The sequence below is a fragment of the Halopiger aswanensis genome, from assembly GCF_003610195.1.
Lineage (GTDB): Archaea > Halobacteriota > Halobacteria > Halobacteriales > Natrialbaceae > Halopiger > Halopiger aswanensis.
This window is the reverse complement of the sequence record NZ_RAPO01000001.1, coordinates 1,401,763-1,456,510: the sequence shown is the minus strand read 5'-3', so window position 1 is coordinate 1,456,510 and position 54,748 is coordinate 1,401,763. Positions and strand designations below refer to the sequence as shown.

The 54,748-nt window shown below is 66.6% G+C and carries 55 protein-coding genes (1 of these 55 cut by a window edge); 30 read left to right on the top strand and 25 right to left on the bottom strand.

Features of this window, described 5'->3' with window-relative positions; translation table 11 throughout:
* Window positions 1–84 precede the first annotated feature (84 nt).
* On the top strand, window positions 85–690 hold the full coding sequence (locus ATJ93_RS07005; protein WP_120243860.1) for a riboflavin synthase: 606 nt from the start codon (window positions 85–87) through the stop codon (window positions 688–690).
* Window positions 691–710: 20 nt separating this feature from the next.
* Here the strand turns inward: ATJ93_RS07005 and ATJ93_RS07000 are convergent, their stop codons facing one another.
* Window positions 711–2,822 (bottom strand): PRC-barrel domain-containing protein, encoded by a 2,112-nt coding sequence (locus ATJ93_RS07000; RefSeq protein WP_120243859.1) that lies wholly within the window; start codon window positions 2,820–2,822, stop codon window positions 711–713.
* A 107-nt stretch (window positions 2,823–2,929) separates the two neighbouring features.
* Window positions 2,930–3,937, bottom strand: coding sequence for a PrsW family intramembrane metalloprotease (locus ATJ93_RS06995; protein ID WP_120243858.1), 1,008 nt, complete (start codon window positions 3,935–3,937; stop codon window positions 2,930–2,932).
* A 189-nt stretch (window positions 3,938–4,126) separates the two neighbouring features.
* On the opposite strand from ATJ93_RS06995, the gene ATJ93_RS06990 reads away from it, so the two are divergent.
* Window positions 4,127–4,510: a DUF7532 family protein gene (locus ATJ93_RS06990; protein ID WP_120243857.1), complete on the top strand. Its 384-nt coding sequence runs from the start codon at window positions 4,127–4,129 to the stop codon at window positions 4,508–4,510.
* A gap of 121 nt (window positions 4,511–4,631) precedes the next feature.
* Entirely contained in the window at window positions 4,632–6,083 is a 1,452-nt protein-coding gene (locus ATJ93_RS06985; RefSeq protein ID WP_120243856.1) for a DUF402 domain-containing protein, read from the top strand.
* A gap of 26 nt (window positions 6,084–6,109) precedes the next feature.
* Here the strand turns inward: ATJ93_RS06985 and ATJ93_RS06980 are convergent, their stop codons facing one another.
* The 3 genes from ATJ93_RS06980 to ATJ93_RS06970 all read right to left on the bottom strand — a co-directional run bounded on the left by ATJ93_RS06980 (window position 6,110) and on the right by ATJ93_RS06970 (window position 8,900).
* Window positions 6,110–7,138 carry a formate/nitrite transporter family protein gene (locus tag ATJ93_RS06980; RefSeq protein ID WP_120243855.1) on the bottom strand — a complete coding sequence of 343 codons (1,029 nt, stop codon included), beginning with the start codon at window positions 7,136–7,138 and terminating at the stop codon, window positions 6,110–6,112.
* A gap of 193 nt (window positions 7,139–7,331) precedes the next feature.
* Window positions 7,332–7,796 (bottom strand): NUDIX hydrolase, encoded by a 465-nt coding sequence (locus ATJ93_RS06975; RefSeq protein WP_120243854.1) that lies wholly within the window; start codon window positions 7,794–7,796, stop codon window positions 7,332–7,334.
* Window positions 7,797–7,910: 114 nt separating this feature from the next.
* Complete coding sequence (locus ATJ93_RS06970) at window positions 7,911–8,900, bottom strand: bile acid:sodium symporter family protein (protein ID WP_120243853.1); 990 nt, start codon at window positions 8,898–8,900, stop codon at window positions 7,911–7,913.
* Between the two features lie 168 nt (window positions 8,901–9,068).
* Between ATJ93_RS06970 and ATJ93_RS06965 the strand changes: the two genes are divergently transcribed.
* The 5 genes from ATJ93_RS06965 to ATJ93_RS06945 all read left to right on the top strand — a co-directional run bounded on the left by ATJ93_RS06965 (window position 9,069) and on the right by ATJ93_RS06945 (window position 11,557).
* Window positions 9,069–9,338 carry a hypothetical protein gene (locus ATJ93_RS06965; RefSeq protein ID WP_120243852.1) on the top strand — a complete coding sequence of 90 codons (270 nt, stop codon included), beginning with the start codon at window positions 9,069–9,071 and terminating at the stop codon, window positions 9,336–9,338.
* A gap of 106 nt (window positions 9,339–9,444) precedes the next feature.
* The gene (locus tag ATJ93_RS06960) at window positions 9,445–9,651 is read left to right on the top strand and encodes a hypothetical protein (RefSeq protein WP_120243851.1); all 207 of its coding nucleotides are present in this window, start codon (window positions 9,445–9,447) and stop codon (window positions 9,649–9,651) included.
* Window positions 9,652–9,798: 147 nt separating this feature from the next.
* Window positions 9,799–10,698, top strand: a complete 900-nt coding sequence (locus ATJ93_RS06955) for an acyltransferase (protein ID WP_120243850.1) — start codon at window positions 9,799–9,801, stop codon at window positions 10,696–10,698.
* 76 nt (window positions 10,699–10,774) lie between these two features.
* Window positions 10,775–11,095 (top strand): DUF7577 domain-containing protein, encoded by a 321-nt coding sequence (locus tag ATJ93_RS06950; protein ID WP_120243849.1) that lies wholly within the window; start codon window positions 10,775–10,777, stop codon window positions 11,093–11,095.
* Between the two features lie 144 nt (window positions 11,096–11,239).
* Window positions 11,240–11,557 (top strand): HalOD1 output domain-containing protein, encoded by a 318-nt coding sequence (locus ATJ93_RS06945; protein WP_120243848.1) that lies wholly within the window; start codon window positions 11,240–11,242, stop codon window positions 11,555–11,557.
* Between the two features lie 76 nt (window positions 11,558–11,633).
* Here ATJ93_RS06945 and ATJ93_RS06940 read toward each other — a convergent pair whose 3' ends face one another.
* Window positions 11,634–12,401: a hypothetical protein gene (locus ATJ93_RS06940; RefSeq protein WP_120243847.1), complete on the bottom strand. Its 768-nt coding sequence runs from the start codon at window positions 12,399–12,401 to the stop codon at window positions 11,634–11,636.
* Between the two features lie 281 nt (window positions 12,402–12,682).
* Here ATJ93_RS06940 and ATJ93_RS06935 point away from each other — a divergent pair, with 281 nt between their 5' ends.
* On the top strand, window positions 12,683–12,934 hold the full coding sequence (locus ATJ93_RS06935) for a PRC-barrel domain containing protein (RefSeq protein WP_120243846.1): 252 nt from the start codon (window positions 12,683–12,685) through the stop codon (window positions 12,932–12,934).
* Window positions 12,935–13,046: 112 nt separating this feature from the next.
* Here ATJ93_RS06935 and prf1 read toward each other — a convergent pair whose 3' ends face one another.
* Complete coding sequence (prf1, locus tag ATJ93_RS06930; protein ID WP_120243845.1) at window positions 13,047–14,306, bottom strand: peptide chain release factor aRF-1; 1,260 nt, start codon at window positions 14,304–14,306, stop codon at window positions 13,047–13,049.
* 180 nt (window positions 14,307–14,486) lie between these two features.
* On the opposite strand from prf1, the gene minD reads away from it, so the two are divergent.
* The gene (gene minD / locus ATJ93_RS06925) at window positions 14,487–15,425 is read left to right on the top strand and encodes a MinD/ParA family ATP-binding protein (protein ID WP_120243844.1); all 939 of its coding nucleotides are present in this window, start codon (window positions 14,487–14,489) and stop codon (window positions 15,423–15,425) included.
* Between the two features lie 364 nt (window positions 15,426–15,789).
* Complete coding sequence (locus ATJ93_RS06920; RefSeq protein WP_120243843.1) at window positions 15,790–16,338, top strand: hypothetical protein; 549 nt, start codon at window positions 15,790–15,792, stop codon at window positions 16,336–16,338.
* 104 nt (window positions 16,339–16,442) lie between these two features.
* On the opposite strand, the gene argS is transcribed toward ATJ93_RS06920, so the two are convergent.
* The 6 genes from argS to ATJ93_RS06890 all read right to left on the bottom strand — a co-directional run bounded on the left by argS (window position 16,443) and on the right by ATJ93_RS06890 (window position 23,527).
* Entirely contained in the window at window positions 16,443–18,230 is a 1,788-nt protein-coding gene (gene argS, locus ATJ93_RS06915) for an arginine--tRNA ligase (RefSeq protein ID WP_120243842.1), read from the bottom strand.
* Window positions 18,231–18,348: 118 nt separating this feature from the next.
* Window positions 18,349–19,074, bottom strand: a complete 726-nt coding sequence (udk, locus tag ATJ93_RS06910; protein WP_120243841.1) for a uridine kinase — start codon at window positions 19,072–19,074, stop codon at window positions 18,349–18,351.
* Window positions 19,075–19,156: 82 nt separating this feature from the next.
* Complete coding sequence (locus ATJ93_RS06905) at window positions 19,157–19,693, bottom strand: NUDIX domain-containing protein (protein WP_120243840.1); 537 nt, start codon at window positions 19,691–19,693, stop codon at window positions 19,157–19,159.
* A gap of 65 nt (window positions 19,694–19,758) precedes the next feature.
* Window positions 19,759–20,931, bottom strand: coding sequence for a pyridoxal-phosphate dependent enzyme (locus ATJ93_RS06900; RefSeq protein ID WP_120243839.1), 1,173 nt, complete (start codon window positions 20,929–20,931; stop codon window positions 19,759–19,761).
* A 1-nt stretch (window position 20,932) separates the two neighbouring features.
* Complete coding sequence (locus tag ATJ93_RS06895; RefSeq protein WP_120243838.1) at window positions 20,933–21,892, bottom strand: succinylglutamate desuccinylase/aspartoacylase family protein; 960 nt, start codon at window positions 21,890–21,892, stop codon at window positions 20,933–20,935.
* Between the two features lie 111 nt (window positions 21,893–22,003).
* On the bottom strand, window positions 22,004–23,527 hold the full coding sequence (locus tag ATJ93_RS06890; protein ID WP_120243837.1) for a stage II sporulation protein M: 1,524 nt from the start codon (window positions 23,525–23,527) through the stop codon (window positions 22,004–22,006).
* Window positions 23,528–23,672: 145 nt separating this feature from the next.
* Here ATJ93_RS06890 and ATJ93_RS06885 point away from each other — a divergent pair, with 145 nt between their 5' ends.
* Entirely contained in the window at window positions 23,673–24,854 is a 1,182-nt protein-coding gene (locus tag ATJ93_RS06885) for an MBL fold metallo-hydrolase (RefSeq protein ID WP_120243836.1), read from the top strand.
* A 266-nt stretch (window positions 24,855–25,120) separates the two neighbouring features.
* Here the strand turns inward: ATJ93_RS06885 and ATJ93_RS06880 are convergent, their stop codons facing one another.
* From ATJ93_RS06880 to ATJ93_RS06870, 3 genes are all read right to left on the bottom strand, one after another.
* A complete protein-coding gene (locus tag ATJ93_RS06880; protein WP_120243835.1) occupies window positions 25,121–26,611 on the bottom strand; it encodes an aldehyde dehydrogenase family protein in 1,491 nt (496 codons plus the stop codon).
* A gap of 159 nt (window positions 26,612–26,770) precedes the next feature.
* A complete protein-coding gene (locus ATJ93_RS06875; protein ID WP_120243834.1) occupies window positions 26,771–28,048 on the bottom strand; it encodes a PAS domain S-box protein in 1,278 nt (425 codons plus the stop codon).
* Window positions 28,049–28,201: 153 nt separating this feature from the next.
* Complete coding sequence (locus tag ATJ93_RS06870) at window positions 28,202–28,603, bottom strand: nuclear transport factor 2 family protein (RefSeq protein ID WP_120243833.1); 402 nt, start codon at window positions 28,601–28,603, stop codon at window positions 28,202–28,204.
* 104 nt (window positions 28,604–28,707) lie between these two features.
* On the opposite strand from ATJ93_RS06870, the gene ATJ93_RS06865 reads away from it, so the two are divergent.
* The 3 genes from ATJ93_RS06865 to ATJ93_RS06855 all read left to right on the top strand — a co-directional run bounded on the left by ATJ93_RS06865 (window position 28,708) and on the right by ATJ93_RS06855 (window position 31,384).
* Entirely contained in the window at window positions 28,708–30,585 is a 1,878-nt protein-coding gene (locus tag ATJ93_RS06865; RefSeq protein ID WP_120243832.1) for a Rieske (2Fe-2S) protein, read from the top strand.
* 76 nt (window positions 30,586–30,661) lie between these two features.
* Window positions 30,662–31,177 carry a DUF367 family protein gene (locus tag ATJ93_RS06860; protein ID WP_120243956.1) on the top strand — a complete coding sequence of 172 codons (516 nt, stop codon included), beginning with the start codon at window positions 30,662–30,664 and terminating at the stop codon, window positions 31,175–31,177.
* 57 nt (window positions 31,178–31,234) lie between these two features.
* On the top strand, window positions 31,235–31,384 hold the full coding sequence (locus ATJ93_RS06855) for a 50S ribosomal protein L40e (RefSeq protein ID WP_120243831.1): 150 nt from the start codon (window positions 31,235–31,237) through the stop codon (window positions 31,382–31,384).
* 198 nt (window positions 31,385–31,582) lie between these two features.
* Here the strand turns inward: ATJ93_RS06855 and ATJ93_RS06850 are convergent, their stop codons facing one another.
* A complete protein-coding gene (locus ATJ93_RS06850; RefSeq protein ID WP_120243955.1) occupies window positions 31,583–32,194 on the bottom strand; it encodes an MBL fold metallo-hydrolase in 612 nt (203 codons plus the stop codon).
* Window positions 32,195–32,386: 192 nt separating this feature from the next.
* Between ATJ93_RS06850 and ATJ93_RS06845 the strand changes: the two genes are divergently transcribed.
* From ATJ93_RS06845 to ATJ93_RS06835, 3 genes are all read left to right on the top strand, one after another.
* A complete protein-coding gene (locus ATJ93_RS06845; protein WP_120243830.1) occupies window positions 32,387–32,560 on the top strand; it encodes a DUF5786 family protein in 174 nt (57 codons plus the stop codon).
* A 6-nt stretch (window positions 32,561–32,566) separates the two neighbouring features.
* On the top strand, window positions 32,567–33,166 hold the full coding sequence (locus ATJ93_RS06840; protein ID WP_120243829.1) for an endonuclease dU: 600 nt from the start codon (window positions 32,567–32,569) through the stop codon (window positions 33,164–33,166).
* Between the two features lie 89 nt (window positions 33,167–33,255).
* Window positions 33,256–33,858, top strand: coding sequence for a uracil-DNA glycosylase (locus ATJ93_RS06835; protein ID WP_120243828.1), 603 nt, complete (start codon window positions 33,256–33,258; stop codon window positions 33,856–33,858).
* 39 nt (window positions 33,859–33,897) lie between these two features.
* Here the strand turns inward: ATJ93_RS06835 and ATJ93_RS06830 are convergent, their stop codons facing one another.
* Window positions 33,898–34,332: a nuclear transport factor 2 family protein gene (locus tag ATJ93_RS06830; RefSeq protein ID WP_120243827.1), complete on the bottom strand. Its 435-nt coding sequence runs from the start codon at window positions 34,330–34,332 to the stop codon at window positions 33,898–33,900.
* 110 nt (window positions 34,333–34,442) lie between these two features.
* On the opposite strand from ATJ93_RS06830, the gene hisH reads away from it, so the two are divergent.
* The 3 genes from hisH to ATJ93_RS06815 all read left to right on the top strand — a co-directional run bounded on the left by hisH (window position 34,443) and on the right by ATJ93_RS06815 (window position 37,613).
* Window positions 34,443–35,105 (top strand): imidazole glycerol phosphate synthase subunit HisH, encoded by a 663-nt coding sequence (gene hisH / locus ATJ93_RS06825; protein ID WP_120243826.1) that lies wholly within the window; start codon window positions 34,443–34,445, stop codon window positions 35,103–35,105.
* 840 nt (window positions 35,106–35,945) lie between these two features.
* The gene (locus tag ATJ93_RS06820; RefSeq protein WP_120243825.1) at window positions 35,946–37,145 is read left to right on the top strand and encodes a Cdc6/Cdc18 family protein; all 1,200 of its coding nucleotides are present in this window, start codon (window positions 35,946–35,948) and stop codon (window positions 37,143–37,145) included.
* A gap of 63 nt (window positions 37,146–37,208) precedes the next feature.
* Window positions 37,209–37,613, top strand: a complete 405-nt coding sequence (locus ATJ93_RS06815) for a hypothetical protein (RefSeq protein ID WP_120243824.1) — start codon at window positions 37,209–37,211, stop codon at window positions 37,611–37,613.
* A gap of 49 nt (window positions 37,614–37,662) precedes the next feature.
* Here the strand turns inward: ATJ93_RS06815 and ATJ93_RS06810 are convergent, their stop codons facing one another.
* Window positions 37,663–38,019, bottom strand: coding sequence for a hypothetical protein (locus tag ATJ93_RS06810; protein ID WP_120243823.1), 357 nt, complete (start codon window positions 38,017–38,019; stop codon window positions 37,663–37,665).
* 220 nt (window positions 38,020–38,239) lie between these two features.
* On the opposite strand from ATJ93_RS06810, the gene ATJ93_RS06805 reads away from it, so the two are divergent.
* Complete coding sequence (locus ATJ93_RS06805) at window positions 38,240–39,448, top strand: sensor histidine kinase (protein WP_120243822.1); 1,209 nt, start codon at window positions 38,240–38,242, stop codon at window positions 39,446–39,448.
* An 84-nt stretch (window positions 39,449–39,532) separates the two neighbouring features.
* The gene (locus ATJ93_RS06800; protein WP_120243821.1) at window positions 39,533–40,654 is read left to right on the top strand and encodes a tRNA (guanine(26)-N(2))-dimethyltransferase; all 1,122 of its coding nucleotides are present in this window, start codon (window positions 39,533–39,535) and stop codon (window positions 40,652–40,654) included.
* Window positions 40,655–40,705: 51 nt separating this feature from the next.
* On the opposite strand, the gene ATJ93_RS06795 is transcribed toward ATJ93_RS06800, so the two are convergent.
* Window positions 40,706–40,909: a hypothetical protein gene (locus tag ATJ93_RS06795; RefSeq protein WP_120243820.1), complete on the bottom strand. Its 204-nt coding sequence runs from the start codon at window positions 40,907–40,909 to the stop codon at window positions 40,706–40,708.
* 164 nt (window positions 40,910–41,073) lie between these two features.
* Between ATJ93_RS06795 and ATJ93_RS06790 the strand changes: the two genes are divergently transcribed.
* A complete protein-coding gene (locus ATJ93_RS06790; RefSeq protein WP_120243819.1) occupies window positions 41,074–42,507 on the top strand; it encodes a YihY/virulence factor BrkB family protein in 1,434 nt (477 codons plus the stop codon).
* 311 nt (window positions 42,508–42,818) lie between these two features.
* On the opposite strand, the gene glnA is transcribed toward ATJ93_RS06790, so the two are convergent.
* A complete protein-coding gene (gene glnA, locus ATJ93_RS06785; protein ID WP_120243818.1) occupies window positions 42,819–44,174 on the bottom strand; it encodes a type I glutamate--ammonia ligase in 1,356 nt (451 codons plus the stop codon).
* A gap of 126 nt (window positions 44,175–44,300) precedes the next feature.
* On the opposite strand from glnA, the gene lrp reads away from it, so the two are divergent.
* Window positions 44,301–44,762 carry an HTH-type transcriptional regulator Lrp gene (lrp, locus tag ATJ93_RS06780; protein ID WP_013879549.1) on the top strand — a complete coding sequence of 154 codons (462 nt, stop codon included), beginning with the start codon at window positions 44,301–44,303 and terminating at the stop codon, window positions 44,760–44,762.
* Window positions 44,763–44,886: 124 nt separating this feature from the next.
* Here lrp and ATJ93_RS06775 read toward each other — a convergent pair whose 3' ends face one another.
* The 3 genes from ATJ93_RS06775 to ATJ93_RS23555 form a co-directional block, all read right to left on the bottom strand.
* The gene (locus ATJ93_RS06775; protein WP_120243817.1) at window positions 44,887–46,806 is read right to left on the bottom strand and encodes an ABC transporter ATP-binding protein; all 1,920 of its coding nucleotides are present in this window, start codon (window positions 46,804–46,806) and stop codon (window positions 44,887–44,889) included.
* Between the two features lie 98 nt (window positions 46,807–46,904).
* Window positions 46,905–48,053, bottom strand: a complete 1,149-nt coding sequence (locus ATJ93_RS06770) for a sodium:calcium antiporter (protein WP_120243816.1) — start codon at window positions 48,051–48,053, stop codon at window positions 46,905–46,907.
* An 87-nt stretch (window positions 48,054–48,140) separates the two neighbouring features.
* Window positions 48,141–48,284: a hypothetical protein gene (locus ATJ93_RS23555; RefSeq protein WP_170155529.1), complete on the bottom strand. Its 144-nt coding sequence runs from the start codon at window positions 48,282–48,284 to the stop codon at window positions 48,141–48,143.
* 304 nt (window positions 48,285–48,588) lie between these two features.
* Between ATJ93_RS23555 and ATJ93_RS06765 the strand changes: the two genes are divergently transcribed.
* The 4 genes from ATJ93_RS06765 to ATJ93_RS06750 are packed head-to-tail and all read left to right on the top strand — an operon-like array spanning window position 48,589 to window position 51,725.
* Window positions 48,589–49,692 (top strand): metal ABC transporter substrate-binding protein, encoded by a 1,104-nt coding sequence (locus ATJ93_RS06765; protein WP_120243815.1) that lies wholly within the window; start codon window positions 48,589–48,591, stop codon window positions 49,690–49,692.
* Window positions 49,689–49,958: a DUF7511 domain-containing protein gene (locus ATJ93_RS06760; protein WP_170155489.1), complete on the top strand. Its 270-nt coding sequence runs from the start codon at window positions 49,689–49,691 to the stop codon at window positions 49,956–49,958. The genes ATJ93_RS06765 and ATJ93_RS06760 overlap by 4 nt, the downstream gene beginning before the upstream one ends.
* Window positions 49,955–50,731: a metal ABC transporter ATP-binding protein gene (locus ATJ93_RS06755; RefSeq protein ID WP_211334029.1), complete on the top strand. Its 777-nt coding sequence runs from the start codon at window positions 49,955–49,957 to the stop codon at window positions 50,729–50,731. The genes ATJ93_RS06760 and ATJ93_RS06755 overlap by 4 nt, the downstream gene beginning before the upstream one ends.
* A gap of 1 nt (window position 50,732) precedes the next feature.
* Window positions 50,733–51,725, top strand: a complete 993-nt coding sequence (locus ATJ93_RS06750; RefSeq protein WP_120243813.1) for a metal ABC transporter permease — start codon at window positions 50,733–50,735, stop codon at window positions 51,723–51,725.
* Window positions 51,726–51,924: 199 nt separating this feature from the next.
* On the opposite strand, the gene thsB is transcribed toward ATJ93_RS06750, so the two are convergent.
* Window positions 51,925–53,583 (bottom strand): thermosome subunit beta, encoded by a 1,659-nt coding sequence (gene thsB / locus ATJ93_RS06745; RefSeq protein WP_120243812.1) that lies wholly within the window; start codon window positions 53,581–53,583, stop codon window positions 51,925–51,927.
* A 333-nt stretch (window positions 53,584–53,916) separates the two neighbouring features.
* Here thsB and ATJ93_RS06740 point away from each other — a divergent pair, with 333 nt between their 5' ends.
* A protein-coding gene (locus ATJ93_RS06740) for an NAD-dependent epimerase/dehydratase family protein (RefSeq protein WP_120243811.1) crosses the window boundary here: on the top strand, window positions 53,917–54,748 show its 5' portion. It continues 110 nt past the right edge of the window; 832 of the gene's 942 nt are visible here — the first part of the coding sequence; its start codon is at window positions 53,917–53,919; its stop codon lies beyond the right edge, outside the window.

The window sequence follows — 54,748 nt, the reverse complement described above, 5'->3', positions numbered from 1 at the left end:
CTCGGATCTCGCCCTGGAGAGTAACGGAACTGGAACGCGTCTCGCCTTCGGAACGTCTTTATCCGTCGCGGGGAACTCTCCGGTATGTTCACGGGAATCGTCGAGGAGACCGGCGACATCGTCGCGCGCGAGCGCACCGACGACGGACTCCGGCTCCGGATCGGCGCCGACGAGGTCGCGACCGACCTCGAGCACGGCCAGAGCATCAGCGTCAGCGGCGCGTGTCTCACGGTCGAAGACTACGCGGACGGCGAGTGGTTCGAGGTCTTCCTCGCCAGCGAGACCGTCGAGCGGACCTATCTGGGCGACCTCGAGGCGGGCGACGCGGTCAATCTCGAGCGCGCGATGCCGGCCGACGGGCGGTTCGACGGCCACGTCGTGCAGGGCCACGTCGACGCGGTCGCGACGGTGACGAACGTCGAGTCGGTCGAGGAGGACTGGTTCTTCGAGTTCGACCTCCCCGAGGGCTACGAGCGCTACGTCGTCGAGAAGGGCTCGATCACCCTCGACGGCATCAGCCTGACCGTCGCCGAGTTCGATCCCGAGGCCGGCCGGGTCACCGTCGCCATCATCCCGACGACCTACGAACTCACAACGCTCTCCGCGAAGGAGCCCGGCGACCCCGTCCACCTCGAGGTCGACGTGCTCTCGAAGTACGTCGAACGGCTGCTCGAGGCGCGGTTCGACTGACGGCGCCACACCGATCGTCTCTAGTCGTGCTCCTCGAGGTGCTGTTGACACCGCCGTAGCAACGCCGTCTGCCGCTCGAGTAGTTCAGTGACCTGCTCGATCCGCTCCCGCCGGTCGAATTCGTCGGTAGACTGCAGTTCGCGGACTCGCTCGAGGTGCGCTGAGAGTTCTCGGCTCAGGTCCTCGTCTCCGTCCGCAATCCGGGAGTGCGTTTCCTCGAGGCTCGCGAGCGCCTTATCTATCGACTGCTCGGCGTCGGTTCCGGCGTCGCCCTGATTCGGTTCACTCGTCGCGCTCGTTCCCAGCATCGCCGTGACGCCGTTCGTGTAGCTCTGCGCGGCCGTTCCCGCGAACTCGAGCGTTCCTCGCTGTGCGAATAGTGGACCCGCGAGCGCAGCCCGGGCCGCGTTTCGCTGGGCAGTCGCGCCCAGTTTGGCCACAGCTCGGTTCGTGCCGAGCGCCATACGCTGGGCGGCGACAGCCGCCGTGAGAGGTGCGGTTGCGGCCGAGCCGGCCGCGGATCGGGTCCGGGAATCCCCTTCCGGTGACGGGCGCCTCGGTCGCTCGCCGTTCGATTCCGGCGTCTCGTCCCTCTCGCCGTCGGTATCGTCCGCTTCTGCCGTCGGTGCGTCCTCGTCGGTTAGCTCTCGGTGCATCGCCGTTCCGGGCCCCGTATCGACGTCGACCCGCTGTCCCGCCGGCCCGGACTCCGGTTCCGATTCGCGTTCCGACTCGTCGCCGAACGTCGACGTCGATTCGGCCGACTCCGTCGCGGCGGCGTCGATCCCCGGTTCGATCTCGAGCGCTGGATCGCTGCCTTCGTCTTGGGTCTCATCGGCCGTCCCGCCCGCTGCACTGTCATCTGCTTCGTCCGACTCGACAGCCGCCTCGAGACCTGGCCCGGTCTCGAGTTCGTCCGCCGGATCCGTCGACTCGGCGTCGGGCGCTGGAGCGTCGCTGTCGCTCTCGTCGACCGCGGCTTCGATATCGACGCCCCGGTCCACTTCGTCCGCGAGGTTCCCTTCGGCCGCGACGGATTCAGCGCCGCTTCCCTCGTCGGGCGAATCGGTATCGTCAGCGGAGCCGCCGACATCCTCGAGCGAGCGGGTTCCGGACCCGATGTTCGGTTCGTCGGCGAGGGTCGTCGTTTCCTCGTCCGTCCCTTCTTCGCCGCGATCCGTGGTTTCGGTCGTTGAATCGGGCTGGGGTACCGGGTCATCGATCGCCGGCTCGCCGACCCGATTCGGCCGTTCGGCCGCAGTCGCGTCCGCGATGTCGATCGAATCGTCGTCGGACTCGAGGTCCGAGTCCGACGCCGGCGCTGCATCCTTGTCCGTGTCCGCATCTGGTCCGATATCAGCGGTCTCGGCTCGCTCGTCATCGTCGCTATCGCTCGAGGTGAGCGGCTCGATCGGGCTCGACGTTCCGTCTCCGGGTTCGGATTCAGAGTCGCGGCCGGTCGAGGTCCCCTCGCGCTGAGCCTCGATATCGCCCGCAGTTACCCCCTCGCGGTCGCGTTCTGAGTCCCGATCTCGTTCGCGCTCGGCGCCACCCTCCCCGTTCGGTCCGTATTGCGGCTCGGGTGGGGTTGCGGAGCCGATCGGTTCGTCGACAGCGTCGTTCTCGGCGTCGGTACCGCTCGCTCGGTCTCCGGTCGCGAGTTCGCCGTCCGAATCGTCCGTTTCGAGGCCCCGCTCCGAGTCGTCCGTTGCGATACCGCGGTCCTGGTCCAGTTCGTCGTCGCCGACGGTGGGTTCCGGCTCGGCGCCGTTTGCCGTTCGGTCGTCGATCTCGGTTGGTGATGCCGCGTCCCCGGGCTGGTCCTCCGACGACGCGTCGGCATCGGTCGGCGTCCGTTCCGCAGCTGGCGTCGACGCGTCGGTCGCACCGTCCGCCGGCGTCGCCTCGAGACGAATCGTCTCGGGCGTAATCTCGTCGACGGCGTCCGCGCGAATCGTCATCGTATCCGCGGGTGTCTGGCGCCAGCCCAGCGCCGCCTTGATCGAGTCGACCATTCCGGAGCGGGGCTCGACTCGAGCAGTCTCCCCGTCGACGTCGGTCACGGTCCCGATCACCTCCCCGTTGGCGTTCTCGACCCGCTTCTCGAGGTCGTCGTCGGTGAACGTCGTCATGGGTGGGTCTGCGCCGCTCCGGCCCAAGCCGGTGGTGCCTGCACCAGCGTGTCCAGATTCGATAATCTCGAGAATGAGCGGGTGAGTATCCGTATTTCCTGACTGGCTCACCGCTGCGGCGGATCGAACTCGGTGAGCTCCGACCGCGGCGGGTCGCCGGTGTCGTCCCTGACGGTGCGGTAGGTGCGCCGGTAGCGGTCGATCTTCCGGTAGAGGTAGTAGCCGATCGCCAGGTCGTAGGCGACGACGTAGCCGATGAACGCGAGTCCGAACCCGATGGGGTAGGTCGAGGCGATCAGGTCGGGGACGATGCCGACCGTGACGTTGTAGGTCGCGTGGACGAACGCGGCCACCAGCAGCCCCTTGACGACGAGCGGTCCCGAGTGACGGGGGTTGAACTTCGCGAGCCCGAGGTAGTAGCCGGCGATCGCGGAGTAGATGACGTGGCCCGGGCCGACGAGCGCGCGGACGGTCGTGATCCCCGTCGCGGCGGTTACCAGCCCGACGTCGGTCTGTGCGACCGTGCCGGTGATGTAGATCGCGTTCTCGATCGCGGCGAAGCCGAGGCCGGCGACGGCACCGTAGACGGCTCCGTCGATGACCGCGTCGAACGACTCGCTCCGGTAGGCGAAGGTCCGGACCGCGAGCAGTTTGACGCTCTCTTCGACGGGACCGACGATCAGGTAGAAAAAGAGTACGGTGCCGACGACCGGAATCGCCTGGAGCCGCGGGCCGACCAGCGAGTTCACGACCGCCGCGAACGTCGCGAACAGCACGGCGAGGACGAACGTCGCGACGAGTAATCCGAGCGGTTCGCTCGAGGTAATATCCGTGTACCAGATGAACCCGGCGAGTAGCGCCGCCGGGACGACCGAGAGCCCGAAGAACGCGCCGAGCCACGGCGTCCCGAGCGCGAGTTGGGCCGGCTGGACCAGTAACGCGATCGTGATCAGCAGCGCTACGAGGAAGACGATTCCCCGCAGCGTGTACCGAACGCCGGTATAAATCGAGTAGGCGAGCCGGTCCATCGCGGATCGCGGCTCCCACGTCGATACGTCGTAGAGGTCGGTCGACTCGTCGCTGGCTCGCTCGACCGGGTCGCGCCTGCGCTGCATATGCGTCGGTATACCTTCCCGTTTCGTAAGCGTTCGGCGCCAGATCCTAATATCGTATTATTACCCGATCCAATCTCAATATTGAATACACAACAGCGGACGGGTGCGGGTCGCCAAGCGAATCGATCAACCGAAACCGGACTCGCCGGACTCGGAATCCACAAAGGGCCGCCGTCCGAAGGCTCGCTCATGCACTTCGACCAGCGAACCCAGCAGGCGCTTCGCGACGTCGGCCTCGAGACCGACGACCTGCGAGCCGCCTCGGAAGCCGTCGTCGAGGCCGTCGAGGCGGACGCCGCGGCGCTCGAGGAGTTCTTCGAGCGCCACGAGACCGTTTATTCAGATATGGACATGGCCCACTCGAGCGCCGACTACCCCGAGCACGCGGTCGAGTACCTCGACCTGACGACCCACGCCGACGAGATGCGCGGCTGGCTCCGATTCGACACCTGGGGCGTCTACGTCGAGGACGGTCGGATTCTCGACGCCGACGCGGAGTACGTCGAACTGACGCTCGGCCCGACGATCGACGACCGGGTCCGGTTCGCGGCCGACCGCGAGACGCTGCGGTGATTTCCGTGCTCGAGGACGGATTCACGGGCGGTCGACGCCGGGATCGGAATCGGAACCAGAATCGGGATCGGGATCGGGATCAGGATCAGGGGCGAGCGGCGAGCGCACGCGAGGTGAGCCGATGACGACCGCACGCGTCCGCGGCATCTACACCACCGCGCTCACGCAACTCCTGAACGCGAACGGCCTCGAGATCGTCCAGGCCTCCGAGCCGATTCGGGAGCGGTTCGACGAGACGTTCGACGCGACGCCGGCGGACCTCCGACTCGAGACGACCCGCGACCGACAGGGCGTCGAGGTCTCCGGCGCTCCCGACGACGTCGCGGACGTCGTCGCCGAACTCGAGGGGCTCGCGATCGACACCTTCCGCTGGGCGGACGACGCACCGCGGGGTGCGGTCTTCGACGCGGAAGTGATCGACGCGGGCGGCGGCAGCGGCGCGACGGTCGATCTCGGCGATGGCCGCCGCGGCTATCTCAAGTACGACGATGTCGACGGCTACGTCGACGAGGGCAACCGTTACCGCGTGCAGGTCGCCGAACCGACGCCGCCGTGGGACGACGACGAACCTCGCGTCCGGCCGCTGCTCGCGATCGAGAGCGGGCTCTGTACGCTCTCCCGGGACCGCACGGGTGTCTCGGCGGTCGGCGGCGACGAGCGCGCCAGCGAACTCGTCGGGATGACCGACCTGCTCTCGACCGAGGTTCCCGACGGCTGGGGCCTGCGGTGGGAGCACGCCGCGGCCGACGCCGACCTCGAGGCGATGAACGCGGCCCTCGAGCGGGCCGTCGACCGCGTCGAGGCGCTCGAGGAGTCCCTGGCCGACGCGCCGGACGACCCCGGCGAGCCCGGCCGATTGGCTGCGCCGCGGCGGACTGACTGGTTCTGGTTCGGCCGCGAGTCGCGGTTCGCGCTGGACGAGCACCGTCGGCAGGTCGAGACGACGATGCCGGGCCACCACCGAACCAAGGCGGCCGATCGGGCCGCGAGCGCGGCGGTCGACTTCGCGGAGGCGGTCTGCGGATCGCTCGGCGACGACGAAACCGCAGGAGGGCCGGACCCGGACGCCGACGAGTTCCCCTTCGCCGCCGTCGCCCGCCAGTTCGGCCCGACCGAGGGCGACCGCCTCGAGATCGGCCACGGCAAACCCGACGGGCGGCGCATCTCGCTGGGCTACGGCGACGTCACCGACTGGGACGCCGACGGCTCGCTCACCCTCGAGCGCTCGATGCGCGGGGGCGGCAGCTACGACGCGCTCGGGGTCCCCAAAGAGGAGGGCGACGTCGCCGTGACGAAGTTCCGCGAGGGCCGCTGGTGGTACCCGACGACCTACAAGGCCGCCGACGGCTCGGCGAAGGGCACCTACGTCAACGTCTGTACGCCCGTGGAACTGTTCCCCGACGCGGTGCGGTACGTCGACCTCTACATCGACGTGATCCGCGTCGACGGCGACGTGGAAATCGTCGACGACGACGAACTCGAGGCCGCCGTCGAGGAAGGGCTAGTCTCGGAGCCGCTGGCCGAGAAGGCACGAAACGTCGCCGAAGCGGTGAAACGGGCGCTCTCGAAGTAGTCGTCCGTCGGTCCGTTTTCGGCGAGCTATTCGTCGCCTTCCAGATTCTGCGTTCCCGCTTTGGAGGAAGAGGAGTCGCGGTCGCCCTCCCGCTCCCGGACGTCTCTCTTGTCGGTCTCGTCCTCGGTCTCCGCCGGCGACGGCGGCGTCCCCTTCCCGCCCCGCCAGGTGAACAGCAACTCGCGGACGCTGAGCACCCGAATGTCGGGGAAGCGTTGCTGCTCGACCTGCGCGTAGTTCACCAGCGTAACGAGGAACACGCCGCCGACGGTGTTCCCGAGGAAGACCGGCAGCCAGAACTCGTGGACGACCGCCAGCGACGCGCCGTCGACGACGAACAGGTAGTAGAACACTTCGCACGCGGCCGTGATCACGTGAAAGAGTTCGGCTGCGGCGATCATGTAGAAGATGACGTAAATCAGCAGTAAGCGGGAGATCGTATCCCGCGACGCGTGGTCCAGCCACACGACGCCGGCGACCAGCCAGCCGGCGAACAGCGCCCGGTTGAAGACCGCCCACCAGCCGTGCTCGAGGCCGGTTCGGGCGAACTCCGCGCCGACCTGCGTCGCTTCCGGGTCGAGGACCCCGCCGTTCGCGATGAGGTACGCGCCCAGCGCCGCGCCGACGACGTTCCCGATGATGACAACGATCCAGACGCGGAGCAACAGCGGCAGGCTGGCGATGCGGGCCAGGACCAGCGCGACCGGCGGCAGCGTCTCCTCGGTGTAGAGCTGGTACTGGCCGAGGATGATGTAGATGAAGCCGATCGGGTAGAGAATCGCGCTCAGAAAGCTGTTCTCCGGGAACATCGTCGCGCCGATCGAGTGCCCGAGGAAGGTCAGCACGATCGCGAAGCCGGCGGCGAGGCCGCTGAAGAACAGGCGTTGCTTCGAGATGGCGATCTCCTCGTCGGCGCTCGCGAGCACGCGCTCGAAGATCTCGTCGGCCGAGAAGCGATCCCGGACCGCCCAGCCGGCTGCCGGCGCGCCGGATGCCGCACGGTCGATCGACTCGCGGATTTCCTCGCCCGTGCTCTCCTCGTCCTCCTCGCTCATGTGAAATCGTTCCGTTCGGCGCCCATCGGGATCGTAACTGTGCGCTGCACCGCTTCCGATCAACAAAGGCGGCGTGAGCGACGGCTGATGCGACCGGCTCTATAGTACGCCGTGCGCTCGAGAAGGCCGTAAACTGCGGGCTTGCGAGAAGAAAACCGAATTTGGCGAACGAGCGGCGACCGCGAGTTCGCGCTCAATCCGACGCGCTTGCGACGCCGCCGGTACCGGCGGCGGTCGGCACCAACTCGAGGTAGTCGTCGAGATCGAGCGCGAACTCGCGGTCGTTGCCGGCTGCCGGCCGAATCCAGCGGAACTCGAACTCGGCGCCGTCTTCGTCGCCGCCGTCGGTCACCGTGTGGGTCCAGCGGTCGCGCGGCTCGTGGACGTTCGCGTGGAAGAAGTGGCGCACGTACCGCTTGGGCGGGGATTCGCGGCGCGTCCAGACGTCGGTCGAGAGGTGCTGGGCTGCGTTCAAGCTCGTGAGTCCGCTCTCCTCCATTACTTCGCGGAAGAGCGCCTCTCGAGGCGTCTCGCCGGACTCGAGGGTTCCCTTCGGGATCTGGAGGCCGTCGTGACCGGGGCCCTCGAAGACGAGGAGTTCGCCGGTCCCGCGCGTGATGTAGGCGCAGGCTTTCTGGACGTACGTAACGTCGGTCATGATACTACCTATCACACCGACCGCTCGTAAAAAGCTATCTCGGAGGGGCTTAAAAGAGATTAAGGGGATTTCCGGGACGGCTGGCGTCGATGCTGCCAGTAGCGTCTGGCCAGTTCAGTCCGAGGCAACCGCGATGCCCTCGTCCGACGCGGGCGAGTCGCCGTCGAGATAGGTAAACAGCGTCGCGAGCGCCGGACCGGAGACGTTGTGCCAGACGCTAAACAGCGCCGGGATCAGCGCGGCGCTGGCGCTGAAGTGGGCCGTGGCGAGGGCCACGGCGAGGCCGCTGTTCTGGAGGCCGACCTCGAACGCGCAAGCTCGCGCGCGATCCTCGGTCATCCCGGTCGCGTGCCCGACGGCGTAGCCGGAGCCGAGGCCGAGTCCGTTGTGGAGGATGACGGCGAGGAAGACGAGAGCGCCGGCGCCGAGGATCGTCTCGACGTTGAGGCCGACGACGGCCGCCACGATGGCGACGATCGCGACCACGCTGATCGCCGGGAAGATCGAGAGGCCGATCTCCGCGATTAGCGGCGCGTACCGATCGAGCAGGTAGCGCAGCACCAGCCCGCCGATGACCGGGAGCAGGACGACCTGCACGATCGTTTCGGACAGCTGCCCGAAGGTGACCGAGATCGACTCGCCGGCCAGCGCCACGACCCACGCGGGCATCACCAGCGGCGCGGCGATCGTCGTCACCGTCGTGATCGTCACCGACAGCGCGACGTCGCCCTTGCCGAGGTAGGTCATCACGTTCGAGGCGGTGCCGCCCGGCGCCGCGCCGACGAGGATCAGCCCGACGCCGATCTCCCAGGGGAGGCCGAGCGCGGCGACCAGCAGATAGGCGAACAGCGGCATCAGGAGCCACTGACTCATCGCGCCGATAGCCACGTCGCGCGGGCGCTCGAGGATCCGTCGGAAGTCCGCGGGCGTCAGCGTCAGCCCCATCCCGAGCATGATGATCCCCAGAAGCGGCGTGATGTAGGCCGCGATCGGAGTGAACGTCTCGGGGGTGTACAGCGCCAGCGGGGCGACGATCACCACCCAGAGGACGAAATACTTGCTCGTGAACTCGCCGAGTCGCTCGAGTGCCGCCTGCCAATTCATGCAGACAGTTGTCGGTCGCTATTCGGTATCAAGGCTGTGGCTTCCGCGTTCGCTCGCGTCGAGCGGCCGGTTCTCGAGACCGGTTTCAGGGCTGGGACGCGGGGCGGTCCGCTCGGGCCGTAAATAACAGGGTCAATTATTAATAATTCTTGGCGGCGAGTAGCGCCAATGGGCACGTTAAACGAGGAGATGGCTGACGTCCGGTCGGAGGTCGACGACGTTCGAACGCAACTCCGAGAGGAAGTTCCCGACTGTTTCGAGTTCGACGTCACGGTCGGGAACATCACGTACAACGCCAACAGCAACAGCGTCTCGGTCACCGTCGAGCCGAGTTCGCAAGCCCGCGAGCAGTTGTCCGAGCAACTCGGCGGCGTGAACGTCCGCACGGACGGAATGCTCGAGTTCGAGTTCCGATTGACCGAGTCGACTCGCGAGTAGCGGTTGTAGACCACGTTGGACCGTGACGAACCGGGGTGCGGCCGAAACACGATAGCTGCCCGAGCGACTCCGAATCGTTCTTGGGCCGTCGTTGCGCAATTCAGCTATGGCCGACGGTCGCCGCTCCCCTGATCGAGTGCTCCTCGGCGTGATCCTCGCCGTCGCCGTACTCCTGCCGGTCGCGGTGACGACCTTCGAGGTGAGCCCGTACCGCGTGACCGTCGGGACGGCCGTCGTCACAGCCTTGCTGTTGATCGGCGCCGTCGCCCTCCCGGCCTTGCTACTCGCGCGGTGGCAGGCGGCCGAGCAGTAAGCGGTCGACGCTCGAGTGCTGCCTGGTAGCGGACCAGCCGACGAAACCGACCGGCGAGACACCCGGTAACACTCGCGTCACCGCTCGAGACGGCAAGGCGGACGGACAACCGAACCCCTATCAACGCCGCGCGCAATACCTCGGAACATGACAAAGCGGTACGTCTCGCTCCCCGAGGAGGCGGAGGCGGGGATGCGCGAGTTCATCGACGAGGTCGATCGACGGCTCTCGAGCGACGAAGACACCTGTTCGGTCGTCGAGGACGTGCTGATCGACCTCTCGGGCGACCGCGAGGCCTACGAGCGCTGGCAGGACGGCGAGCCGGTCTCGCCGGCCGAGCGCGTCCGTCTACAGAGTTACGACCCCTGTAACACCACCCTCGAGAGCGAGTACTACGCTGAAAAGGACGAAGACGAGTTCCGGCGCTCGAAACACCTCCAGTGGCTCTGGCGGCAGTTCGACAGCCTGCCGATCGCGGATAACGTCGAGTTCGCGCTGCGATTCCGCCGGATGCTCGCGGATCACCTCTTCGAGGAGTGTGGCGACGACTGTCGCTTCTTCAAGGGGATCACGTTCACCTACGGCCACAACATTACCGTCGGCGACAACACCGTGATTCACGACGACGTTCACCTGGACGACCGCGGCAAATTGACGATCGGCGATCGAGTCTCCATTTCCGACGGCGTCCACGTTTACAGCCACGATCACGACGTCGTCGACCAGACCGAGGTCCGCAACTACCACACGATCGTCGAGGACGACGTTCGGCTCACCTACGACTCGATGGTCCGAGCCGGCAACAAAGTCGGCGAGAACGCTATCGTCGGCGCCCGCGGCGTCGTGCAACACGACATCCCCGCCCACCACATCGCCGTCGGCATGCCCGCCAAGAGCGTCAAGATCAAACCCGGCTGGGAGGACGTCGCCACGCCGATCGAGGAGGCCGGCGTCAACCGTCAGGCGGAGCGGCGCATCGAGTACGACCTGCCCGACGACCTCGAGGTCTTCGACGAGTTCCAGCGCGACCTTCAGCCGCCCCGATAAGTCCACGCGATCTGATTTTGTCTCCGCCCCGTCAGTCGGGGAATATCCAAGTAGGTTGAGAACGTATGTCACACCGATGGAGCTCTGGGGATGGCTCATCGGGTACGTGGTGCTGTTCGCCCTGTTGCACCTGTTACTGTACTACGTGTACGTCCGGCGTGGCGAGGACCGCTCGCTTTCGCCCTCGTTTGCCGGTCCGAATCGGGCCCCGTCCCAGTCGTCGCCCGGCCCCGAGCGGTATCCGCGGGCACCCGACGACGTCGAGGAGTCCGAGGAGTACGACGCGGATCGCGATCTCGAGGGCGAGACCATCCGATGTCCGCACTGCGGGGCGACGAACGCGGCCGACAGGACCTTTACGTACTGCTGGCGCTGCATTTCGGCGCTCCGACAGTGACGACACTCGAGTAACGATCAGTCACTAGTACCGTCACATCTACGCCATTGTCTTAGTTACTGCAATTTCTCCGCCACATTCGGGCAGTAACGAACGATTACGCTTTTTACCTCTCGGGAATTGTGTGCGAGCAGACGACCCGTTATGCACGGCAACACCTCCCCCGCAGCATCCACTCGCTCTCCAGCAGTGTACCGGGCAGTCCACGAGTTCGATGGGCCCGCGTCACTCACCACGACCGTCATCCACGCGCTGGCCGACTGCATGGGCGTGGATCCGACCGACGGCCGCATTTCGCTGTACGACGCCGTCGATCCCGACGCGCTGGATCGACTCTTCCGGCCGCGCCACGACGGGCGGCCCCGCTCGAGCGGCCAGCTCTCGTTCGTCGTCGACGACCACCGCGTGACGGTCCGCGCGGACGGCGAAATCCTGATCGAACCGCCGACGCCGCGGCGGTAATCGCTTCCTACGCTTCGTTTTCGTCGGTTTCAGTCGCGGCGTCGAACGGCAATCGGTCGCCAAAAACAGCGTCCAGCTACGCCAGCGCGTCCGTCAGCGGCTCGAGGTGGTCGATCCCGACGACGGCGACGACGTCGCCAGTTGCCTCGTCCGCGCGCAGCGCCTCGAGACGGTCGGTCATGCAGCGTTCGCGCGTCTCGTCCCGGTAGGCCAGCGCGCTGTCGTCCGTTTCGACGCTGCCCAGTAGCGCCTGGACGCCGGCGACGTGCGAGCGCTCGTGTTCGGCCTGCCGTTCGGGCGGATCGTCGTGGCTGCACTCGTACTCGACCGGATCGTCGCACGCGATGGTCATCGACGTCGCGTGCGTCAGCGTCGCGGCGACTCGACAGGTCAGCGCCTCGCGGGTCGCGCCGCCGAGGCTCGAGACGACCCGGCGAGCGGTCGAGGCCGGCACGCGGTCGGCGATCAACCGCGTTGCGAGCCGACGGCAGAACGACCAGTTCGGTGCGTCGATCCCGACGACGTCGGCCTCGGGTGCGGCCCGGATCGCCGCGCTCATCTCGCCGCCGAAGCGGGGCGGGTCGTGCGGGTCCGGGTCGGTGTCACCGTCGCCGTCGCGGGCGTACGTCCGGTACAGCGGCAGCGCCGCCGACGGCAACTCGAGCGCGACCGTTTCGGGGTCGACCGCCTCGAGAATGCGCTGGACGCGGCCGACGCTCGCGGGGTGGTCGTGAACGACGCCGAGGAGGTGGAGGTCACCGGCGGGGCCGGCTACGTGACGGTAAAACCGGTCGGTGACGCGGGGATCGTCGAGCGTGTCGGGGAGGGACGGGGACTCGTCCATCGATCGAGTGGTAATACGCGACTACCGGCATAACCCTTCTGTTGTCCCGCGGTACGCATCGCATAACGCCCCGTCGCCCCGGGCGATCCGAGTCGGCTCTTGCTGTCGGTTTCCCCGCCCGTCGCTCGAGCCCGCAAACTGGGAGTAACCGCTCAGTATCGGTGTACAACTGTTTCACCGGTTTATTGCACGTCCGCCCGTTCAGTGAATTGCCCCGCGGGCCCGCGAGCGGATAGTCGGCTCGATGGGCTCGGACGGGGTTCGGGAGTTCGGCGACTGCAATGACACGCGAGCGCGAGACGCTGACGAAAGCCGACGAGGGGAAACGCGTCTTGAATACTGACGGCACCGAGGTCGGTCGCCTCGTCGAAGTGCGCGACGGGCGCGGCTACGTCGAACCCGATCCGAGTTTCGTCGCGACGCTCAAGGCGAAACTCGGCTGGGGTGAGGCGAGCGCGGACGCCCATCCGCTCGATGCGGGAAGCATCGCGGAGATTACCGACGATGCGATCTACCTCCGCGGCACGCTCTGACCGAGCCACGGCTCGAGGGCCGTGGCACTGGGCCGCATCCTGTCTCCGGAGGCCGGTCGAAACGACCGTTCGTGGAACGAGCAGGAAGTTGGATCTCCCCGGAAAAACGAGCTTAGACGCCGGTCGAGTACCGCAGGATACCGGCGAAGCCGCCGAACGCGTTGTAGAGCTGTTCGCCCTTCTCGAAGTCCGTCGAGATGAACTTGGTCTCGGTACCGCGCTGTTCGGCGATCTCGATGAGGTGGTCGATGGCGTCCTCGCGGTCTTCCTCGCTCGCCTCGACCTCGGTACCGCAGTCGGTACAGGTGTGCTCCGGCGTCGCCTTCCGGCGGTCGATGACCTCGCGGTCGGTGTTGCCACACTCCGGACAGTCGTAGGTGACGACGTCCTTTCGCAGGTCCTCGCTGATCAGCAGCCGGTCGACCGCGCCCATCATCAGGTTCTGCCGGGTCTGCTCGAACCCGTAGGTGGCGAGATCGCCCCCGTTGAGTTCCTCGAAGAACTCCTCCATCTGCTGTTTGTCCTTCATCACCTCGGCGTCGGCCAGCGCGTCCTCCGCGTTGTCGACGAGGTCGTGAAGGCCGGATTCGTCGGTGTAAGCGACGTCGAACTTCCCGATCACGTTGTCCTGAATCTCGTGGTGAAGGTAGTCACCGTCGAGGAACTCGTCTTTCGTCGGCGACGGACCGCCGACGAGGATGCCGTCGAGTTCGTGGCGCTTGGGGACGAACAGGTCGTTTGCCATCCCGGCGACCTCCTGGTAGAAGTTGTCGATCGCCTCGAGGCGCAGGCGGGCGAATCGCTGGGCGGACTGGCCACCTTTGCGCTGCTTGCCGGGGACCAGCGAGGAGGCGGACTTGACGGGTTCGACGCGCTTGCCCTTCAGCCAGCCGACGTTGGCCTCGCGGCGGTCGAGGACGATCAGGCCGTACAGGCCCTTGTCCGCCAGCATCTCTTCGAGCGGTTCCGTCAGGAATTCGGAATCGCAGTGGTAGCGGAACGACTCGACGGGCTGGGGCGGACTCTCGAGGACCTTCGTGACCATCTCGGTGCGGCCGCCGCCGGAGTCGACGGCGCCGGAGAACAGCACCATGCCGTTCTCGGGCGGGAACGTATCGTAGTAGCGCAGTCGATCTTTGATGCTGGTCAGCGCGTCTTGGACGGCCGTTCGCGTCTGTTTGGACTTGATGTTGGCCGCTTCGCTGTGCTCTTGGGTGACGTGTTGCACGACGTCGCTGATCTGTCTGTCCTCCGGTACGTAGATCGTCACGAGCTGCGTTCCGGAGCCGTCGAAGTTCTTGAGATCCTCGAGCACCTTCCGGAACTCGTATTTTTTCCGGTCGGATTGCTCCTGCTCGCCCTCCTGGCTCATTATCGATACAAAACGGTGCTGCGGGTAAGAATCCTTTGACACGCCGGTATCCGTCGGTGACGGTCTCGATTATCGACCGATGGGCGACTGACGGCCAACCGATCATCGATCGAGTTCACGCCTCGTCTCGAGGTGACGATTTAAGGTGTTGCCGTTCCACAGTCCGGACAGTACTCGAGTATGTCTCAGGAGACGGTCTACGCCATCGCGAGTGGGAAGGGCGGCGTCGGGAAGACGACGACGACGGTAAATATCGGGACGGCGCTTGCGCAGGCGGGCAAGCGCGTCGCCGTCGTCGACGTCGATCTCGGCATGGCGAACCTCGCCGGGTTCGTGAGTCTCAACCCGGATTCGACGACGCTGCACGACGTGCTGGCTGGTGACGCCGATATCGAGGACGCCACGTATCGACTGGCAGATAACATCGTCGCGGTCCCGAGCGGGACCGGCTTGGACGAGTACGCCGAGGCCTCCCCCGAGGGGCTGGGCGACGTCGTCGCGGAGCTGCGCGCGGCCTACGACTACGTCTTCCTCGACGTCGGGGCCGGGATCAGCCACGAGACGGTCCTCCCGCTCGGGCTGGCCGACTCCGTGCTCGTCGTCTCGACGCCCGAGCCGGCCGCCGTGCAGGACTCGAAGAAGACGATCGAGCTGACCGCCCGCGCCGGCGGCGAAGTCGCCGGCCTCGTCGTCACGCGCACGCACCCCCACAGCGACATCTCCTACGAGGAGATCGCCTCGCGTCTCGAGATCCCGCTGCTGGGAACGATCCCCGAGGACAGCGCGGCTCGCGAGAGCGTCTACGCCGGCACGCCGCTGGTCGTCTACGAACCCGAGGGACCGGCGGCGATCGCCTACCGGACGCTCGCGGCGGATCTGGCGGGGATCGAACTGTCGGCCCCGTCGCCCGAGGCCGCGTCCGACGAGTGCGAGACCGAACCCGACGCCGAGGCGACGCCCACGCCGGGCGCTGCGGAGACCGACGCGGGTTCGGCCGCCGGCACAGCAGCCGACGCCGTCCCGTCCGACAATACGGACAACGACGCAGACGACCAAGGACGGGAAGCCGCACCCGACGACGTCTCGAGCGCGATCACCGAGGCCGAATCCGATAACTGAAACTGAGGCACCCGGCCTCGCCGTCGGCGATCGCCCACGCCGACCGATTCCGAACGCCGCGAACCGCCGATGGTGGCGACCCACTAACGGGCGGTAGGCACCGCCTGGACAGCCGATACGCGGCTCGAAACGGGGCTTTCTGTCGACCGCGGAGACTACGTCGAATCCGATACCCTCTCGAGTGGCAGAATGTACTCGTTACTAACCAGTATCTTTTCGTACTGATTCCTCACACCGGAATATCTCCTCTTTCATGCCCTGTAAGGCGGGATTCGCTCTCGACGGAACGGCTTCGGTATCCTCGTTTCACGGCTGAACTGGTACGAGCTAATTACTAATCCCCTAGTCTCTCGACCGCTCGACCATGGAGCGACGAAAGATCCTCCTCGGAAGTGGAGCCGCACTCGCAACCGTCCTCGCGGGCTGTTCCAGTTCCGAAACTGGCGAAGAGGAGCCCGAAAACGACGACGAAGAATCGTTCGGTAACGACAATGATTCCAACACCGACTCCGGAAACGGCAACGGAAACGGTGACGGCAACGGCGACGATTCCGACGACGAGCACGACGACGTGCCCGGCGTCGAGAACGACCAGATCCAGGTCGCCGACGACACCGTGACGATCACGTCGATCGAGAAAGACGGCGACAAGCTCGACATCGTCGCCCGCACAGACACTACCGACATCGAAGAACTGAAGAAGGTGTTCGCGTCGTTCGCGGACGACCTCGACGGCGCGATCGAAGATATCGAGCGGTTCATCGACGAGATCAGCTCGATCGAGTGGATCCTCGAGCACGAGGGCAGCCGCGTGCTCGCGGTGTACATCGACGTCGAGTGGGTCGTCAGCTACATCGAGGGCGAACTCTCGGACGAGGAGTTCGCGAACAAGGTCGTCGAGACGAAGGAGTAAGGCGATTCCGCGACGCGTTCGGCGGCCCGCACGGATTTTTCTTCGGCGCTTGACGGTGAGCCGACGGCTCGTGCAGCGGCAGCGACCGTGACCGACGCCTACGCCTACATCGACCGCGGTGCCTCGACGCCTAAGATGTCGAGCGCGTTGGCGATCGTGTGCTTCGAGGCGGCCACGAGCGCGAGTCGCGCGTCCCTGACTGCGGGGTCGACATCGTCGGCCAACACGGGACACTCGCGGTAGAAGGCGTTGAACCGGTCCGCGAACTCGCGCGTGTAGGTCGCGATTTGGTGCGGTTCGAGGTCGTCCGCGGCCTCGTCGACGACCGCGGGGAACCGAGCGATCGTCTCGAGCAGGTCGCGCTCGGCGTCGGTTTCGAGCAGGTCGGCGTCGAGCGTCTCGAGGTCGATCGCTTGATCGGCGAGGTCGGTCTCGGGATCGAGCCCGGCCTCCTCCAAAATACCGCAGGTACGCGCGTGCACGTACTGGACGTAGGGCGCGGACTGGGCCTCGAAGTCTAACGCGCGGTCCCACTCGAAGGTGATCGCCTTCGTCGGCTGCTTCGAGACGATGTCGTAGCGGACCGCGCCGATGCCGACCTGGTGGGCGATGCGCTCGATGTCCTCGTCGTCAAGGTCGTCGTCGCGGATGCGGTCGTCCAGCCGGTCCTCGACCTCCTGGCGGGCGCGGTCGATCGCCTCGTCGAGCAGGTCGTCCAGGTCGACGCCGGTGCCCCGGCGCGTCGACATCTTCCCCTCGGGGAGGTTGACGTAGGAGTAGAGTACCTGCTCGAGCTGGTCGGTGTCGTTGTCCAGCAGCTCGAGGGTCGTGTTCAGCTGGCGGGCCTGAAGCTTGTGGTCCTCGCCCAGCACCGTCACCGCGCGGTCGTAGGTGTCGAACTTCCACTCGTGGTGGGCCAGGTCGCGGGTCGCATAGAGGGAGGTGCCGTCGGAGCGCAGGAAGACGAGGTTCTTGTCGATGCCGTGGGCCTCGAGGTCGAGTTGCCAGGCGTCCTCCTCGTAGACGGCCTCGTCGAGTTCCTTGAGGCGGGCGACGAGGTCGTCGGTGTCGCCGTTGCGCATGAAGCGCGTCTCCTTGACGAACTCGTCGAACTCGGCGGGCAGGCGCTCGAGGCAGGCTGTCATGCCCGAGAGGACCTGATCGACGACCTCGCTGACCCGCTCGTAGGTCTCGTCGTCGCCTTCTTCGAGTCCCTGCATGATCGACTCGATCTCGGCTTCGGCTTCCTCGACCTCCTCGTCGGGGCCGTCCTCGAGGAACGCGTTGCCCTTGCGGTAGTAGCGCACGAGGTCGTACTCGATGCGGTCGCGCTCGGGGTCCGACTCGAGGTCGTCCTCGTCGAAGGTCTCGTAGGCCCACGTGAAGACGGCCATCTGGCGGCCGGCGTCGTTAACGTAGTAGTGGCGTTCGACGTCGTAGCCGGCGTAGTCGAGCAAATTCGCGACGGCGTCGCCGATGATCGGATTCCGCGCGCGGCCGACGTGGACCGGGCCGGTCGGGTTGGCGCTGGTGTGTTCGACGACGACCGACTCCTCCCGATCCGCGAGCGCGCCGTAGGCCTCGTCGGTGGCCGTCTCGAGCGTCGCGGCGAGGTAGGCGTCGCTGGGCAGGAAGTTGAGGTAGGGGCCCTGCGTCTGGATCTCGGCGACGTAGGTCAGGTCGTCGGCGTCGATCTCGTCTGCAATCCGAGCGGCGACCTGGGGCGGCGCTTGGCCGGCCTCGCCGGCGAGTCGGAAGGCGACGCTCGAGGCGAGCACGCTCTCGACGTCTTCCGGCGGTTCTTCGAGCCCGAGATCGTCGGTGGGAAACTCGAGCGCCGAGAGCGCCCCCTCGAGGGCGTCCTCGACCTCGTCGCGTAGGGAGAGGAACATACCCGCCCGTATTCAGGGCGACAGTAAAGGAATGTCGGGTTCGTTTCGCCTATCGGCAGGACGAGGGCTCGAGCGATTCCCGGCCGACCGTCACCGATCCCGGTCGCGCCGATCCAGATCAGTCGGTCGACGGCTCCGGAAAGGGAAGGTCACGCTCGCGGTCGGCTTCGGGGTCCGGCTCCGCGTCGGTCGCACCGCCTGCACCGCCGGCCCCGCTCGCTCCCGGCGTATCGGTCCGCTCGGCCTCGATCTTCTCGATCAGGAGATCGACCGCCATCTGGTTCGCCCCCTCCGGAATGATCACGTCCGCGTTCTTTTTCGTCGGCTCGACGAACTGCTCGTGCATCGGCTTGACCGTCTCCAGGTACTGGTCCATGACTCCCTCGAGGTCGCGGCCCCGGTCGACGACGTCGCGCTCGATGCGCCGCAGGATGCGGACGTCGGCGTCGGTCATGACGTACACCCGCAGGTCCAGCATCTCGATGATCTCCTCGTCGTACAGCGAGAAAATCCCCTCGAGGACGATCACGTCCGTCGGCTCGACGGTGACGCGCTCGTCCTTGCGGTTGTGGATCTCGAAGTCGTACTGAGGCATCTCGACGGGCTGGCCCATCAGCAACTGGTTCAGGTGTTCGCGCAGCAGTTCCCACTCGAAGGCGTCGGGGTGGTCGTAGTTGACCTCCTTGCGCTCCTCGAACTCGAGGTGCGAGAGGTCTTCGTAGTAGTTGTCCAGCGGAATGCGGGTCACGGCCTCGCCGACGGTGTCCGCGACGGTCCGCGCGACCGTCGTCTTTCCGGCTCCCGTCCCCCCGGCGATCCCGATGACGAACGACGGGATACTCATCGTTCGATGCTGGGTGGGAGCGCTCATTAATCCCCTGATATTGATTTCGGCCCCGATTCCGGCGGCAGTCGCGGCGAGCCGCTCACTCGAACAACATCGCGGCCGCCCGGAACCGCGCCTCGTGGACCGGTCGGAACCGCTCGTCCGCGGCGTCGAAGGCCGACGGCGTCCAGAACCGCGCGTCAGCCGCGTCGCTACCGGCTCGGGGCTCGCCCGTCGTCTCGGCGCGGTCGACGACGTAGTAGGTCATCAGGACGTGTTTGTCCGCCCGCGGCGGGAGCGCCGCCGCGTCGAACACCCGGAGGGCGTCCGGGTCGACCGAGACGCCGGTCTCCTCCTCGAGTTCGCGGGCGGCGCCGACGTGGGGCTGCTCGCCGGTTTCGATGTGGCCGCCGGGAATCGTCCACTCGCCGACGCCGGGCGGCACGCCGCGTTCGACGCAGAGGACCGCGGGTTCGTCCCCCGTGCGGTCGACGACTGCGACGCCCGCGCAGGGGACCGGATTGTGCCAGATCACCTCGCCGCAGCCCGGACAGCGCTTGCGCTCGCGGCCGTCGAGTGCGATCGTCTCGAGGGCGTCGCCGCAGTAGGGACAGTACGCGGGTGGCCGACGAACCATCTGGTCGATAGTTCGGCACCGACGTATCAAAAGCTGCCGTTCTCGGCGGTCGTTGCTGCCGCAGGTTACAGCGTCTTCAGGCCGCTTCCGGTCAGCGGCACGACAACATCGTCGTCCGCCTCGAGGACGCCCGCCTCCCGGTACTGCTCTAAGGCCGCCGGGGCGGCCGCGCTCGTCGGTTCGACGTAGAAGCCGTTGCGGTGGAGGCGATCCAGCGTCGCCTCGATCGGATCCGCGCCGAGCGCGATGGCGTCGCCGTCGGTCTCGCGGATCGCCTCGAGGAGCTCGTCCATTCGAGCGGGGGCGGCGATCTGGATGCCGTCGGCGATCGCGCTGCCCGGCTCGCCGTCGGCGGCCGCGTCGTCGTCCGTCTCGAGGCCGAACCCTTCCTCGGCGAGCGCGTCGACGATCGGCGTGTAGCCGGTCGCCTGGGCGCCGAGCAGTCGGGGCATCTCGTCCGTAATGCCGGCGTCCCGAAGCAGCGAAAAGCCCCGGTAGGCGCCGAGGAAGAGCGTGCCGTGGCCGATCGGGAGGACGACGGCGTCGGGGACGGTCCACTCCCGCTGGGCGGCGATCTCGAACGCGATCGTCATCGTCCCCGCGTAGAAGGCGGGGTTCCAGGCGTGGCTGGCGTACCAGCCCTGGCCGGACTGGTGCGGTGCGCCGGCGACGTCCGCGGTGTCGCCCTCGACCGCCTCGATGCAGGCGTCGGTCACGTCCTGGCGCGTTCCCTCGATCCGCACCGGCCGGGCGTCGGCCCGCTGGATCGTCATCAGCTTCGACTGCTTGACGTCGGCGGGGACGTAGATGTCCGCCTCGAGGCCCGCGCGGGCCGCGTAGGTCGCGATGGCGGCGCCGGCGTTGCCCGAGGAGTCCTCGATGACCTTCTCGACGCCGAGTTCCACCGCTCGGGAGAGCGTCGTCGTCGCGCCCCGGTCCTTAAAGGAGCCGGTGGGGAAGACGTACTCGAGTTTGAACTGGGCGTCCCACTCGGATTCGGGCGCGTCGACCAGCGGCGTAAAGCCCTCGTGGAAGGTGACGTGGCGCTCGATCGGGAGGAACTCGAAGAAGGTCCACAGGCCGCGGCTGGTGTCCAGTTGCGAGAGCGGCAGCGGATCGCCCTGGGGCAGCGGCTGGTCGGCGAACTCGAGGGCGTGGCCGCAGGCGCAGCGCCAGGGTTCGTCGGGACCGGCCTCGTACGTGCGACCGCAGTCGGGGCAGGTGAGGTCGGCGGGCATATCAGTAGGAGTCGATGTCGGTCCCGACCGAGCAGATGTACTCGCCGGAGGCCACTTGGGGTAGTCGGCGGGTGCGCCAGAGGATCCCGTCGCTGTCGGCGGTCACCGTCGCCTTCGTCTCTCCGAAGGCCGTCGTCACCTCGAACAGCGTTTCGCCGCGGGCGACGCGATCGCCCAGCTCCTTCTTGAAATCGACGAGGCCGCCGTTCGGCGCGCCGTACTGTTCGAACCCGTTGGCGCGGGTCTGGCGCTCGAGGTCGTGACTCTCCGCGAGAAAGTCGTAGTACCGGAGCACGTTGAAGACGCCCTCGACGCCCTTCTGAATGCTCGTCTCGTCCCAGCCGACGGTCCCGCCGAGTTCGGGATCGATCGTCGGAATCCCCTCGTCGGGGGCGGCCCGGGCGAGTTGGCCGTCCGGCCCCTTCTGGTCGAGGACGTAGCCGCAGCCGAAGGCCTTCGCGAGTTCCAGACAGTCCTCGTAGAGCCGGTGGCGCTTGCCACAGCGAACGCGGACCTCGTCGATCATCCGGCTGGTCGAACCCTGGTGGAGGTCCAGAATGATGTCCGCGCGGGTCGCGGCGGCGAAGGTCGCGGCGGCGATCCGCTCGCTCGAGGTGCCGTTCTCGTTGCCCGGATACGCGCGGTTCATCTTCGTGTCGTCGATCGGGTTCCGGTGCTCGGCGACCTGGAACGCGTGGTAGTTGACGATCCCGACGATCAGGATCGTCCCGGAAATCTCGGCGGGATCGAGTCGCGGCACAACGCGCTGGATAACCCCGATCCCGTTGAGTTCGTCGCCGTCGCTGACCGCCTGCATGTAGAGCGTCTTGCCCGGCGAGGCGCCGTTGACCACGGCAACGGGGAGACCGAACGAACTGCCGTCTCGAGTTTCGCCAACCTCGAGCCGGCCCGTATCGATCTCGCCGGGGTCCGCGCTCGCCGTTCCGAGCGTCGTCGTCATGTCATCCACGACGGACCGGTCGGCCTTTATTGGTTCGGTGTTTCCCGGACGGAGACGCCGTCGGGCCTCGATTGTGCGGGTGTGGCGTCCGGTGACGTCAACGCGGCTGACTCACAGGAACGGCCGGTAGTAGTACGGACTCACGAACCCCTCGATTGCGCCCGCAACGGCAAGCAGGATGCCGATTCCGACGAGCACCCAGAACGCACGCTCGAGGCGATCCGCGAACGTCGCTCGCCGCATCCGGCCCTGCAGGGTTCGCCAGCCGTCGACGCCCACCGACACCCCGAGCGCGCCGGCGATCAGAATCGCCGGAATCTCGATGACCCCGTGGGGGACGACGAACGCGAGCAACTCGAGGGGAGCGACCTCGAGGCGCGCGGTGATGCCCAGCGCGAGCCCGTTGAACAGCACGGAGACGACGGCGGGGACGACGAACGCGACCCCGCTGTAGACCGTCGTGATCGCGACCAGCCAGTTGTTCCCGAAGAACTCCAGGGCGGCCGCCGGCGGAACGTGCCCCTCGAGGCGGCTGGCGATCGATGTCTCGATCACGCCGGCGTACGGATCGGCGGCGTACCAGCCGGCCGCGAACGAGCCGAGGCCGACGGCGAGGACGAGCGCGTGGGTCCCGGGCGTCGACCGGACGAACGCGACCATCTCTGCCCAGCCGCGGCGCAGTCCGTCGCCGACCTGCGACTGCAGCGACCGGTCCGGACTCGTCGGCGGCCGCAGCCGCCCGCGGTAGGTGCCGTACAGCGAGGTCTTCAGCAGGTCGAGCGCCGGGAACAGGAGGACGATCCCGAGCAGGGAAGGGAACACGACGATCTCGACAAGCGCGAGCACGCCGGACAGCGCCGAGAATCCGAGGAACACCCCGAGCGAAAGGACGTAGTACGCCAGCGCGCCGCCGGGATACGCTCGCACGAACGACGCCGTCCGCGAGAGCGAGGCGAAGACGCCGACGTCGTCGACGACGACCGCGACCGGCGCGAACGCGAACAGCGCGCGGACGGCGGCGAGGGCCACGATCAGTAGAAGCCCGACCAGCAGGCCGACGAGGATCCCGACCGCGCCGACTCCCGCCGCGGAGAGGCCGCCGGCGGCGATCACGACCGCGATTCCGCCGCCGAGCAGGAGGACGGCCCACAGCAGGAACTCGAGGAGGTAGAGTCCCAGAAACCGCAGCCAGTGGCGGCGCGCCCCCGCGAAGCCGGCGTCGACGCCGCGCTCGTCGCGCAGCCGTGCGTAGCTGGCGGCCAACTGGCCCGCAGTAACGTACGGCGACACCACGGCGGCAAGGAGAATCACTAGAAGCACCGTGACGAGACCGATCGCGAGCATCGTCGGCGTCAGTACCTGCTCGAAGACCGGGACGAGTCCCTCGGCCCACCGATCGAACGCGTCGGGGTTCGTCTGGGGATCCGGCGGCGACTCCAGATCGGCCAGTTCCGTTTGCACCGTCGCGAGTCGGCCGGACGTCCGAAGGTGGAGGTAGCCGACGAGGGCGGCGAAAAACGGGACGACCCGGATGATCGCCGGCACGGCGGCGCCGAGCAAGTACAGCGGCAGGAGATCGCCGGGGCGGCGCCGGAGGACGGCGACGACGGCGGCGAGGTGGTCGGACAGAGCCATGCACCCGCTTCGATCCCGTGTCAGTTAAACGGACCTATCGGTGCGTGAACGCGTCACTGTCCTCCAGCCGTCTCCCGTCCCCTGCTCCTGAATCCCGTGGCACCTGCGCGCCGACGCTTAGGGCGCTCGAGCGCGTACGTCGGCTATGGTCACCACGCTCGCCGCCGACCGCCTCGCGGAACTGCAGGACGAGGGCGACGACTTCGTCCTCGTCGATACGCGCCCCGCGGACAGCTACGACTCGTGGCACGTGCCGGGCGCGGTCCACTTCCCCTTCGGCCCCGAGGAGGAACTCGAGGGCGACGGAAACGAGGGCGGCGACGGGGACGCCAACGGCCGACTCGAGGAATTCCGACAGACCGTCGGCGACGCCGAGCGCGTCATCACCATCTGCGCGAAGGGCATCTCGTCGGGCAACCTGGCGACGCAACTCGAGTCGGCGACCGACGAGTACGACGTCCACACCGTCGACGGCGGGATGAAGGGCTGGAGCGGCGTCTACGACACCGTCGAGGTAGACGTCGGCGATCCGGGACTGACGCTCCTGCAACTCCAGCGCCGCGCGAAGGGCTGTTTCGGCTACGTCGTCGGCTGCACAGAAACGGGCGAGGCCGTCGCCGTCGACCCGACCGACGACGTCGACGAGTTCGAGGTCGCGGCCGAGGAAGCCGGGCTCACGATCGTCGGCGTCATCGACACGCACGTCCACGCCGACCACATCTCCGGCGGGCGCGACCTCGCCGAGAGCCTCGCGGTGCCCTACTACCTCGGTGAACGGGCCGACGAACGCGAGGTTGAATACGAGTACACGCCCCTCGAGCGCAACGAGGTGCTCGCGGTCGGCGATCGCGAACTGAAGGCGCTGTTCGCGCCGGGCCACACCAGCGAGATGATCAATCTGCTGGTCGACGACGCGGCGCTGTTGACCGCCGATACGCTGCACGTCGCCTCGACCGGGCGGACGGAACTCGAGTTTAGCGACGATGAGGGGGAAGAGGGCGCCCGAATGCTCTACGAGACGCTCCACCGAACGATCCTCGCCGAACCCGAAGGCCTCGCCGTGCTGCCGGGTCACGTCGCGGTCACGGACGACGGCGAGTTCGAGCACGGGTCGCCCGGCGAACCGATCGCGACGACGATCCGCGACGCGCGGGCCGAGATCGACCTGCTCGGCCTCGCGGAAGACGAATTCGTCGAGCGGATGGCCGACGCCGGCGAGAAGCCCTCGAACTACGAGGAGATCATCGACATCAATCGCGGGCGCACGGCGGCGCCGCCCGAGGACCGCACCGAACTCGAGTTGGGGCCGAACAACTGCTCGGCGTGATCGGCGGCGTCTGCACTCGTCGACTGCGGACCGTCGAGAATGAGCAGCGAGACCTGCTTCACGCGAAAGGCCGGGAAATCACCCGGCCGGTCCGCGTTCCCTGGTTGATGGTGGCGTAATCCGCATCGTGACAGGAGCGTAACTACTCCTGCAGTCAAACCGACGACGGTGCCCCGTATAACGTCTTTTCATGGACGAGTGAGTGTTCCGAACCCGGATACGATGGGCGGGGACGAACCGACGGCGCGACGCGCGGCGGCCGCCGCTCAGAACGGGTACTCTCGCTTTTCGTGTTGGACCGAGATCCACTTCTTCTCGGTGACCTCGTCCATGATTTCGGTGCTGTTGTAGGTCCCGACGCCGGAGGCTTTCGTCCCGCTGAACGTGACGTGAGCCTCGTCGTTGATCGGCTGGTCGTTGACGTGGACGTTGCCGGTGTCCATCCGCTCGGCGAGCTGCATACCCGTGCCGATATCGCCCGCGTGAACCGAGCCCGAGAGGCCGTACTCCGTCGCGTCGTGCATCTCGATCGCCTCGTCGATATCGGAGAACGGAATCACGGGTGCGATCGGTCCGAAGTGCTCGTTACAGGCCGCAGCCATATCGTTGGTCGCGTCCGAGATGACCGTCGGCGCCACCAGCAGCGAGTCGTCCACACCGTCCATCGGCACCGTCTCGCCGCCAGTCTCGAGCGTCGCTCCCTGGTCGATCGTCTCCTCGACGTACTCGAGCATCTCGTCGCGCTGGGACTCGTCGATGATCGGGGCGACGACGGTGTCCTCGTCGTGGGCGCTCCCGGTTGGAAGGGACTCTGCGCGCTCGGTCAGGCGCTCGACGTACTCGTCGTAGACGTCCTCGTGGACGAGGTGGCGGTTGATCGAGATGCAGACCTGGCCCTGGTGGACGAACGAGCCGAAGACGGCCGAGTCGACCGCCGCCTCGAGGTCGGCGTCGGCGGTGACGATGTGGGCGTTGTTGCCGCCGAGTTCCAACGCCAGTTCCGAGAGGTTCTCGCCCGCCGTGGCCGCGACACCGCGGCCGACCGGCGTCGACCCGGTGAAGGCGACGAGGTCGCTCTCGGGGTGGCCGACGACGGCGTCGCCGATGTCCGAGCCGTGGCCGGTGACGACGTTGAGCACGCCGTCGGGGAGTCCGGCCTCCTCGTACAGCTTCGCCATGAGCAGCCCGCCGGTGATCGGCGTGTTCGTCGCGGGTTTGAGAACGACGGCGTTGCCGGTGGCGATCGCCGGCGCGATGGCTCGCCCCGAGAGGTTCAGCGGGAAGTTCCACGGCGAGATGACGGTGATGATCCCCTGCGGTTCGCGCCGGACGAAGTTCTCCTTGCCCGGCACGTTCGAGGTGATCTGCTCGCCCTTCATCCGGCGCGGGAACGTCGCCGCCTCCGCTGCTTGGTCGGAAGCGATACTGACCGATGTCTCGCCCATGATCGGCCCGCCGCCCGCCTCGTGGGCCAGCAGGTCCGTAATCTCGTCCTCGTACTCGCCGAGCAACTGCGCGAACTGCTGGGCGACCTGCTCGCGTTCGACCGGCGGGGCCTCCTGCCACTCCCGCTGGGCGTCGGCGGCGGCCTCGTAGGCGGCCTCGACGTCCCCCTCGGTCGCCGCGGGGACGCGCGCGATCTCCTCGCGCGTCGACGGATCCTCGACGGCGATCTCCTCGTCGCGTTCGGACGCGGTCCACTCGCCGTCGATATACAGGCTGTTCCAATCGGCCTCGATCGAGAGCTCCGGTGTCATCGCCCGCGGTACACGACTCTCGCGGAAAAGGAATCGGCCGGCTTCCGCTGACAGTTCCCTGCGGCTGAACGAGCCCGGTACGCTATCGTCCGTTCGCTTCGAGAGGCGCTCGAGTCCGGTGTCATCGATTCGCTACCGAGGCAAGGTCGGGGGTAGGACCTACCGTCTCGCCGACGGCGCCGCTTCGCGTCGGTCCTCGGATCGAGCGTCCTGCAGCCGAATGCTGACGCAGGTTCCGTCGAAGCGGCCGGGATCGACCGCGACGGTCCCGTTGGAACTGCGAACGATCCAGCGGACGAGCCACAGCCCCATCCCGCTGCTGTGGGTCAGCGGGGTCTCCGCGTCTGCCGTAAGAACCTCCCGTTCCGCCTCGGGGAGGCCCGGCCCGTTGTCGGCGATTCGAACGGTGACCGTGCGCCGGTGTGGCCCGGACGCCGTCGTCACCGTGACGTCGATCCGCGGAGTCGCCGCGGTGTTGTGCTCGATCGCGTTCTCGAGAACGTTATCGAACGCGTAGGGCAGCAGTTCGTGCGCGCCGACGGCCACCGAGCCGGGAAGCTGCACGCTGATGTCGGCCTCCGGGTGTTCCGTCTGCAGGCGGTCGAGGCGCTCGCGTAACAGGTCCGTCAGTTCGATCGTCGCGAGGTCGGTGCCGTCGCCCTGTAACTGCTCGATTCGACGGGCCGCCTCGCTCAGTTCGACGATGTTGTCGAGCCGCGCGTCGATCACATCGACGTGTTCGGTTTCCGCCTCGAGGTCGGCCGCCAGCATCTCGAGGTGCCCCTGGATCAGCGTCACGTCGTTGCGGATGTTGTGGCGCAATACTCGGTTGAGAACGGCCAGCCGCTGCTCGCGCTGTTTCTGCTCGGTGATGTCACTGACGACGAACGTGGCGCCCTCGAACTCGAACTCATTGCCCCGGTTGCCGAGCGGCGCCGCCCAGAGCCGAACGTCACGAACCGAGCCGTCCCTGTGCCGGTGGCGGGTTTCGATCCCGGCGAGGTGCTCGCCTTCGCGGAGTCGCTCGAGAAATGCGGCGGTCTCGTCGGGTGACTCCGCCAGAGTTCGGGGATACGAGCGATCGATGATCTCCGACTCGTCCCAGCCGAACGTTCGGGTCGCGCCGTCGTTCCACAGCCGGATTGAGCCGTCCGGTTCGACGGCGAAGATGGCCGCCGGCGCAGCGTCGACGACCGTTGCGAACCGATCGAAGAGAGATTCGACTGCGGTCGCGAGCACCTCGATCTCCTCGCGGGTCTCGAGCCGGCGGTCGACGACCGCGATGAGTTCCGAGAGGAGATCCTGCGCGAGTTCGTCGCGATCCGTCGCCGCGTTGGACCGGTAGACGTCCAGCAACAGTTGTTTGGCCTCCGTATGCCCCTCGTCCTCGAGCACCCGAAACAGCGCGCCGACGAACTGCTCGATATACTCCCCCATTTAGGCTCGCCTAGACATCGTCGAAACTTAAATCGTTCTGCCGATTGTCACGTACGCCGCTGCTTCGTCGCACAGCGCGGTCCGTTTGGCCGGGGTCGGTGTCTGACGGTGACTGCTCGCCGATCAACGAGTGAGTTTCCGACGAGACGAAGATTAGCGCGCGTACGTCTCGAGGCGCTCGATCCGGCCGTCCGAGACCGCGAAGAAGTCGGCGAACTCGAACAGGACGCGGTCGTCGTCGTCGTTGTCGCTGGCGTCCGTCGCGGCCTCGAGTACCCGTCCGCGAGCGGCGACGGTCCGGTCGTCCGCGACGATATCGATCACCTCGTGCGTCGTGTTCGGATTCGGTCGCTTCTCGCGCATGAACTGGACGAACGACGCGCGGTCGTCGAACGTTCGGTCGGGTCGTCGCTGGACGAAATCGGGTGCGAGAATCTCGGCGAGAGCGTCGTAGTCGTGGTCGTCGAGCCCGTCGTAGTAGCGGCGGACGAGGGCACCTGCGTCCGTGTTCGCCTTTGTCGCCGAATCACCGTCCGCGTCCGAGTCCGAATCCATACCCGACGTTTCGTCGCGACTCCCAAAAGGCTGTGATATGACCGATTCGTTACAGTAGCTGCGTTCAGGGAACGCTTACACGACCGCGTGTTGTCCGTTGGCGTATGGCAACAGCAGACGATGCCGACACGGACGACTTTCGCGAGGTCGTCGCGCTCGAGGACCTCGCGGAATCGGGGCGCGAACTGGTGAGTCTCGAGGGGACGCCGATCGCCGTCTTCTACCACGAGGGCGAGGTGCGCGCGGTGAACAACCGCTGTCCGCACATGGGGTTTCCGCTGGTCGAGGGCACCGTCGACGACGGTATCCTCACCTGCCACTGGCACCACGCGCGGTTCGAACTCTCCTGTGGCGACACGTTCGATCCGTGGGCCGACGACGTCCCCACCTACCCCGTCGAGGTCCGGGACGGCACCGTCTACGTGAACCCGACCCCGCCTCGGGACCTGCCGCCCGACGAGCACTGGACCCGGCGCTTAGAGACCGGCCTCGAGGAAAACCTGCGACTCGTCGTCGCGAAATCGACGATCGGGCTGCTCGACGCGGCCGTCGACTACCGCGAGCCGGTGGCCCGAACCCTCGAGTTCGGCACGCAGTACCGCGACTCGGGCTGGGGTTCCGGGTTGACCATTCTCGGTTGCACGGCGAACGTAATCGATGACCTCGAGCCCGAAGATCGAAAGCGGGCGCTCTACACCGGCGTCCGCCACGTCGCGGACGACTGCGCCGGCGAACCGCCGAACTTCGACCAGCCGTCGTTTTCGACCCGCGACGTCGCGTTCGACCGCCTGAAGTCGTGGTTCCGCGACTGCGTCGAGGTGCGCGACGCCGACGGTGCCGAGCGCTGTCTCCGCACCGCCGTCGCCGCCGATCGGTCGGACGCCGACCTCGCCGAACTGGTCGTCGCCGCCGCGACCGACCACCCCTACCTCTCGAGCGGGCACGTCCTCGATTTCGCGAACACGGCGTTCGAAACGCTCGAGCACGCGGACGGACACAGGGGCGACGAGCAGACCCTCCGGGGCGACGCCCTCGCGAGCCTCGTCGACCCGCTCGTGACCGCTTCCCGAAGCGACGAGCAGTCGTCCTGGCGGCGGCCGATCGACCTCGTCGCGCTGCTCGAGGACGTCTACGGGGGCGACGTCTCGGATACGAGCGGTCTCGAGGCGCTCGCGAGTTCGGGCGACGGTGTGAACTCGGATTCACCGTGGTCACCGCCCGCGAACTTTCAGGAGACGCTGCTCGGCGACGACCCCGAGGCGATCGTGGACGCGCTGGCCGACGCCGTCCGGGCGGGGGCGACGACCGAGGCGCTCGCGACGGAGGTCGCCCACGCCGCAGCGACGCGGGTCGCCCAGTTCGGCACGGCCAACGAGTTCAGCGACTGGAACACGGTTCACCACACTTTCACGTACGCCAACGCCGTCTGCGGGTTCGCGCGCCGAACCGACGCCCTCGAGACCTACCGCGGGGTCTTCGACGCCGCGATCAACGTCTACCTCGACCGGTTCCTCAACACGCCGCCCGCGCCGATCCCGGACCCCGGCGAGAACGAAACCGGACGCGACCCCGACGCCGTTCTCGAGGATCTGCTCGAGACGTTCGACGCGGAAGGCGAGGTGAACGAGGCCGGTCGCCTGATCGGGGAGTTCTTCGACTGCGGCGGCGACCCGGCGGCGCTGAAGCGCACGCTCGGGCACGGGTTGTTACGCGAGGACGCCGGCTTCCACACGCTGCAGAACCTCGAGGCGGCGTTCCGCCAGTTCGATCTCGCGTCCGAGCGAGCGACTGCCGGCGGGAACGGCACCGGCGAGGGGGCGGAGGCGTCAGCGAACGAGCCGAATCTCGAGCGGCGTCGCCGCGTGCCGCTGATCGCGACCGCGCGCTACATGGCGGCTCACTTCCCGACGCGCCGGGAAGCCGAACAGACGTTTTCGATCGCGTCGCGGCTCAACCGCGGCGAGGCGATTCACGACGACTGATCGGGGGACGCCCGCGAGCGCCGGCAGCCGGTCCGTCGGGCTTTTCTCCCCGCTGTGCGTACGATCAGGCGTGGAACTGGAGTGTCACGTCTACTATGAGGGCGACGACGACCCCGCAAAGTGCACCGCCCGTCGCCTCGAGAAGTTCGACGAGGCGACCCTCTACCGGTCGATGGGCCAGGTGCCCTACGGCGTCGTCCTCAACCCCCACGCCGATCAGGCGCTCTCACCGGCCGACGCCGAGGAGGGGCTCGGCACGCTGGTCGCGCTCGACTGCTCGTGGGAGTCCGCCGAAGCGGCTTCCTTCCGCATGAACGGCGTCCACCGCGCGCTGCCGTTCCTCGTGGCCGCGAACCCGGTCAACTACGGGCGGCCGTTTCAACTCACGACCGTCGAGGCGCTGGCCGGCGCCTGCTGCATCTTCGGCGAGCGGGACCGCGCCGAGGACCTCCTCGAGCCGTTCCGCTGGGGCCAGACCTTTCTCGACCTCAACGAGGAACCGCTGCGGCGGTACAGTGCGTGTGCCGACTCGAGCGAGGTCGTCGCCGTGCAGGACGACTATCTAGCCGACGAGGGCGAGGGCGAGGAGTAATCAAAGCGGAACGCGCCAACCACAGCGGTTAAATGCACCACGGCCGAACGCAGCGACATGCCAAGTTTCGACGCTGCCGAGAAACGAACGCTCGAGAAGATGATCTGCATGCGCTGTAACGCTCGCAACCCGAAGCGAGCCGACAGCTGCCGGAAGTGCGGCTACGAGAAGCTCCGCCCCAAGGCGAAGGAACCCCGCGCGGCATAATCGGGCGTCTCGGTTCGTCTTCTTTCCGTTTCAGCGCCGCTCGAGTTGCGACGCCGTCTCTGACCCCACCTTTTCCGCTCGGGTCTGACTCACTTTTTCCGCTCGGGTTCGCTCCCGGCGTCGCTCACCGCTCGCGCAAAAATCTGGACCAAAAAGCCGGAGACTCGCCCCGTCGTGGCTCGTCTCCGGACCGGCCACTCATTCGTCGGGGTACTTCGGCTCTCGCTTCTCGGCCCGCTCGAGCGCCGTCTCGACGACGTCCCGAACGTCCCCGTGGAAGACGCCGCCGTGGCCCGCGTACATGTGCTCGACGCCGTCGGGCATGCGCTCGAGCAGCGCCTCGATGCTCTCGATGAGCCGCTCGCGGGACTGGCCCGCCATGTCGGTGCGGCCGAAGCTCCCGTAGTCGAAGGCGCCGTCGTCGTGGACGACCACGTCGCCGGAGAACAGCGACGATTCGGAGACGAACGAAACGTGATCGTCGGCGTGGCCGGGCGTGTAGACCACGTCGAACGCCTCGTCGCCGATGTGGACCGTGTCGCCGTCCTCGAGCGCGCGGTCGCGCAGCGGGTGGTCGCCGTAGGCGTACACCGTCGGATCGAAGGCCTCGACGACGGTCTCGAGTTGCTCGACGTGGTCGCCGTGCTGGTGGGTGAGTACGATGGCGTCGAGCACGTCGGTGTGCTCGCTGATCTCGTCGACGACGCCGTCCCAGGCGCCGGCGTCGACAAGCGTCGGCGCCTCGCCGAGCGCGAGAAAGGCGTTACACGTGAACGTCTCCGCGGGTTCGGTGACGTGGTGAACGTCCATGTGCGTCACGTCGTCGGGAATCGACAAAATCCTGGCGTCGTTCGGGTAGCAGCGACTTGGTGTCGCCCGCCCCCGTCTCCGTCAGCGGGTGGATCCCACACTCGAACTTGACCGTCGGATCGTTTCACTTTCCGCGAAATTGAAACATGTAACCATGGATTTTTTCACTTCCAACCGCTTATAGCGATATGTATGGGATTCGGGAGCTACGACGAATCCGAGCAACAGGAAGTCGACGCCGATTTTGATGACGACGACGCGGTGCAGTCTTCGCAGACCGACCACGACGGAACGATCGAGTTCGAAAACGGGGCCTCGAGCGACGAACTCCTCGACCGACTGCAGGAAATCAAGGACGAGGAGTAACGAGGGATGAAGTCCGGGGTGCGGGCGCTGGGCATCGCCGAGTCGTACGGCGGTGATCGCGACGACCGGGACGGTCGGCGTCGAAGCACCCTCGCGGCCGCGGTCGTCCGCGCGGACCGCGTCGTCGACGGCCTCGCCTACGAAGCCTGTACCGTCGGCGGCACGGACGCGACTGCGGCCGTCCGATCGCTGCTCGAGTCGGTCGGGCGACCGGACGTACGCTACGTGCTGCTCGGCGCCGTCGCCCCCGCGTGGTACAATATTCTCGACCTCGCACGGATTCACGAGGCTGCCGATCGGCCCGTGATCGCCGTCACCTTCGAGGAAAGCGGCGGTCTCGAGGCCGGGATTCGAGACGCCTTTTCCGGGACGGAACGCGACGAGCGGCTCGAGGCGTACCGCTCCCTGCCCGAGCGGCGGTCGCTGTCGGTCAACGACGACACGGTCTACGTCAGGCACGTCGGCTGCGAGACGAGCGAGGCCGACGAAGTCGTCCGGGCGTTCACGCCGGCGGGCGGCCGTCCGGAACCGATTCGCGTGGCGCGGCTCGCGGCTCGAGCGGGCGATGCGTACGCCACTGCAGTCGACGAGCAGGGCGGCGAGTGACGGGAATCGACTTGAACGCCTTCGGCAGCTAGTTGGCTGCGAGCCCGAAAGGCGAAAGACGTAGTAGTCGCCCGCCTGAGCGACACCACATGAGCGAGCTGAATGCGGAGGATCTCTGCGTGGACGAGTGTACGCGCTGTCCGGTGCTGGTCGACTCCCGCAGTCGGATCGTCAACGGAACCGGTCCCGAGGACGCCGACGTCCTATTCGTCGGCGAGGGGCCCGGCGCGCAGGAGGACGCGGAGGGCGAACCCTTCGTCGGCCGCAGCGGGACCGTCCTCGACGAACAACTCCGGACCGTCGGCCTCGACCGCGAGACCGTCCGCATCACCAACTGCGTGCGCTGTCGCCCGCCCGAGAACCGCGACCCCACCGACGAGGAACTCGAGCACTGCCGGGGCTACCTCGAGACCGAAATCGACCTCGTCGATCCGGACGTAATCGTCACGCTCGGGAAGGTTCCCAGCGAACACCTGCTCGAGCGCTCGGTCGCCGTCACGAAGGAAGCCGGGTCGCTCGAGGAGGTTCGCATCGCCGGTACCCCCCGACGGCTGCTGCTCTGCGTCCATCCGGCGGCGACGCTGTACGATCGCAGTCAGGAGGAGACGTTCGAGTCGGCCCTCGAGCGGGCCGCCGATCTCGCGGACGTCGACGGGAGCGAAAGCGGCCAGACGCGGCTCGACGGCTTCTGATTCCGCGAGCTTACGAGCCTGCGAACCCGCGAGCGATTATCACACCTCGTCTCGGTCCGTGAACGTATAGCGCCGCGAGATCTTCCCGTCCTCGAATTCGTGGAAGTCCGCGAAGTCGAACGCGACGCGTTCGTCGCCCTGCAAACCGGTAAAGCTCCCGCGGACGGCGACGGTGTCTTCCTCGACGACGATATCGTGAACCTCGTGGGATCCCTCCTCGAGCGGCCGGCCGTCGAGATAGAACTCGCGGAGTTCCTCGCGGCCGGTGATCGCACCCTGTCCGGGGCGCTCGTACCGAACGTCGTCGGCGAAGAGGTCGACGAGGTCGTCGTACCGCTCGGCGTCGACGTACTCGTAGTAGTCGCGGACGACGGATTCCGGGTCGGCGCTGGTGGCGGTGCTGGTGTTGGAGTCGGTTCCGGTAGGCGCGTCGGAGTCGGTATCGGTATCGGTTTCGCTATCGCTGTCGACCATATCGGCCCTACAGCCTCGAGAACCTAAGGAGCGGGGAAGACGCGCGGAGTACGCCCGGTTGCAGTTGCGCGAATGGCAATACACTTCAACGTTCCGCCCTCAGTTCGAGTATGAGCAGCGTTTCGTCCGCAGCCGACCAATCCCTCGCCTCCGTCGTCGTCGTCGACTACGGACTGGGGAACCTGCGCAGCGTCACCCGCGGCCTGGAGCGCGCGGGCGCCGACGTCACGATCACCGACGACCCCGACGCCTTCGCCGACGCCGACGGCGTCGTCCTCCCCGGCGTCGGCGCCTTCCGCGAAGGCGTCGAGAACGCCGAGCCGATCCGCGAACACCTCCTCGAGGTCGCCGAGCGCGACCAACCCCTGTTCGGCATCTGTCTCGGCATGCAGATGCTGCTGACCTCGAGCGAGGAGGGGACGACCGACGGCGAGTCCGCCGTCGAAGGGCTGGACCTGATTCCCGGAACGAACGTCCGGTTCTCGGACGGCCAGAAGGTGCCCCACATGGGCTGGAACGAACTGGACGTCCAGCGGGATCACCCGCTCGTCGAGGGCATCGATGGCCAGTACGCCTACTTCGTCCACTCCTACTACGCGGTTCCCGACGACGGGTTCGCGACGGTCGCGAGCACCGACTACGAACGCGAGTTCCCCTCGATCGTCGCCAACGACGCGGGCAACGTCTTCGGCACCCAGTTCCACCCCGAGAAGAGCGGCGAGACGGGGCTACAGATTCTGCGGAACTTCGTCGAAATCTGCGCGGACGCGTAGGGTTCGGTTTCTTCTCGGCGCGGCTTCGATACCGTTCGTAACTGCGATCTCACAGTGGTTGGGCCGGAGACACACCCCTCGTTGCCGCTGTATGACCGCTCGAGACGGTCTGAAAACTGGCAATCAGCACAGTATACCTGGCAGTAATCTACCGCGGGTTGCTATAGCCCTACAACAGGATCGAGAAACTATTCTGATTCCGACATTCATAAATAGGTGACTTTAGTCATAGTCCACTAAGTGAATTGAACGTCGTGACGGTCATTCGGAATTGACCGTCCGCGTCCGCTCGAGTCGACTCGAGGCGCAGTTTTGACTCGGTTTTCGGTTCGTCGCGGCTACCAGTGCAGTCTCGGCGGTACTCGACCTCGGTTTCAGGTCGACGGCGCGGCCGACTCCTTACAGCGGCAACGCGGGGTGTGTGTCTCCGTATACAGCGGCACCGAGGGGTGGAAAACGAACCGCTCGCTTCCTATAGAAATCCTTTTCAATCAATACAGCGGAAATACGGTGTCCGTCCCGCTCCCGCCGGTTCGTGTCTGGAGCGCAATTCGTCGCCGACCGGCTCGTGATACAGCGGCACTCCGGGGTGGCCGGTTGCTATACAGCGGCACTCCGGGGTCCCACCGCGACGAGACGGCGTAATTCGCGGCTCATCCGTGACGGCCGACACCCGCTCGCCTATACAGCGGAAATCCGGGGTCCGTTTCGGCCTATACAGCGGCACCGAGGGGTGTAGATGGATCGTTTTGGTTCTTGAATCGTTGAGATCTGGATTATACAGCGGAACTCCGGTTCCGAACGTTTAAGAGAGCGACGCCGAATGTCTCGAGTAACTGAATGTCGGGCTCGACGGATTACTTCGGGAGCGAAAACGAGATCTTCCGCAACAAGGAGCTCCTGCAGGTTTCGCACCTCCCGGACGGCGATCGGATCATCGGTCGCGAGGACGAACTGACGAACCTCGCGAACGCGATCAAACCGGCGACGCGGGGGAACACGCCGAACAACGTCCTCGTCTACGGGAAGACGGGGACCGGCAAATCGCTGTGCTCGAAGTTCATCACGAACCAGGCGATCGAGCGCGCCAAGGGCAACGACGTCTCGATCGGCGTCGCGTACGTCGACTGTCTTCAGGAGTCGACGGAGACCCAGGCCGTCCAATCGGCCGGGCACCAGCTCAATGACCAGACGGAGACGGACATCTCGATCCCTCACTCGGGCCTGAGCACCGCCGAGTACTACCGCCGGCTCTGGCAGATCATCGACACCCGCTACGACGTCGCGCTGATTATCTTAGACGAGGTCGACAAGATCGAGGACGACGATATCCTCATGCAACTCTCTCGGGCCGTCGAGTCCGGCAAGCTCACCGAGAGTACGGTCGGCGTCATCGGCATCTCGAACAAGGTCCGGTACAAAGACTCGCTGGACGAGCGAATCAAGTCCAGCCTCTGCGAGCGCGAGTACGTCTTCTCGCCGTACGACGCGACCCAGATCCGCGAGATCCTCCGCTCGCGCTCCGACGCGTTCCACGAGGGGGTCCTCGAGGACGGCGTCGTCCCGCGCGTGGCCGCACTCGCGGCCCGCGAACACGGCGACGCGCGGAAGGCGATCGACATCCTCCGCTTTGCGGGCGAAATCGCCGAGGAGAACGACTTCGAGCGGGTGACCGAGTCCTGCGTCGATCAGGCCCACGAGCGCGAGGAGACCAGCCGGCTGGCCGAACTCATCTCGAAGAGCCCGAGTCACGCGAAGCTGGTGCTCGAGGCGATGGCGCTGCTCACCCAGCAGAAGGAGGGCGACGACGCGCCGGTGACGACCAACGAGGTGTACGACCTCTACAAGCGACTGTGCGACCGGGATCAGTCCGATCACCTGAAACTGCGTCGCGTCCGCGATATTCTCTCGGAACTCGAGTTCCTCTCGATCATCGAGCAGGAGCGCAAGTGGGCCGGTAAGGGGAAGGGAAACTACATGGAGAACCGACTAATCGACGATCCGGAGGTTATCATCGCGGCTTGTAACGAATCCGACTGAGGCGTTCCCGATCGACGTGTTCGGTCCGCTATAGTTATTCCGCCACTCGCTGTTGGTCGGTGTATGTCCTGGTCCGACCGACGGCTCAGTCTCGTCCTCGGCGTCCTGTTTCTCGCGACGTTCGCCCTGTCGTTCACGGAGAGTCTCGAAGTGATCGTCGACGAACCTGCCTCGCCGACGGCGGCTGTGACCGTCGCCGGTGGTGCACTGTTGCTGTTCGGCAGCGTCGCGTTCGTCGTCGCCGGGCTAACCCGGCGGCTGACGGTCGCCGGCCGGACGCTCGAGTGGTGGCAGATTCAAAGCGTCGGCTACGGCGCGATCGGGTCGTACCTCGTCGTCTCCGGTCTGGTCTCCATAGCGTCGCTTCTCGGCGTCGCGACACTCGTCGCGGGTGTCAGTTTTATCGCATTCGGGGCCCTCCGACTCCGGACGGATCCGTCGACGGAGCCGACGGCGGAAGCGCCGTGACGACCGTAACGGGTAATTGTGGGCGTTGATCCGAACGGTGTCGCGGTCCTCAGATCAGTTCGCGTACGTCCGAGTACCACATGTCGTGGTAGTCGACGTGGCCGATCCGGCGCGCGATCGCGACCGCGATCACGTGCCAGCAGAGATCGGTCGGGTCGTCCGGATCGAGATTGTACTCGCTGTCCTTGCAGGTACAGCCCCCGTCCTCGACGATGTACTCGTCGTCGTAGCCGACGACGATGGTAAAATCGCGGTAGGTCTTGACGCGGTTCTCGCCGACTGCCTCGACCGCCTGCACCCCGCGGTCGCCGTGGAGGCGCGAAATCCGGTCGACGATATCCGGCGTCAGCTCGCCTGCCTCCTCGAGATCCGCTTGCCACCGCTCGACGGGGTTGGCTTCCGACACGTTCGTGACTGTGCACCCGACTGTAAAATCGGTTTGGTTGTCGCTCGAGCGAGCGGCCGACCGACAGCCGTCAGCATTGCGATTTTGCGGAGTGATCCGGACTGTTGACGGATCGGGGCTGACTCGCCGCCCGTCGCGAGCTGACACATCTACTGGACGGATACTCGGGTGATCCGACGGGCAGCGGAACGCGAAAATAGGCGTGCCACGGAGTATACACATGGGGGATTGGTATCGACCACCAACTGCTGGTAGCGGACGAGGGGCGATCGCAGCCGTGGGGGCACTGTACGTCGTGCTCGCGGTCGGCTGGGCAGTCGGCCAACTGACCGCAGGGAAGGCGCTGTCGAACGTCGTCCTCGTCGCGGGGTTCATCGGCCTTCCCGGATTGGTCCTGCTGTACGGCGCCTATCGATTACCCAGGACCGACGTTCGCGGCGCGTACTATCCGACGATCGCGGCCTGGTGTCTCGGCGGGAGCGGGCTGTTGCTGGCGATGCTCGCGCTCTACCAACTCGAGCCGGCCGAGAGCGTGAGCGATCCGGTTCGGGCCGCACTCGTCCTTTCGGCCTTCGGCGCCGCCGCGGGCTTCGGCGTCGGGCGCAACGACGCGCTGGCGAAGACGCGGGCACACGAGATCGAATGCCGGAATCGAGACCTCGAGCAACTCACGGCGCAACTCGACGAGACGATCGCGCGACTCGAGGTCGCCAATCGGGAGTTCGCGGACTCGAACGAGCGCCTGGAGCAGTTCGCCTACGCGGCGAGTCACGACCTCCAGGAGCCCCTGCGGATGGTCTCGAGTTACCTGACGCTCATCGAGAAGCGGTACGGCGACAATCTCGACGCGGACGGGCGCGAGTTCATCGACTACGCGGTCGACGGTGCCGACCGGATGCGCGCGATGATCGACGGCCTCCTCGCGTACTCGCGGATCGATTCGCAGGGCAAGCCGTTCGAGCCCGTCGCGCTCGACGACGTGCTCGCCGATGCCCGAAAGGACCTCGAAGTACGGATCGCCGAGAGCGACGCCGTCCTCGAGATCGACTCGCTGCCGACCGTCGACGGTGACGCCAGCCAGTTACGCCAACTGTTCGAGAACCTGCTCTCGAACGCGCTCGAGTACTGCGGCGACGAGCCGCCGCGGGTCCGCGTGGATGCCGAGCCGAACGCTGACGGCTCGAGTTGGACGATTTCGGTCGCCGACGCGGGAATCGGCATCGATCCGGCCGACGCGGATCGGATCTTCGACGTGTTCCAGCGTCTGCACGGCCCCGAGGAGTACGAGGGGACGGGCCTGGGACTCGCGCTGTGTGAGCGCATCGTCGACCGTCACGGCGGGAGGATTCGGGTCGACTCCGACCCCGGCGAGGGGTCGACGTTCTCGGTGACGCTGCCGGCGGCCGAGCACGCGGATTTGGACGCGTAACCCCGCGAACTGAGCAGTGAGTGTGACTTCAGACGACCCGACCGATACCACGGTGTTTTTCGACTGCCGCCGTCCAGAGGGAGTATGCGCGTCACCGAGGGCGGAATCGAGCTCGAGGTCCCCGGCGAGCAGACCGAGGGTATCGAGGAGTCGGTCTTCTACAATCCGCGCCAGGAGCTGAACCGGGATCTGACGATCGCAACGCTGCGAGCCTATCGCGAGCGCGAGGAGCGTGCCGAAACGTATCTCGACGCGATGACGGCAAGCGGCGTCCGCGGCGTTCGGGCGGCCGCCGACGGCTGGGACGTCACCTGCTGCGACGTCGACGAGGAGGCCGTCGACCTCGCCCGCGAGAACCTCGCGCGCAACGACTGCGCCGAACGGGCGACCGTCGAACACCGCGACGTCAGCGCCCTCATGCACGACGAGGTGTTCGACGTGATCGACCTCGACCCCTACGGGACGCCGATGCCGTTCGCCGACGCTGCCTTCGCCAACTGCCGGGATCTAGTCTGTGTCACCGCGACCGACACCGCACCCATGTGCGGCGCGCACTTCAACAGCGGCGTCCGCTCCTACTCGGCGGTTCCGCAAAACACCGACTACCACGCCGAGATGGGCGTTCGGATACTCGTCTCCGCGCTCGCGCGCAGCGCAGCCCGGTTCGACGTCGGCGTGCAGCCGCTGCTGACCCACGCGACGAGCCACTACGTCCGGACCTACCTCGAGCTCGAGCACAAGGCGACGTCGGCCGACGCCGCGGTCGACGAGTTAGGCTACCTCTACCACTGCGAGGACTGCCTGTACCGCGAGGCCGACCCGGGGCTGATCGCCGACCCGATCGAGACCTGTCCCCACTGCGAGGGCGACCGGATCCTCGCCGCCGGTCCGGTCTGGCTCGGACCCGTCCGCGACCGCGAGTTCGTCGTCGCGGTCCGCGAGGAGATTCCCGACGCCTTCGGCACCGCCGAGAAGGGACGCGAACTCTGCGAGACGCTCGAGGCGGAACTCGACGAGCCGACCCACTACGACCAGCACAAGCTCTGTCGCAACTGGGGGCTGCCCGCCAACGCGATGGACGAGTTCCTCGCGGATCTGCGCGCAGCGGGATACGAAGCCTCGAGAGCGCACTACGGCGGGACGACGTTCAAGACGGACGCCAGCGTCGGGGAGATCCGGGCGGCGACCGAGGGCAGTCTCGAGTAACGTCGACACTTGCCGTGACGACGCGTCCTTCCGACCTGTCGACTCGAGGACTTACGCGTCGTCCCCGGCGTACAAGCGGACGAGTCGACATTCCGGACAACAGACGCCCTGCAGTTTCGCCCGCTGCTTGAGGCCGAGTTTTCCCAGCAGTCCCTCGCGTTCGCCGGTCGCGATCGAGAGCCGCATGCTCTCGCCGTCGCGTACCGGAACCGGTTCCATCGTCACGCCGCAGTCGGGACAGCGTCGCTGCTCCATGGGCTTCGGTCGACGTGACAGCGAAAAACAGTTTCGACGGGCGTCGGCGGTGGTCCGTCGTTGGACCGCGCGAGCGAACGCGGCCGCGGTCGGTCGCGGGAGCCTTTAGGGAGCAAGCCTATGCCACACGATTGCATACCTCGGTCCCCGTCGTAGGACGGCTAGTGATCGACCGCAGCGAAGGGCTCGATATCGCGCGTCGGGTGACGGAACTGGCTCGCACCCAGCAGTTGACGCTGCTGGCGGCCGGCGTCGCCTTCTACGGTTTCATCTCGCTCGTCCCGCTCCTGTTGCTCGCGCTCGGGATTGCCGCGTCGCTGGGCGGGGAAGCGCTCGCGGTACGGCTCACGGTCGCCGCGAGCGACGTGCTGACGCCGGCAGCGCGGGAGCTGCTCGCCGAGACGGTGCTCGACGAGACCGGCCGCCAGAGCGCGACGGTCGTCGGCGCGTTCGGTCTGCTCTGGGGCTCGAGCCGCGTTCTCCGGGGCCTCGATCGAGCCTTCTCGCAGGTGTACGGCACCGTCGGCGAGAAGTCGGTCATCGATACGATATGGGACGCGACGATCGTCTTTCTCGTGATCTCGTTCGGACTCGCGCTGGTCGGCGCGCTCGAGGTTGCGATTCGGTTCGCCCCGGTGGTCGGACTCGGCTACGTCGGCCCGGTCTTCGTCCTGTTGGGGCTGGTCGCGGCGTTCCTGCCGCTGTACGTCGTCTTTCCGGACGCCGACGTGGACCTTCGGGAGGCCCTGCCGGGGACGGTCATCGCCGCCGTTGGCTGGTTCGTCCTGAGCCGGACGTTCTCGCTGTACGCCGCCGTTGCGACGGATTACGTGGTCTACGGGGCCCTCGGGGCCGTCTTTCTCGTGCTCGTCTGGCTGTACCTCGGCGCGATCATCCTCGTGTTCGGCGCGGTCTGTAACGCCGTCCTCGCCGGCCGTGAAGTGGATCGGCAGCTACAAAGTCCCGGCCGTCGACAGATTCTGACAGAAGCGATGACTGACGACGCTACGGGTGCCGACGAGGGGGACGCGGACGCGACCGCGGGCGACGGGAACGGAACCGAAACCGGGACTAACAGCGACGAGGCCCGTACTCGCGACCGCGACCGCGACCGCGACCTCGACTCGGACCGCGATCGCTCGAGCGCAGCTACGGGTACGCGCACGGCCGGGACTGAAACCGAAACCGAACGGCGAGGCCCGCACAGTGCTCGCACGCGGGACCGAGCCGACGACCCCGAAGCCCTTCGCGAGGAGATCGAGCGCCTGCGCGACCGCGTCGAGGACTTCGAGGACAACGTCGAGCGCCGCACCGTCGAGAAGGAGTCGCTCGAGAGCGAACTCAAGCGCTACGTCCGGCGGCGCGTCCGCCGCGGCCACGCCCACGGCTGGGGCCCCTACCTCGTCTTGCTGTACGGGACGGCGATGGCCATCGCGGCGTTTTACTTCCTCACCGGCCCCTGGGCGATCCTCGCGATGTTCGTCGTCTGGACGTCGACGCTCGGCGTCTACGTCCTGATGGTGCTGCTCGGCGCGGGCCTGTCCCTGCTCGGCGTACCGGGACGGCTCCGGAACTGGATCGGCGAGCGCCGGTCCTAACGGCCGCCTCGAGTCGTCCGCGTTTCTCCCGTCCCGAATCCGTCGCTTCTCTCGCCCTCTCGGCAACCGTACTCGCCCGTCCGTTACCTCCTTCGCCGCCGGTAGCTCGTGGTCGTGTCGGCGACAGCGCCGCTGCTGGGATCAGCGCTACCGCTGCGGTGGCAATGTGGATGATCGCCGTAATCCGTGCGTAAACGGAATCGAACCGGATCGAACTCGATCGAATTCGATGCAAAAATCGGAGACCGGAACCGACAGGGGGTGGTTGTCGCGGTGTCAGCGTCGAGTCGGCGACTCGCGGCCTGAACGCGTCAGAACTTCTCGAGGTAGCGGTCGAGTTCCCACTCGGAGACGTCGACGAGGTACTCCTCGAACTCCTGGCGCTTGGCTTCGACGAACTTGGGCGCGACGTGTTCGCCGAGCGCGTTGTAGATCGCCTCGTCCTCTTCGAGCGCGTCGACGGCGTCGCCGAGGTTCGACGGCAGCGTGTCGATGCCGTACTCGTCGCGCTTCTGCTCGTCGAACTCGTAGATGTTCTCCCGAACCGGGTCGGGACACTCGAGGCCCTGCTCGATGCCGTCCAGGCCGGCGTGGATCATGACTGCGAGCGCGAGGTAGGGGTTACACGACGGGTCCGGCGAGCGCAGTTCGATGCGCGAGGCCGCGGGGACGCGCGCGGCCGGCTTGCGGATCAGCGCCGAGCGGTTGCGGTCGGACCACGCGACGTACACGGGCGCCTCGTAGCCCGGAACCAGGCGCTTGTAGCTGTTGACGGTGGGGTTCGCGACCGCCGTGATCGCCGGCGCGTGCTCGAGGATGCCGGCGGTGAAGGCGTGGGCCTCCTCGGAGAGGTTGAACTCGTCGTCCTCGTCGTGGAAGGCGTTCTCGCCGTCCTCGGTGAACAGGGAGAGGTGGGTGTGCATGCCCGAGCCGTTGATCCGCGGGATCGGTTTGGGCATGAAGGTGGCGTGGTAGTCGTGCTGGGCCGCGATGGCGCGAACGACGGTCCGGAAGGTCGCGACGTTGTCGGCCGTCGCGAGCGCGTCGTCGTAGGTGAAGTTGATCTCGTGCTGTCCTTCCGCCACTTCGTGGTGGCTCGCTTCGATCTCGAAGCCCATCTCCTCGAGGCCGTAGATGATGTCGCGGCGAACGTCCGAGGCGAGGTCCTTGGGCGCGACGTCGAAGTAGCCGCCGGCGTCGTTGGTCTCAGTGGTCGCGCGGCCTTCCTCGTCCTCCTCGAAGAGGAAGAACTCCGGTTCGGGCGCCGCGTTGACCGTGTAGCCCATCTCCTCGGCGCGCTCGAGGGCGTTCTTGAGGACGCGTCGCGGGTCGCCCTCGAACGGTTCGTCCGTCGAGGTGTCGTAGACGTCACAGATCATCCGGGCCGCGGCGCTTTCCTCGTCGTTGCGCCACGGCAGAACCGCGAAGGTGTCCGGATCGGGAACCAGACGCATGTCCGATTCCTGAATGCGGACGAAGCCCTCGATCGAGGAGCCGTCGAAGTAGATCCCCTCGGTGAATGCCTTCTCGGCCTGTCGGGCCGGCACGGCGACGTTCTTGACCGTGCCCAGAATGTCGGTAAACTGCAGTCGGAGAAAGTCTACGTCCTGCTCCTCGATCTCGTCGAGTACGGCTTGTTCAGCCTCGCTGATGTTTCCGCTTGTCATCTTTCCAGTCGTCCTTCTCAAGAATCTCCGCTACTAAAACCCTGCTGCTCCGAGCAAATATCCCCTCACCGCACTGAAATTGTATATTCGTAAATTTCTAAAGGCTAGGCTGAGTTGTTTGATGTGATGACCTACGAAAATCTCGATGCAAAACTAGTGAATGCCCTCCTCGGTGACGGCCGCGCGAGCCTCCGGAGCCTCGCCGAGGACCTGGACGTCTCCGTCACAACCGTCTCGAATCACCTCTCCGATCTCGAGGAAGACGGCGTCATCGAAGGCTACACACCCCGACTCGACTACGACGCGCTCGGCTACGACGTCACCGCCGTCATCCAGTTGCAGGTCGAGGGGAACGCCCTGCCCGACATCACGGACACGCTGAAGGACCACCGCCAGATGATCAGCGTCTACGAGGTCACGGGCGACTACGACGTGATCGCCATCGGCAAGTTCCAGGACACGGACGAGATGAACGACAACATCAAGCAACTGCTGACCGATCCGGACATCAAGTCCTCGAACACCAGCGTCGTGCTCAACGCCGTCAGCGAAAACGAACAGTTCGAACTCGACGTCGACGATACCTGATTGTTCGGCCATTCGGTATCGGTCGCTCGATTGTGCGATCGGTAGCTTCCTTACTCGAGTTTCGCACGGCCGTCCAGCCTCGTCGCTCGCTACTCGCCGTTCGCTACTCGTTAGTCGTCACCCGTCAATCGTCGACGAGCGCCTCGGCGGCCGCCTCCCGGTCGCCCGCCTGTGCGCGCCACAACGTTGCGTACTGACCGTCCAGCTCGAGTAACTCCTCGTGGGTGCCCCGTTCGACGATCTCGCCGTCTGCCATGACGAGGATCGTGTCGGCGTCCTTGACCGTCGAGAGGCGGTGGGCGATCGCCAGCGTCGTCCGATCCTCGGTGAGCCGATCGATCGACCGCTGGATCAGCAGTTCGGTCTTCGTGTCGACCGCGCTCGTCGCCTCGTCCAAGATCAGCACCTCGGGATCGTCGAGGACGGTCCGCGCGAGCGCGATCCGCTGGCGCTGCCCGCCGGAGAGTTTGACGCCGCGCTCGCCGACGCGGGTGTCGTAGCCGTCCTCGAGGTCGGCGATGAACTCGTGGGCCTGCGCGGCCTTCGCGGCTTCTCGGACCGCCTCGTCCGAGGCGTCGAACTGACCGTACCGGATGTTGTCCGCGATGGTCCCGTCGAAGAGGAAGGTGTCCTGGCTGACGTAGCCGACCGCGGACCGCAGGTCCGACAGCGCAATATCGCGGACGTCGTGGCCGTCGAGCTTCACCGAGCCCTCCTGGACGTCGTACAGCCGGAGCAGCAGTTTGAGGACCGTCGACTTGCCGGCGCCGGTCGGGCCGACCAGCGCGACGGTATCGCCGGGGTCGGCCTCGAAGGAGACGTCCTCGATGACCGTCTCCTCGAAGGCTTTCTCGTCGTCGCTCGTCGCCCGTACCTCGCTATCTGCGTAGCTAAAGGAGACGTTCTCGTACGCCACCCGGCCCTCGACCGGTTCGATGTCCGCGGGGTCTTCCGGGTCGTCGACGTGGACGGGGATGTCCATCAGCCCGAAGATGCGCTCGCTCGAGGCCTTGGCGTTCTCGTACTGGTCGACGATGTTCGAGACCTCCGCGAGCGGGTCGACGATCCGCTGGGTGAGGGTGAGGAAGATGACGAAGTCGCCGACCGACAGCGTGCCGGTGAACGGTCCCGGCGCGGTCCCCGTCGTGAGCCAGTAGCCGCCGACGAAGAAGGTCGCGGCGAAGGCGACGCCGGCGAGCAGTTCCATCCCCGGCCGGTAGAAGTAGCTCAGTTTGAGCACGTCCATCGTCCGCTCGAACAGGTTCATCGAGGAGTCCCGGACCCGGTCGACCTCGTAGCCCTCGCTCGAGGAGGCCTTGGTCAGCCCCATCCCCGCGATGGCGTTCTCGAGGCGGGTGTTGAGCCGTCCCACGGCGGAGCGCTGGCGGACGTACCGCGGTTCGACGACGCGCATGAACCAGATCGTAAACGCGACCATGGCGGGGATCGCGAACAGCGTGACGACGGCGAGTTGCCAGTTCAGGTAGAAGAGCACGGCCGCGATGCCGCCGACCATCACGAGGAGTCGCGCGGAGTTCATCAGGGCGTTATCCAGAAATCGTTCTAAGTTCTGCGTGTCGTTGTTGAGGACGGCCATGACCTCGCCGGTCTGTTTCTCGTCGAAGAAGGCCATGTCCAGGCGCTGCATCTTCTCGAAGGAATCGACACGGACGGTGTGCATCACGTCGTGGGCGAACAGATTAGCGGTGACGCCGTAGATCCAGGTGAGGACCGCCATCGCGAGGAACGAGGCGATGATCGCGCCGACGGAGAACCAGAACTGCGCCAGGTCGCCGGTGGGCAGCCACGTATTGGGGACGACCGGCAGCTCGTACGGCCCGGACTCGAGGAAGATCGCGTCGATGGCGGCCCCGAGCACCAGCGGCGGCACGAGACTCGCCATGCGGGCGAGAAAGTTCGCGACCATCCCGGTCGTGAAGTAGCCGAGTCGGCCCGGTGCGTACTCGCGGAACAACCTCGTCAGCGGTCGCTCGACGTCCTCGCGGTAGGCGTCGAACGGCGTTTCGTCCGTGTCAGCACTCACGCCCGTCCGGTATCGTTTCGAAACATAAATTACTAGTGTTGTCGGGAATGCGGGCCGGTTTTCGGCGCCCGCTGCGGACGGTGGACCCGCCCTGCGGGTCACGCGGCGTAGTTCAGCACCCAGTAGCCGGCGTACAGCGCGAGCAGCAGCGCGCCGCCGGCGCGGGTCACGCGGCTGCGAGCTAGCATCGCCGTCGCGACGAGCAGGCACGCGCCGAAGAACGGCCAGTGGACGGTCATCACCGCACCGCCGGTGTCGACGGGGTGCAACAGCGCGATCAGGCCCACGTTCGCGGTCATGTAGAAGACCGTGCTCCCGACGACGTTACCCACGGCGAGGTGCGGTCGCCCCTGCCGGACGGGCTCGAGGGTCAGCGCCAGTTCCTCGATCGAGGCGATGAAACTCAGGACCGTCGCGCCGAAGGCCAGCCCCGAGATGCCGAAGGCGACGAAGAGCCGCTCGGCGCTGCCGACCGTGATGAACGACCCCAGCGTCATGCCGACGGTCGCGAGAACGGCGACGGCGAGGGTGACCCGACCGCTACGGTCCTCGAGGTCGGGGACGAACTCGTCGAAATCGAGGTCGAGGTCGAGATCGCGGTCCGAATCCGACTCGAGCAGAGACTCGCCTCGCTCACCGTCAGCGGTTGTCGGCGCCTCGCGATCCGTACGCGGTCCGTTCCCGTTCGTCGCCAGCGCGTCGTCAGTCGGTGGTCCGACCTCGGCCTCGAGATCGTCGTCGACGTCGATCGCTTCCTCGACCTCGCCGGAGAGCAAGTACGTCGTCTCCGAGCGCCGCTCGTGCCAGAAGATGTAGGCGAGTAAGGGGACGAATATCGCCAGCAGCGCCGCCCCGTACGCGGCCCCGATCGTCCCGCCCACCGACAGCGCGAACGCCGGCAGCGGGACGAGCAGGAGCATGGCCAGGTAGGCCCGTGGTACGTCCATCTCGAAGGGAACGAACACCCCCGCGAGTCCGAGTGCAACCGCGAGGACGAACAGCGACTCGCCGAAAACCGTCCCTAGCGCGAGATCCGGCAGGGCGACCACGGCGGCCGTCACCCCGAGCGCGGCGTTCTCGAGGTCGATCCCGGCCAGGATCACCGCGAGGAAGAAGCCCGAAATTCCCAGCGAGACGGCGCTCTGGGCGACCGCCTCGATGAACACCTCGACGCACCAGATGACCAGCACGACCCCGACGAGAAAGGCGGCGGCGAAGAGCGCGATCTCGAGGCCCGGTGCGACCATACCGTCACCATCGACGTTCGTCTACTTAGTTTTCCGACCGATACGCGGGCCGGAGACCCCTTCCGGCGTGTGCGCTCGTGCGCACGTTCACTGTCTGTACACCAACAGCGCCACGCCCAGGGCCAGAAACAGCAGTCCCCACCACAGCGAGTCACCGGGGAGGACTTTGAGGATGAGCGTCACGATACCGGAGGAGAGCAGGGACCACCCGAGGGTCGTTCGGAATGCCATACGAACGATACGCCGCCCAGCCCAATAGGTCATTGGAACGTCAGATCCGGTGTGAATCCGGCTGCGTGATGTATTCAGTCCCAGCGCAGTGCCGATACCGATTCTCGCACAGTCGTTTTCGACCGTCTTTCACCGCCACAGTGCCCGTCGTAGCCGCTCGAGTCCCGAGTCGGGACCCCGGTTGCGATCGGTGCTGTACCGCGCTCTGATTGCGCTGTGAACCGCGCCGCGGGGACCGACCAATATTAATCACCCCTATACAGATCACAGTTATTATTAACTAATGGGGAAGAGTTAGTAATACATGCCACGATACACTCGACGACAACTCGTCGCGACCGGTGCCAGCGCCGCCACGATCGGCGCGTTCGCCGGTTGCGTCTCGGACGAGTCGGGTAACGGCGGATCGAACGACGCGGGCGACGGTTCGGCCCCGACGGCCCAGGCCTCGTTTTTCGTGTTCGGCGATTTCGCGGCCGCGGTCGCGGGCGACACCGCGCAGGCCGAGACGCTGGTGCCGATCGGCCAGCACGGCCACGGCTGGGAACCCGGACCGCAGATTCAGGGTACCGTCCTCGAGTCGGACCTGTTCATCTCCGTCGTGGACGGCTTCCAGCCCTGGGCGGACGATCTCGTGACGAGCCTCCGGGAGGACGACGCCGACGTTCACATCGTGGCCGCCGGCGCGGAAGTGGACCTGCTCGAGAGTGAGGGTGGCCACGATCACGAGCACGGCGACGGCGATGCGCACGATCTCGAGGGTCACGATGATCACGCCCACGAGCACGACGGAGATGGCGACGGTCACGATCACGATGACCACGAACACGATGAAAGCGAGGACGGCGACCACGATCACGAGCACGACCACGGGACCGCCGACCCCCACTTCTGGCTCGACCCGGTGCGGGCAAAGCGGGCCGTCGACGCCATCGAAGACGGATTCGCAACCGTCGACGGCGATAACGCCGACGCCTACGCCGCCAACGCCGACGAATTCCGCAGCCGACTGGACGAACTCGACGAAGCCTTCCGGTCGACTCTCGAGAACGCCGCGCGCGACGTCGTCCTCGTCGCCGGCCACGACCCGTTCGCGTACCTCGGGAACCGCTACGGCTTCGAGATCGAGACGCTGACCGGGCTCACCCCCGACGAACAGCCCACGCCGGCCGACATCGAACGCGCGCAGACGATCATCGACGAGCACGACCTCGAGTACGTCTGCGCGGACCCGCTCGAACCGCAGGACGCCGCCGAACAGCTGATCGCCGAAACCGACGCGAGCGAGGTGTTGCCGCTGACGCCGATCGCCGGGCAGACCCGGGAGTGGGCCGACGAGGGTTGGGGGTACGTCGAGATCATGGAGGAGATCAACCTCGCGACGCTCGAACGAGCGCTCGACGCATGAGTGTGAACGGCGCCGCGTCCAACCCCGACGACCACAGCGATCGCGACGGCACCGACGGTGCCGACGCTCCGGAGTGGAACGGCTCGAAAACGCCCGGCCCCGACGAGACGCCGCGCTCGACGCTGCTGTCGGTCGTCCTCGAGTCCGAGTCGACGGGCCGACCGACTTGCACCATCTACCCGCCGGACGTCGCCGCGCCGTACCGCACGACGACCTGGATAACCGCCCACGGCGACGCGTTCGTCTCCCTCGAGGAGTGGCGATGATGAGCGACCACGAATCGACCGACGGCCCGGTCGACGAACCCGCCGTTAGCGTCGAGGGCGTGACCTTCGGCTACGGCGAGCAGCCGGTCCTGGAGGACGTCTCGATCGACGTCGAACCGGGCACCTTCCTCGGCCTCGTCGGGCCGAACGGGAGCGGCAAGAGCACGCTGCTCGAGTTGCTGCTCGGCTTGCGTCGCCCGGACGAGGGGACGGTCAGACTGTTCGGCGAACCGGCACACCGATTCGAAGCCGGCGAGCGGATCGGGTACGTCCCGCAGGACGTGACGACCGCCGCTCGAGCGATGCCGATGACGGTCCGGGAAGTCGTCGCGATGGGCCGGTATCCACACCGGCTCGTCGGCCGCTTCTCGCGGACCGATCGACGCGCGGTCGACGAGGCGATGTCGCGAGTCGGTATCGCCGACCTCGCGTCGCGTCGCATCGGCCGCCTCTCGGGCGGCCAGCGCCAGCGCGTGTTCATCGCCCGCGCGCTCGCCTCGGAGGCGGATCTGCTCGCGCTCGACGAGCCGACGGTCGGCGTCGACGCGGAGTCCCGCGAGGCGTTCTACGATCTCCTCGGCGAGTTGAACGCCGAGGGCATGACGGTCGTTCTGATCGAGCACGACATCGGCGTCGTCACGACGTACGCGACGGAGATCGCCTGCCTCAACCGCCGGTTGCACTTCGACGGCGCACCGGAGGAGTTCGTCGAGACCGACGCCCTCGCGCAGGCGTACGGGACGGATCAACACGTCGTTCAGCACGACCACTGATATGCTCGGCCAGTTCACCCTCACTCTCCTCGGCGCGGACACTTCGTCCGCCGTCGCCGCGATCCAACTCCTCGAGATCCTGTACGGGGTCTTCGAGTGGTTCCTCGAGGACGCGTACGGCACCAGAATGAACCGTCTCGGGGAGTATCTGGGCGTGCGGATGCTCGGCTACCCGTACATGCAGCGGGCCTACCTCGCCGCGGTCTGTATCGCCGTGATCGGGCCCCTCGTGGGGACCTTCCTCGTCCACCGCGAGATCTCGCTGATCGGCGACACGCTCGCCCACACCGCCTTCGCGGGCGTCGCCGTCGGCCTCTTTCTCAACGCGACGCTGTCGCTCTCGCTGTCCCCGCTGCTGACCGCGTTCGTGACGGCCGTCGTCACGGCCCTCCTCGTCGAACTCCTCATCGAGCACGGCGGCGCTTACAGCGACACCTCGCTGGCGATCGTCCTGACGGGCGGGTTCGCCCTCGGCAGCGTCCTCATCACGGCGACCGACGGCGGCATCGCCGTCGGCATCGACGCCTACCTCTTCGGGAGTCTGGCGACCGTCTCGCGGGCCGACGTCGGGATTTTGGTCGCGATGAGCCTCTTCGTCGGCGGCCTCGTCACGCTCGCCTACCGCCCGCTGCTGTACGTCACCTTCGACGCGACCGGTGCGCGGGCGGCGCGGCTCAACGTGCGCCTGTACAAGCGACTCATGGTCGTCCTGACGGCGCTCGTCGTAGTGAGCGCCATGCAGATCATGGGCGTCATCCTCGTCGCCGCGATGCTGGTCGTCCCCGTCGCCACCGCGGCGCTGGTCGCCCGGAGCTTCAAGCGGTCGGTCCTGCTCGCGATCCTCGTCGCCGAGTTCGCGGCCGTCGCCGGCGTCACCGTCTCCTACAGCTACGGGATCGCGGCCGGCGGGTCGATCGTCCTCGCCGCAATCGCGATGTACGCTGCCGTTCTCGTCGGTCGATCGTTTCCACTCGAGCGGTTGAGAGTACAGTAAATCCGGCCTCTCTACGAAAATTCGACAATTCGACAGCGGTGACGTCGAACGCGCGAGACGACGAACGAGGGCGTCAGGAAAGCGAAACCGGAGCGAGCGGAAACGAAGCGTCAGGACGTCGAACTCCGTAGTGTGCGAGCGGTGCGACCCGCAAACGGCGAATCAGCGGAAGGTGGGTGGCGTGTGCGACCGAGACGGCTTACATCATGCCGCCCATGCCGCCGCCCATGCCGCCCATGCCGCCGGCACCGCCGGGGGCGCCGCCCTCTTCGTCGCCGCCCTTGTCGGTCGAGAGGTCGCCGGCGGAGATGATGTCGTCGATTTTGAGGACCAGGTTCGCGGCCTCGGCAGCGGAGGTGACGGCCTGTTCCTTGGCGTGGGCCGGTTCGACGACGCCAGCCTCGTAGGTGTCCTCGACGTCGCCCGTGAAGACGTTCAGGCCGGCTTCGATGTCGCCGTCCTCGTGGGCCGCACGCAGGTCGACGAGCGTGTCGATGGAGTCGAGACCGGCGTTCTCGGCGAGCACGCGCGGGACGAGCTCGAGCGAGTCGGCGAAGGCCTCGACGGCCAGCTGCTCGCGGCCGGAGACGGAGTCGGCGTAGTTGCGGAGGCGGCTGGCGAGTTCGACTTCGATGGCACCGCCGCCCGCGAGGACGCGGCCGTCGGAGACGGTCTGGGCGACGACGTCGAGCGCGTCGTTGACGCCGCGCTCGAGTTCGTCGACGACGTGGTCGGTCGAGCCGCGCAGCAGGAGCGTGACGCCGTGGGCGTCCTCGCCGGTGACGTAGAACAGTTCGTCCTCCTCGTCGCGGGTGACGTCACCGAAGCCGAGATCGTCCTCGGTGGCGCTCTCGAGGTCGGAGACGACCGTCGCGCCGACGACCTCCTGCAGGAACTCGAGGTCGGACTTCTTGGCGCGGCGGACGGCGAGGATGCCTTCCTTGGCGAGGTAGTGCTGAGCCAGGTCGTCGATGCCCTTCTGGCAGAAGACGACGTCGGCGCCGAGGGCGGCGATCTGGTCGACCTTCTCGCGGAGCTGCTCCTCCTCGCGGTCGAGGAACTTTTGGAGCTGGTCGGGGTCGGTGACCGACACTTCGGTGTCGACGTCGGTCTCCTCGACCTCGATGGGCTCGTTCAGCAGCAGGATGTTGGCGTCCGTGGCCTCGGTGGGCATGTTGTCGTGGACCGGGTCCTTGTCCACGATGCCGCCCTCGAGGAGGTCGGACTCGCCGGCGCTGTTGCCGGTCTGGGTCTCGATGTTGAGGAACTCGAGGTCGACGACGTTGTCGCCGTTCTCGTCCTCGACGGTGACCTGGCGGACGGCCTCGACGATGAGTTCGGCGAGGTACTCCTTGTTGACCTCGGTGCCCTTGCCGGTCATCGAGGTCTCGGCGACCGAGCGCAGGAGGTCCTCGTCTTCGGTGTCGACGTCCTGAGCGATGTCGTCGATCTCCTCGCGGGCCTGCTCGGAGGCCATGTGGAAGCCCTTGATGATCGCCGTCGGGTGGATGTCCTGCTCGAGGAGGTCCTCGGCGTTCTTCAGCAGTTCGCCGGCGATCGCGACGGCCGTCGTGGTGCCGTCGCCAGCCTCGTCCTCCTGGGTTTCGGCGACCTCGATGATCATCTCGGCCGTCGGGTTGTCGATGTCCATCTCCTGGAGGATGGTGACGCCGTCGTTCGTGATGGTGACCGACCCCATCGAGTCGACGAGCATCTTGTCCATCCCCTTCGGGCCGAGGGTCGAGCGGACGGCTTCGGCGACCGCACGGGCGGCGCTGATGTTGTAGTCCTGCGCGTCCTTGTCCTTGACGCGCTGGGAGTCCTCGCTCATTACGATCATCGGCTGTCCCTGCTGCATTCGCTGGCTCATAGTCGGTCGAACCATTGATTGTGATTCTACATAAATGTACCGTTCTATCGAGACGATGGTTGTTGCACCGGTACTCGATCGAGGCCCGGAAACCACCGGAGGGGACGCTGATATGGCCGAGATAGTGCGACGTGATACCACTCGAACAACTCCTGCACGAACCGGGGTTTCCCGCCACGTTTAAGTGAATTCAATTTGCGCGACGGGGTTGGTGACTCTCGAGCAGGGCGACGGCGACTCGAGGACGCCGGCGACGCCCTCGTGGCTCGAACCGTCGGCGACAAAGCGAACAATTAACCGCCTCTCGTCGAATCCATCGGTATGACCGGGGTAGACGGCCACGTCTTTGTCACGGGCGGCGCCGGGTTCATCGGCTCGCACCTCACGGAGCGGCTGCTCGCGGACGGCGCCGACGTAACGATCGTAGACGACCTCTCGAACGGCGCCGCCGAGCGCGTCCCCGACGACGCCGAACTCGTCGAGGCCGACTTGACGTCGATCTCGGCTGACGCGCTCGCGGACCACCTCGAGACCGTCGACCGCGTCTTCCACCTTGCGGCGTCGAAACACGTCGACACGGATCGCCCGCACGGCCAGTTCGAGGCCAACACGCGGATGACTCGCACGCTCCTCGAGGCGATGGCCGAGGCGGACGTCACGGATATCGCCTACACCTCCTCCTCGACGGTCTACGGCGAGGCGCCGCGGCCGACGCCCGAGGACTTCGCGCCGCTCGAGCCGATCAGCGCCTACGGCGCGAGCAAGTTAGCGGACGAGGGATTACTCTCTGCGCGCACGCACAGCCACGACCTGACGGTGTGGAACTTCCGCTTCGCCAACGTCGTCGGCCCGCGCCTGCGCGGCGCGGTGATTCCGGACTTCGTCGAGAAACTGCGGGCGGATCCCGACACGCTGACGATCCTCGGCAACGGCCGCCAGGAGAAGTCCTACCTCCACGTCGAGGACTGTCTGGACGCCATGCTGCACGTGATCGAGCACGCCGACGCCGCGATGAACACCTACAACCTCGGTACGCGCACGACCACGTCGGTCGACCGCATCGCGGCCATCGTCGCCGACGAGATGGGCGTAGAGCCCGACTTCGAGTACACCGGCGGCGAGCGCGGTTGGACCGGCGACGTGCCGAAGATGC

What these genes read in the sequence shown, in the direction of transcription:
- glnA (WP_120243818.1), bottom strand. Translation starts at nt 44,174, where the DNA reads ATGACAAGCGGAAACATCAGCGAGGCTGAACAAGCCGTACTCGACGAG.
- ATJ93_RS06770 (WP_120243816.1), bottom strand. Translation starts at nt 48,053, where the DNA reads ATGGTCGCACCGGGCCTCGAGATCGCGCTCTTCGCCGCCGCCTTTCTC.
- ATJ93_RS06755 (WP_211334029.1), top strand. Translation starts at nt 49,955, where the DNA reads ATGATGAGCGACCACGAATCGACCGACGGCCCGGTCGACGAACCCGCC.
- ATJ93_RS06760 (WP_170155489.1), top strand. Translation starts at nt 49,689, where the DNA reads ATGAGTGTGAACGGCGCCGCGTCCAACCCCGACGACCACAGCGATCGC.
- ATJ93_RS06750 (WP_120243813.1), top strand. Translation starts at nt 50,733, where the DNA reads ATGCTCGGCCAGTTCACCCTCACTCTCCTCGGCGCGGACACTTCGTCC.
- ATJ93_RS06975 (WP_120243854.1), bottom strand. Translation starts at nt 7,796, where the DNA reads ATGACCGACGTTACGTACGTCCAGAAAGCCTGCGCCTACATCACGCGC.
- ATJ93_RS06845 (WP_120243830.1), top strand. Translation starts at nt 32,387, where the DNA reads ATGGGATTCGGGAGCTACGACGAATCCGAGCAACAGGAAGTCGACGCC.
- lrp (WP_013879549.1), top strand. Translation starts at nt 44,301, where the DNA reads ATGACCTACGAAAATCTCGATGCAAAACTAGTGAATGCCCTCCTCGGT.
- ATJ93_RS06805 (WP_120243822.1), top strand. Translation starts at nt 38,240, where the DNA reads ATGGGGGATTGGTATCGACCACCAACTGCTGGTAGCGGACGAGGGGCG.
- udk (WP_120243841.1), bottom strand. Translation starts at nt 19,074, where the DNA reads ATGAGTATCCCGTCGTTCGTCATCGGGATCGCCGGGGGGACGGGAGCC.
- ATJ93_RS06830 (WP_120243827.1), bottom strand. Translation starts at nt 34,332, where the DNA reads ATGGTCGACAGCGATAGCGAAACCGATACCGATACCGACTCCGACGCG.
- ATJ93_RS06900 (WP_120243839.1), bottom strand. Translation starts at nt 20,931, where the DNA reads ATGCCCGCCGACCTCACCTGCCCCGACTGCGGTCGCACGTACGAGGCC.
- ATJ93_RS06895 (WP_120243838.1), bottom strand. Translation starts at nt 21,892, where the DNA reads ATGACGACGACGCTCGGAACGGCGAGCGCGGACCCCGGCGAGATCGAT.
- ATJ93_RS06800 (WP_120243821.1), top strand. Translation starts at nt 39,533, where the DNA reads ATGCGCGTCACCGAGGGCGGAATCGAGCTCGAGGTCCCCGGCGAGCAG.
- ATJ93_RS06875 (WP_120243834.1), bottom strand. Translation starts at nt 28,048, where the DNA reads ATGGGGGAGTATATCGAGCAGTTCGTCGGCGCGCTGTTTCGGGTGCTC.
- ATJ93_RS06765 (WP_120243815.1), top strand. Translation starts at nt 48,589, where the DNA reads ATGCCACGATACACTCGACGACAACTCGTCGCGACCGGTGCCAGCGCC.
- ATJ93_RS06950 (WP_120243849.1), top strand. Translation starts at nt 10,775, where the DNA reads ATGGAGCTCTGGGGATGGCTCATCGGGTACGTGGTGCTGTTCGCCCTG.
- ATJ93_RS06890 (WP_120243837.1), bottom strand. Translation starts at nt 23,527, where the DNA reads ATGGCTCTGTCCGACCACCTCGCCGCCGTCGTCGCCGTCCTCCGGCGC.
- ATJ93_RS06795 (WP_120243820.1), bottom strand. Translation starts at nt 40,909, where the DNA reads ATGGAGCAGCGACGCTGTCCCGACTGCGGCGTGACGATGGAACCGGTT.
- ATJ93_RS06970 (WP_120243853.1), bottom strand. Translation starts at nt 8,900, where the DNA reads ATGAATTGGCAGGCGGCACTCGAGCGACTCGGCGAGTTCACGAGCAAG.
- ATJ93_RS06885 (WP_120243836.1), top strand. Translation starts at nt 23,673, where the DNA reads ATGGTCACCACGCTCGCCGCCGACCGCCTCGCGGAACTGCAGGACGAG.
- ATJ93_RS06965 (WP_120243852.1), top strand. Translation starts at nt 9,069, where the DNA reads ATGGGCACGTTAAACGAGGAGATGGCTGACGTCCGGTCGGAGGTCGAC.
- ATJ93_RS06985 (WP_120243856.1), top strand. Translation starts at nt 4,632, where the DNA reads ATGACGACCGCACGCGTCCGCGGCATCTACACCACCGCGCTCACGCAA.
- ATJ93_RS06855 (WP_120243831.1), top strand. Translation starts at nt 31,235, where the DNA reads ATGCCAAGTTTCGACGCTGCCGAGAAACGAACGCTCGAGAAGATGATC.
- ATJ93_RS06945 (WP_120243848.1), top strand. Translation starts at nt 11,240, where the DNA reads ATGCACGGCAACACCTCCCCCGCAGCATCCACTCGCTCTCCAGCAGTG.
- ATJ93_RS06960 (WP_120243851.1), top strand. Translation starts at nt 9,445, where the DNA reads ATGGCCGACGGTCGCCGCTCCCCTGATCGAGTGCTCCTCGGCGTGATC.
- argS (WP_120243842.1), bottom strand. Translation starts at nt 18,230, where the DNA reads ATGTTCCTCTCCCTACGCGACGAGGTCGAGGACGCCCTCGAGGGGGCG.
- ATJ93_RS06940 (WP_120243847.1), bottom strand. Translation starts at nt 12,401, where the DNA reads ATGGACGAGTCCCCGTCCCTCCCCGACACGCTCGACGATCCCCGCGTC.
- ATJ93_RS07000 (WP_120243859.1), bottom strand. Translation starts at nt 2,822, where the DNA reads ATGACGACGTTCACCGACGACGACCTCGAGAAGCGGGTCGAGAACGCC.
- ATJ93_RS06820 (WP_120243825.1), top strand. Translation starts at nt 35,946, where the DNA reads ATGTCGGGCTCGACGGATTACTTCGGGAGCGAAAACGAGATCTTCCGC.
- prf1 (WP_120243845.1), bottom strand. Translation starts at nt 14,306, where the DNA reads ATGAGCCAGGAGGGCGAGCAGGAGCAATCCGACCGGAAAAAATACGAG.
- ATJ93_RS06835 (WP_120243828.1), top strand. Translation starts at nt 33,256, where the DNA reads ATGAGCGAGCTGAATGCGGAGGATCTCTGCGTGGACGAGTGTACGCGC.
- ATJ93_RS06905 (WP_120243840.1), bottom strand. Translation starts at nt 19,693, where the DNA reads ATGGTTCGTCGGCCACCCGCGTACTGTCCCTACTGCGGCGACGCCCTC.
- ATJ93_RS06920 (WP_120243843.1), top strand. Translation starts at nt 15,790, where the DNA reads ATGGAGCGACGAAAGATCCTCCTCGGAAGTGGAGCCGCACTCGCAACC.
- ATJ93_RS06880 (WP_120243835.1), bottom strand. Translation starts at nt 26,611, where the DNA reads ATGACACCGGAGCTCTCGATCGAGGCCGATTGGAACAGCCTGTATATC.
- minD (WP_120243844.1), top strand. Translation starts at nt 14,487, where the DNA reads ATGTCTCAGGAGACGGTCTACGCCATCGCGAGTGGGAAGGGCGGCGTC.
- ATJ93_RS06995 (WP_120243858.1), bottom strand. Translation starts at nt 3,937, where the DNA reads ATGCAGCGCAGGCGCGACCCGGTCGAGCGAGCCAGCGACGAGTCGACC.
- ATJ93_RS06980 (WP_120243855.1), bottom strand. Translation starts at nt 7,138, where the DNA reads ATGAGCGAGGAGGACGAGGAGAGCACGGGCGAGGAAATCCGCGAGTCG.
- ATJ93_RS06840 (WP_120243829.1), top strand. Translation starts at nt 32,567, where the DNA reads ATGAAGTCCGGGGTGCGGGCGCTGGGCATCGCCGAGTCGTACGGCGGT.
- ATJ93_RS06850 (WP_120243955.1), bottom strand. Translation starts at nt 32,194, where the DNA reads ATGGACGTTCACCACGTCACCGAACCCGCGGAGACGTTCACGTGTAAC.
- ATJ93_RS06990 (WP_120243857.1), top strand. Translation starts at nt 4,127, where the DNA reads ATGCACTTCGACCAGCGAACCCAGCAGGCGCTTCGCGACGTCGGCCTC.
- ATJ93_RS06865 (WP_120243832.1), top strand. Translation starts at nt 28,708, where the DNA reads ATGGCAACAGCAGACGATGCCGACACGGACGACTTTCGCGAGGTCGTC.
- hisH (WP_120243826.1), top strand. Translation starts at nt 34,443, where the DNA reads ATGAGCAGCGTTTCGTCCGCAGCCGACCAATCCCTCGCCTCCGTCGTC.
- ATJ93_RS06935 (WP_120243846.1), top strand. Translation starts at nt 12,683, where the DNA reads ATGACACGCGAGCGCGAGACGCTGACGAAAGCCGACGAGGGGAAACGC.
- ATJ93_RS23555 (WP_170155529.1), bottom strand. Translation starts at nt 48,284, where the DNA reads ATGGCATTCCGAACGACCCTCGGGTGGTCCCTGCTCTCCTCCGGTATC.
- thsB (WP_120243812.1), bottom strand. Translation starts at nt 53,583, where the DNA reads ATGCAGCAGGGACAGCCGATGATCGTAATGAGCGAGGACTCCCAGCGC.
- ATJ93_RS06870 (WP_120243833.1), bottom strand. Translation starts at nt 28,603, where the DNA reads ATGGATTCGGACTCGGACGCGGACGGTGATTCGGCGACAAAGGCGAAC.
- ATJ93_RS06815 (WP_120243824.1), top strand. Translation starts at nt 37,209, where the DNA reads ATGTCCTGGTCCGACCGACGGCTCAGTCTCGTCCTCGGCGTCCTGTTT.
- ATJ93_RS06955 (WP_120243850.1), top strand. Translation starts at nt 9,799, where the DNA reads ATGACAAAGCGGTACGTCTCGCTCCCCGAGGAGGCGGAGGCGGGGATG.
- ATJ93_RS07005 (WP_120243860.1), top strand. Translation starts at nt 85, where the DNA reads ATGTTCACGGGAATCGTCGAGGAGACCGGCGACATCGTCGCGCGCGAG.